Genomic DNA, 57,671 nt, shown 5'->3' with positions numbered 1-57,671 from the left:
GTCTAACACGAATAAAATCAAATTGTGATGAATCTAAAGCTATATGATGGTAATTTGATGGCGCATTAAGCAACCATTTGTCACCAAAAAGATATAAATAAGCACCACTAAGTCCTAATGATTTAGCCCATGTGTTTAATAAAACAATAAGTTGATTTAGATCCTGTGCTTTAATTAATTCAATTTGCAGATCCATTAGCTGATTAAACAACAATTCGTTGGCACTGGCATGTTCCAATAATAATGAAATTTCGCACTCTAATTGGTTAATTTTATTGCGCTGACGCGCCATGTTCCATTCTGGTAAAGAAATCATTCCCCTGACAGGATGAGGCACTTGCATACACTCAACATACCGGGCATTTCTCATAAAAAAATCTGGATTATCAATAATATATTGACAAACGATTTCATCATTTAATTTTAATGATGAAGACGATCGCCGAGCTTTTTTTACTCTTAAATTTTGTGTATTTTTACCAACCATAATTAGCGTCTATTGTATTACCGTGTTATCTCATGTTTCTACTGTTTTTTTCGGTTAAAGATAAAAACTTCAATAAAATCAATACCAAACCTGAATGTTTTTTGCCTTGTTATTTTCTGTCAACAAGTTTTAGAATCTATTGGGAGGATGATGTTAAAGTTAAGTAGCAATAAAACCATCATATACATGTGTAGCAGGTCCAGTCATATAAAGTGGTTGATTTCCACCTTTCCATTCAATTAATAATTTGCCACCAGGTAAATTGACATTAACTTGTTGGTTTAATAGTCCTTGATTGATGCCTACTGCTACTGCGGCACAGGCACCAGTACCACAAGCTTGTGTTTCGCCAACCCCACGTTCAAATACACGTAAATTAATGTTATTGCGATCAATAATATGCATAAATCCAATATTGGCACGTTCAGGAAAGCGTTCATGTTGTTCTAATAACGGACCTAGTGTTGCCACTTCTGCGGTTAGAATATTATCGACTTGAACAACACAATGAGGATTGCCCATAGATGCAACACCACATAATATAGTCTGTTCTTGTGCTCGGATTATATAAGTTTTTTCTTCTTTTATAGCTTTGAAAGGAATTTTGTTAGGTTCAAAAATAGGCTGTCCCATATTAACACGCACAGTATTATCATCATTTACGGTTAAAACAATATTGCCTTTCATGGTACTAACTTTTAACACTCGTTTTCGGCTAAGGCCTTTTAAACGAACAAAACGTGCAAAACAGCGAGCCCCATTACCACATTGCTCAACTTCAGAACCATCTGAATTAAAAATACGATAATGAAAATCACTATCTGGTACATAAGGTGGCTCAACAATAAGAAGTTGATCAAACCCGACACCAGTATATCGATCTGCCATACGTTTAATCATTTCTGTCGAAAGATGAACATTTTGCGTCACAGCATCAATAACCATAAAATCATTTCCGAGTCCATGCATTTTTGAAAAGTTCATCGCTAGTTTACCTTCTGTTGTCAAACATGTTTTTATTTTTAACTTTTAGTCTAAACTGGTTACCAACATCAACTAAAAGAGGAATGCTATTATAATTAAGCATTCAATAACCTGTTAAATATTATAAAACTACTTCACCTCGCCATAAATCATCGAAGGATTCACGCTGGCGAATTAATTTATGTTGTTTATCATCAATAAGCATCACTTCTGCTGGTCGTAAATGGCTATTATAATTTGATGCCATACTAAAGCCATAAGCACCAGCACTACAAATTACCAACAAATCATCTTGTTTAACCGAAAGCTCACGCTGATAAGCCAACACATCGCTAGATTCGCAAATAGGTCCCACAACATTATAGACCAAAAATTCATCACCAGTTTGTGGTTGCTTTTCAGGTAACACTCTCATCCAAGCATCGTAAAGAGCGGGACGAATTAAGTCATTCATACCTGCATCGACAATTGCAAAATGGTTATTATCTTGGTGTTTGGTATATTCCACCTTAGTAATTAGCAACCCTGAATTAGCAACAATCGAACGCCCTGGTTCGAACAAAATTTCAATATCAGGATAATCAACTAATTTGTTCTTAAGTTCGGTTACAAGTTGCGATGCTGTTGGTGGTTGTTCGTTATCATAACAGACCCCTAAACCTCCACCTAAATCAATATGTTCAATTACAATATTATTAGATTGCAATTTATCAACTAAAGCGAGTATACGATCGGCAGCATCAAGAAATGGTGACAATTGAGTTAATTGAGAGCCAATATGGCAATCAATACCAACGATTTTAATGTTAGCTAATGAGCTTGCTTTTCGATAAACATTTAAAGCTAACTCATAGCTAATACCAAATTTATTTTCGCGAAGACCTGTTGAAATATAAGGATGTGTTTTAGCATCCACATCAGGATTGATTCTCAATGAAATCGGTGCAATTTTACCTAATCTTTTAGCAACTTCATCAACTCGGTATAATTCAGCCTCAGATTCAACATTAAAGCACTTAATACCAACTTCAAGCGCACGTTCAATTTCAACTATTGATTTAGCAACACCTGAAAAGACAATTTTTTTAGGATCTGCTCCTGCTTTTAATACTCGTTCTAACTCACCTTGTGAAACAATATCAAAACCAGCACCCAGTTTTGCAAGTAAACTCAAAACAGCCAAATTACTATTAGCTTTAACCGCATAACAAACCAAATGTTTATTATTAACCAAAGCATGTTCATACTCTAAAAACTGTTTACTTATGTATTCGGCCGAATAAACATATAATGGTGTACCATACTGCTTAGCAAGATCCGCTATCGCTATCTGATTGGCAAATAAACGACTTTGTTGATAATTTAAAAAATCCATCATGTTATTCCATTATGCAATTTAAATAAATAAACCAGATTGAATTGAAGCAGTTGTTAGTTTTGTTTGTTGCATTGCTGTTTTTTCAACTGGATGATAAAGCGGACCTTTTAATCCACATCCTACTAATGCCAATGTAACAAAACAGATAGGGAGTAATTTTATAGTTGATTTCATACAATATCCGCAATTCTTTCCATTTTTTATAATACTATCTATATTACACGATAGGCACAATGCTGCAAAGCGCAAATCATCATGCGAACATAAACAGATATATAAAATAAGTAAATATATTAAATTAAAGGTACAAGACTACATTCTACACATCAAATTACTATGCAATAAACCGTTACACAATTTGTAGATATGATTCAGATTGATAATTTCAAAACTTATCAGAAAAAATCAGCTAAGTTTTATGCATTAATATACTTTTCACGATTTGGAAGCCAACAATCAACTAATTGTTCAGCACTGTGTGGATGGTTTTTTTGGATGTCATAAGATATATTTTGAATTTCACTAATCAAATGCTGGTCGCGAATCAAATCAACAACTTTAAAATTAGCTGTACCCATTTGCCGAGTCCCTAAAATTTCACCACCACCACGAAGTTCAAGATCTTTTTGGGCAATAACAAATCCATCAGTACTTTCACGCATTACCTTCATGCGTGCTTGAGCAACTTTACTTAGAGGAGCTTGATACATTAATACACAATGAGATACTGCCGTGCCACGTCCAACTCGCCCACGCAACTGATGTAACTGAGCTAAACCTAAACGTTCTGCATTTTCGATAATCATTAAACTAGCATTAGGAACATCAACACCAACTTCAATAACTGTTGTAGCAACCAGCAGTTGAATTTTTCCTGCTTTAAACTCTTGCATAACTGATTGTTTTAAATCAGACTTCATTTTACCATGCACTAACGCAATATTTAAATGCGGCAAACGCATTTGCAATTCTGCAACCAGCATTTCAGCCGCTTGTGCGTCAAGTATTTCGGACTCTTCGACCAAAGTACACACCCAATAAACTTGGCGGTTTGCTAAGCAAGCTTGATTTACACGTTCAATAATTTCATCTCGGCGATTATTAGGTATTACAACTGTGTTAATTGGTGTTCTTCCGGGTGGTAATTCATCAATAACAGAAACATCTAAATCAGCATAAATGGTCATGGCTAATGTTCTTGGAATAGGCGTTGCCGTCATAATTAATTGATGCGGATAAAGATGATCTTTAATTCCTTTTTCCCAAAGACTTAGGCGTTGATTAACACCAAATCGATGCTGTTCATCAATGATGACAAGACCTAAAGAGGTAAATTCTACTTTATCAACAAATACTGCATGAGTACCAATTAACATAGTAATTTCACCCTTTTGAAGGCGCTCATAACGCTGTCGCTTATTTTTGGCGGTTAATCTTCCTGACAACCAATCAACACTAATTCCCAACGGCCCAAACCAAGTACTAAAATTATTATAATGTTGCTCGGCTAATATTTCTGTTGGTGCCATCAAAACCACTTGGCAACCATTTTCAATTGCATTCAACGCTGCTAAAGCTGCTACTAATGTTTTACCAGAACCAACATCACCTTGAATTAATCGCATCATAGGTACTGGTTTTGCCATATCGAGATAAATCTCTTGCACAACTCGCTGTTGAGCATGGGTTGGCGTGAAAGGTAATGATGATAAAAACGGGTTGATCAAGCGTTGAGTTGGGGAAAACAAGTGTGCCTGCTGTCTTTGATTATGTTTTTTTATCATTAACATACTCAGATGATAAGCAATCAATTCCTCAAAAATAAACCGCTTAATAGCTGGGTGATCACCCGACTCCAACTGTTCAATCTCAGTATCAATGGGGGGATTGTGAATAATATTTAAAGAATCAAAAGCCGACAAAAACCGATAAGCCAACTGAGGAGGTAAAACTTCTTCTGAAGGATTATTTTTCAACAAAATTAGCGCAGCCATAATTGACCGTCGAATCACAGCCTGAGTTAATCCATAAGTAGTTGAATAAATAGGTGTGTATCTTTCTTGATCATCTTCTAACTTGATAGATTTTTCGTCTCGACTTGTTTTTAATTTAAATTGCGGATGAATTATTTCAAGATAATTTTTACCGCGTTTTATTTCACCATAAGCACTGATCCATTTACCTTTAATTAGCGAAGCCTTCATACTAGCAGTAAAATGCATAAATCGTAATATTGCAATACCAGAATCATCTTGAACGTAACAAACTAGCATTTGTTTGCGACCAAAAGCAATTTCACTTTTAATAATAACACCTTCAATTGTCGTAAATTCGCCAATATTGGCGTCAGCAATAGCACAAGATGAAGTACGATCTTCATAACGTAAAGGAAAATGCAATAACAGATCTTTAACGGTATAGATACCTAATGTATTGAATTTTTTTTCTAGACTTTCACCAATCCCCGTTAGTTTTATCAACGGCAAATGGTCGAAAAAACGATTTATCATAATGACTAATTTATATTTCGTTTAACACTTACTACATCAGGTTGTAGTAACATTTTACGAATTAATTCATTAAGTTGCTGGGTATTTTTTACTTCTATCTGTAGAATAACAGTATAAATCTGCCTATCTTTTTCTTCGGTATTTAGCCATTGCAAGCGAGTATTTTCGTCATTAATAATTGAAAGTATATGCGCCAAAGAACCCTGAGTATTTAAAATATCGAGCCAAATTTCAGCAACAAAACGTTGAGAAATATCGGGAGCCCATTTAAGTGAGATATATTTTTCTGGATTATTTTGATAACCAGTAACATTTCGACAAGATTCATGATGCACAATTAACCCCTTCTCTGGACTAACATGCCCAACAATAGGATCATTAGGAATTGGATGACAACACTTAGAAAATGTAACAGAAACTCCTTCACTGCCAGTAATAACAAGAGTTTTATTTGACTCTGATTTATTTTGCAGCAGCGCTTTATGTTCTAAACCTTTGGCAATAAAATGGCTCATAATATTACCTAATCCGATTTCGACTAAGACATCATCAAAATTGGACAATTTGGCTAACTCAACCACTCTAGCCTTTTGGCTTTCTGACAGTCCACTAATACCGCCTGATTTAACTAACGAAAGATTCAATAAACGTCGACCCAATTCAATTGCATCTTCACGCTTAAGAGTTTTAAGCGCCTGACGAATACGCGACTTCGCTCTAGCACTAACCACAAAATTTAACCAACTAGCATTAGGATGGCCCTCAGGGGAAGTAATAATTTCAACTGTTTGCCCACTGCTTAATGGTTGTGATAAAGGATAAGGTTTACGATCAACAATTGCGCCAATGCATTGATAACCAATATCAGAATGGACTGCATAAGCAAGATCAACTGCGGTAGCTCCTTCTGGTAATTGCACAATACGTCCTTTGGGAGTAAAAACGTAAATTTCTTTAGGAAACAAATCAGATTTAACATTTTCGATAAATTCGAAAGAATTCCCTACGCTTTGTTGCAATTCTAACAGGCTTTGCATCCAGCGCTGAGCTTTAATTTGCGCAGTAGTATTGTTTAATTCATCAACTGCATTATACGCCCAATGAGCAGCAACACCCATTTCAGCCATTTGATCCATATCTTCGGTACGAATTTGGACTTCAACTGGTGTACCGTGAGGGCCTATTAACGATGAATGCAATGATTGGTAGCCATTTGCTTTGGGAATAGCGATATAATCTTTAAAACGATTAAGACGTGGTTTATACAAATTATGTACCAGTCCAAGAGCACGATAACAACCATCAACATCTTTTACCACAATTCTAAAAGTGTAAATATCCATGATAGAATGAAAATGTTGTTCACGTAGTTTCATCTTTTGATAAATAACATAGATATTTTTCTCGATACCAGTAACTTCTGCATCAATATGAGCGTCATGTAATCGCCCACGGATTTCAGACAAAATTTGTTGAATTAGCTCTTTTCGCGTATTTCGCGCTGTTTTAACGACTTTTTCAATCACTTTAGCTCGATTTGGATGCATTGCTGTAAAGCCCAAAATCTCAAGTTCTGTTTTGATGTGATTGATACCTAAACGATGAGCCAAAGGTGCGTAAATTTCAAGGGTTTCTTTAGCAATGCGACGACGTTTATCAGGTCTTAAAGCACTAAGTGTACGCATGTTATGCGTACGATCAGCAAGTTTAATTAAAATTACACGCACATCCTCAGTCATAGCAAGCACCATTTTCCGAAAATTTTCAGCTTGTGCTTCTTGCCTGTTACGGAATTTTAATTTATCAAGTTTAGAGACACCTTCGACTAAAATGGCAACATGTTTACCAAATTTGTCGGTAATATCTTGAAAAGTGACAGGAGTGTCTTCAATAGTATCGTGTAAAAGTGCGGCAATAACTGTTTCATAATCAAGCCGCATCTCAGCTAGATATGTTGCAACTGCAACTGGGTGAGTAATATAAGGTTCACCACTACATCGGAATTGCCCTTCATGTGCATTTTTAGCAAAAAGATAAGCATCTTGTATCAATTCGACTTGTTTAGACGGAAGATAAGATGCTACAACCTCTTTTAAGCCATCAAAATATTGCATAAGCAATTCCTGTAAAGCTTATTCGTATGATGGTGTGTTTTCGAGAAGAATCGACTCATGAAGTGTTGCTCGTGTTTCTTCCTCTTTGTTTTGACGAGCTTGAAAATCAGCAATATCAAGAATCTGTTTATTAACAAGACCATTTTCAATTTCACGTAAAGCAATAACAGTTTCTTTGTCGTTCTCTTCAGGAACATGTGGTGATTTATTTTCCACTTGTAATTGACGAGCGCGTCTCGCTGCTACAAGAACGAGATCAAAGCGATTACCAATTTTTTCTACTGCATCTTGAACAGTTACACGTGCCATTTTTACCTCTAATTTTTTACTAAAATACTTTATTTGAAAGATCTAATATTGTACTTAAATTTGTAGGCGATTGTCTATATTAATATTACTTTATCTGTCAATAATTGAGAAATGTCAGATAATTAAAACAGATCCTACATATTTGATGAGTAGTCATGATAAATGTTCAGATTCATCATCAGTTTTATTATCCATATGGCCCTTACTTTGAGCTAACTTAACTGCAAAATAAAGATCATAAGCAAACTCGATATACTCATCATCAAGCTTAATATTCATCTGTTTAAACCAATTTTTAAGTGTTTTACGTCGACCAGATAAAATTAGGGTAACATTTCTTACTTTTAAAGACTTCACTAATTCATCAATTCCCGACAGCACACTCACATCTTTATAAGTAAAACAAGGGATTGCATCGACAATAACATAGCTTATTGGATCACTAGAATCATCAATATAACTGATAATTCTTCGTTTAAAATAAGCGATATTGAAATAAGTTAGCGGAGAATTAAATCGATAAATCATTGTATTACTGATCGGTTGCACATTTTGGCTTATGGAATGAATCCGACCACTTTCATCAACACCTAATAACTGATCTTTAGGTCTAAATACTCGACGTAAAAATAAAAATAACCCCAGTAGTACCGCTAACGCCATACCAGGAATAATCCCTATAACAAGTACTGAAATAAGTGTTATCAAACTCAAATAAAAAGCGTCTCGATCAAATTTAAAAAAGCGAACGATGGTTTGAAAATTAATGAGTGAAATTGAAGAATATATTAAAATAACCCCTAACACACAAGTTGGAATATATTGTAAAGGCGAAAGGAAAAACAATACCACAATACCAATTAATATTGCTGCAATAATCGAAACTAGTTGCGTTTTACCTCCATTTGCATCATTTACAGCCGTTCTTGATGATGTACCACTAACAACAAAGCCTTGTGATAACCCTGCTACAATATTAGCTATACCTAACGCTTTAAATTCAACATCGGCATTGGTTTCATAGTTATTTTTTGATGCAAAACTGCGTACAGTTATCATCATACTAACAAAACAGATGATAGCAATATTAAGTGAAGGAACAACTAAATCACGCATTAATCCTTTATCAAAATCAAGCCATGACTCGGTAGGAATAAAATCACTGCTAACATTACCAATAATACGAATATTAAAATATTCAAAATTAAACACCCACGAAAAAAACGTCATCACAATAACAGCTAATAAAGGTGCAGGATATAGAGGTTTTAATCGCTTTAAGGCAATTAAAATAGACAAAGTAAAAAACGAAACGAGTGCAGTGCCTATATGAATTTCTGACAATTTAAAAGGGAAATAGACTATTCGCTCAATCAAATAAGAATAATCGTAGCTAAAGCCTAAGGTCTTGGCTAACTGATCGACCATAATGGTAATTGATATGCCATTAAGCAAACCAATTAAAATAGGCTGACTAAGCAAGTCGGCTAAAGCACCAAGATGTAACTTTCCAGCAATGATACACCAAATGCCTATCATTATTGTTAATATAATAACTAATTGCCAGCGCAATATTGGATCATTAGCCGCTAAAGGTAACACAACAGCGGCAACTACAGCACAAGTTGCTGTATCAGGTCCTACAATCAATTGTTTAGAAGAACCAAAAAACGCATATACAATTAAAGGCAAAATGGTCGAATACAGTCCAGCTATAGCGCCAACACCAGTCAATTCAGCATAAGCAATTGACACAGGTAACGAAACAGCAGCAACTGATAAACCAGCCTTAATATCAAAATTAAGATATTCTCGTTTATACTGTAATAAACTGCCTAATCCAGGCATCCATGCAATTAGTTTTTGAAAAAAAGTACTTTTTAACAAATCAGCCATGCTAATCCTTATTTCCCCGCTATACTCATATTATCAATCAAAATTGAGCCACATTGAATACTTGTTCTGGTTTCGATATCATTTCCAATTTCCACAATATTTTTATACATATCTTTAAGATTACCAGCAATGGTGATTTCACTAACTGGATATTGAATTTTTCCATTCTCAACCCAAAATCCTGTAGCTCCACGCGAATAATCACCAGTCACACTATTAACACCTTGCCCCATTAACGAAGTCACCAAAACACCTTTATCCAATTTTTTTAGCATCTCATCAAAACTAGCATTTGCATGGCTTGGCGATACAAACCAATTATGAATCCCACCTGCATGCCCAGTCGATTTTAAGCCTAATTTACGAGCTGAATAATTGCCTAACAAATAAGTTTGCAACACACCTTGCTCAACAATATTGCGCTTAACTGTTTTTGTCCCTTCACTATCAAAAGGCGATGATCCAACGCCTTTTAAAATAAAAGGATCCTCATAAATAGTTAACCAATTAGGAAAAATCACCTTCCCTACACTATTTAAAAGAAAAGAAGATTTACGATAAATGGCACCGCCACTTATAGCACCTACTAAATGCCTAATGAGTCCAACGGCAACTTCTGCACTAAATAACACAGGAGTTTGCATTGTTGCGATCTGTTTAGCGCCTAAATGTGAGATCGCCCTATCAGCCGCCTGCACACCAATCCAATCAGCGGACTTGAGCTGACTATAATCACGTGATGAAGTATAAGCATAATTACTTTCCATCTGCCCTGCTTGTTGAGCAATAACTGAGCATGAAAGTGAATGTGAACTTGCGCAATAACCTTGCAACATCCCCAAACTATTACCATAAACATAAACGCCATAGCGACTACTAAAATAACCGCCATCAGAATTAATCAATTTGGAATGATTTAACGCAGTTAATTCGGCTTGTTTAGCCTGCTCAATGGCATTATCAACGTTCAAATCACTAGGATGAAATAAATCTAAATCAGGTGGATTAAATGCCATTTGACTCACATCACCCAAACCTGAACAAGGATCTGGCGAAGTATATTGCATAATATCAATCGCCATATTCACCGTTTTCAAAATAGCCTGAGAAGACAAATCATTGGTAGAAGCACTCCCTTTACGTTCATTTTGATAAACAGTAATAGATAACGCACCATCACTATTAAATTCAACATTCTCGGTTTCACCCATGCGAGTGCTAACATTAATACCTGTTGACTTATTAATCGATACCTCAACTTCATCAACACGTGACTTTGCTTGCTCAATAGCATTAGCAACAATTGCCGATAAAGTTTCTTTTTGATTTAAAGCTTCTTTTTTAATCTGTTCAATACTCATTTTATTATTTTCTACAATTCTGCTAGCGATACGCTATAATAAGCTAGAATTACACAATAGTTAACAAAAGAAATAACATGAATTACAATCAAGAGACAAATCTAGAACCCAACTTCGCTATTGACACTGAAGATGACGAAATCATCTACGTTAGTAAAAGTGAAATTAAACGTGATGCTGAAGCTTTAAAAAAATTAGGGATTGAACTTGTCAAGCTAAGCAAAAACGAACTTGAAAAAATTCCTCTCGATGAAGATCTCACTTATGCAATTGGACTTGCGCAGAAAATAAAAAAAGAAGGGTATCGCCGCCAAATTCAATACATTGGTAAACTGCTGCGTAACCGAGATATTGACCCAATTAGTCAAGCACTTGATAAACTTAAAAATCGCCATAATCAGCAAATCGCCCTATTTCACAAACTTGAAAAACTTCGTGATGAATTGATTGCAACTGGCGATGCCGAAACTATTATCGGTTTGTACCCAACTGCCGATCGTCAGCAATTACGAACCTTAGCCCGTTTAGCAAAAAAAGAGCAAGAAACAAACAAGCCAACCAAAACGGCAAGACAAATTTTTCAATATTTAAAAGAATTGAGCGACACTGAATAATCTTTATAAGGTGCGCTTATTATTATTCACAAACACTATATAAACTTAGATAGAGGATACAAAAATGGGACTTTTAAATGTACCAGCAGGTAAAGAATTACCAGATGATATTTACGTTGTGATTGAAATTCCAGCCAATGCAGATCCAATTAAATATGAAGTTGATAAAGACACTGGCGCTGTATTTGTTGACCGTTTTATGGCTACAGCAATGTTTTATCCATGTAACTATGGTTATATTAATCACACATTATCATTAGATGGCGATCCAGTTGATGTATTAGTCCCAACGCCATACCCATTACAACCAGGCTCAGTTATTCGTTGCCGCCCAGTTGGTGTATTAAAAATGACAGACGAAGCAGGTCAAGATGCAAAACTAGTTGCAGTACCTCACAGCAAACTATCAAAAGAATATGATCACATTAAAGATGTTGATGATTTACCTGAATTACTCAAATCACAAATCAAACACTTTTTTGAACAATACAAAGCATTAGAGAAAGGTAAATGGGTGAAAGTTGACGGATGGGATAACGCAGATGCCGCCCGTAAAGAAATTATTGAGTCATTTGAACGAGCAAAAAACAAATAAAGTTCAATAAAAAATATTTTTATCAAGGCCATAAATATTATTTTATGGCTTTTTTATTTTTCATAATTTTTAGTGACTTTAAAAATCAATTAAAATTTCAACGTCCAAAATTTGACTTTTATCAATTAAAAAATAATTTCCTGAAAATTCAATAAAACTTTTTTTTTTATAAAAAAAAATTATTATTCACATCTTGCTTTTGATTATAATTTATGCGGTAATATCACTGGGTAAACAACAAAGTACAAAATAGTGAATAACAATGAACCACAATAATGTATTTTTAAGCACATTATCTTGGCTTTTAGTTACATTATTAACACGATGTTAAAACCCATACGGCCGTAATGGCTAATTATTAATTATTGTTAGGATGTCTAGTAAATGAATAAAAAAACAGGCCAAGTAAAATGGTTTAATGAAAGTAAAGGTTTTGGTTTTATTACCCCTGCGGATGGAAGTAAAGATGTATTTGTTCACTTTTCAGCTATTTCAGGTGATGGTTTTAAAACATTAGCTGAAGGACAACAAGTTGAATTTGCTATCCAAGATAGCCCTCGTGGACCTGCAGCTGCTGAAGTCGTTGTAATCTAATTGAAACTTTAGAATTTCATATTAGAAAAACGCTCACTCACAAAGTGAGCGTTTTTTTGTCTCTAAAAAAACTAAAAATCTCTCTAAAATGAGAGCATAAAAAAAGCGACCCTAAGGTCGCCTTATAAACAAAGTTAAATATCAATTATTTTTTAGAAATAACTGCGATTAAATCTAATACTTTGTTTGAATAACCTACTTCATTGTCATACCAAGAAACAAGTTTAACAAAGTTATCACTTAATTGGATACCAGCTTTAGCATCAAATACTGAAGTACAAACTTCACCTAAGAAATCAGTAGAAACAACATCATCTTCGGTATAGCCAAGAACGCCTTTCATTGGGCCTTCAGCAGCGGCTTTGATTGCTTTACAGATATCTTCATATTTAGCTGGTTTTTCTAAACGAGCAGTTAAGTCAACAACAGAAACGTCTGGAGTAGGAACTCGGAAAGCCATACCAGTTAATTTACCGTTTAATTCAGGGATAACTTTACCAACCGCCTTAGCAGCACCAGTTGATGAAGGGATGATGTTTTGAGCAGCACCACGACCACCACGCCAATCTTTATGAGATGGACCATCTACAGTTTTTTGAGTTGCAGTTGTTGCATGAACAGTTGTCATTAATGCTTCAACAATACCAAAGTTATCGTTGATAACTTTAGCTAAAGGCGCTAAACAGTTAGTTGTACAAGAAGCATTAGAAACGATATCTTGACCAGCATAATCTTTATCATTAACACCGATAACAAACATTGGAGTGCTGTCTTTAGAAGGGCCAGTTAAAACAACTTTCTTAGCACCAGCTTGGATGTGTTTACGAGCAGTTTCATCAGTTAAGAATAAACCAGTTGCTTCAGCGACAACATCAACACCAACTTCATTCCATTTTAAGTTTGCAGGATCACGTTCAGCAGTAACACGAATTGCTTTACCATTAACGACTAATTTACCATCTTTAACTTCAACTGTACCGTCAAAACGACCATGTGTTGAATCATATTTAAGCATATAAGCCATATACTCAACATCTAATAAATCGTTGATAGCAACGATTTCAATGTCTGAACGTTTTTGAGCAGCACGGAAAACAATACGGCCAATACGGCCAAAGCCATTAATACCTACTTTGATTGTCATAACAATTACCTTCTTTTTAGTGTTTTTAATGTTAAAAATCTTTCCTGTAAACTATCAAATTTTAAAGATTTATTCAAGAAGATTCCTAATAATTAAACACGAATTGATTAAATAGATTAAACTGAATGTAATTTATATTAATTATTATAAATAAAATCATGATATTGTAAAAAATAACCTGACGTAGTAAGCCGTACTATAATCAAAAACCGTCCCAAAACTAAATAACAAACCAATAACTTAGTTTTCAGTTTTCGATATATTCTAACGTCGTGAAAAGACAGGCATATTAATTTTACAATATGTAGGATTTTCACCTTAAAACATTTCAGACAGAAATCTGATTTTATTGGAATTTTTTCAAATAAACGTATTTACTATCTAATAGTAAATACGCAAACTAGGGGGCTTTACCTTACATGGAAACTTTTTTAATGCTTGTTCCTTATTAGCACCATAAACTTAACCACATTCCAAAGATTAAAAGCTAAGGAGTAACGCAAAGACCCCGCGGGCTATTACTCGATTGGTTGAAGTACACATCACCAACATCTGAGTCCACATCAAACTGAGTATTTCCAGCCGTGTCGCTTGTCCAGTATTGGTAGTCATAGACGAAACCTGCTCCAGCATAAAGGTACGTACCGCCCCACTCAGTGAAAAATCCTGCTCCTATTCGACGCTGATAATGATTACCACTTGATGATGGCGTAGCGCCGACAGAGCCTTTACACCAATCACCTTCCCATGTACCCAAACAGATTGCGTTCGTTAGATCCTTTACTTGCGGCACTCGATAGCCTAAATATCTACACCACGCTTCTGTATTAGAATAGTTATCTTGTTTATCTTTACGGTTCACGAACCACTTCTGTAATACAAATCCATATTTTACCAGCTCATTACCAGTACTAATATCTCTACCCACTAACTCAAAAATCTGCGGTAACCTTGGCACAGCAATTCGATTAGGATAATGATTATTTATTTGAGCGCTTGCCTCAGGACCTTTTAGCGTAACGCGCGCTATAATTTCTCCTCCAGATGTAAGCCAATCATCTTCAGCCCATATCCATGTCACTGTGGCTGTTATTCCCCCATGTGTAACTGGCTCCCATACCAATTGGCGTGCATCAATTTCCTCTATAACTAAATCAAAATATAATCCATCAGCGCCTGTAGTCGGAAAATTAAGGCCGTATGATGCAGGATTGGTTGATTGAACTAAAAAGCCCTCATCAGGATTCCATATATCAGCGGGACCTGCGAAGTTGACTCCACTAATATCCACACCATTTTTACCAAATAGCAGATTCGGCCTTGCATAATTGATAACTACCGACTGTGGTAGCATTATTGCATCACTACGATGATTATTTACACGACCACTTTTACTAGTTAATGCCTGTAAACTCCATGAAGATGACAGTAATAACACCCCCAACACCAATAGGCTTTTTGGAAACAATTTCGATAATACGTTGAGAGATAATTTGGAAGATATAAATAAGTTTCGTGTAAAAATTCGTCGAATAAGATTATTTAATAAATTTAAGACATAGGTTTGCCAGTGCTGGTGTCTGGTGTCTGGTGTCTAAAATGATAATGCATTATGGTTTACCTGTCAAGTAATGATTTGTTTTATTTAGATTTTTTACAATTATTTGCTTATTTAATAAGCTTGCTTTCCTATAGCGATAAAAGTATAACCATTTAAGATATAGTTGGCTAGTTTTTTAGCGGATTTTTTGTAAGGAAATGTAAAGATAAAACAATTCGACTTTATAGATAGGTTAATTTTATAATTAAAATATGCTGTTAGCTTTATAGCTTTTGAGTTTTGTCGAAATAACTGATATTGGTGATAACGTTTAATTTAAGAATTTTGAGCGTAACATCTTACAACTCACATGAGATACAAAATATGAACTACGGTACCCAACGCTCTCGCTCTTAACCATCGGTATGATTTACTCGAATCATTATGATATTCGCCTTTTTTAAGCCTATTTGCTTTGCTCAGAAGTGCCAAATTGTTCCTGATAAATTGGCATCCCTAACAAAGCACAAACTCGCCAAGCAGTCCAATTTTTCGTGCTGCCTCACTCTGTTAGCAAAGCACTACAACACAGTTAAAAGATAGGTGGATTGACCTTGCCGTGTTGTGTGTTTTCTCTAAAATAGCTCAGGTAGACTATTGATTTTATTAAAGTTTTTATTTCACTTAATTTAAGTAATTATTAGCTAATTTCTGTTTTTATTACAATGTTTTTGCTGTGTTTTTTGTGCCTTGCACATGCTAATAATTAAAGCGAATTAATTAGTTAGTTCGTTATTTTTTGAAAAGTGTTACAGGTCAGTTTTGAAGTGATTTTTACTTTTTTTGCTACTAAAAGTAAAAATGATTTTCTTTTTTATTTTTTGGCGTACAATCAAAATCACCCATAAATATAGGTAACGTTATGTTATATAATAACAAATATATACATCATGAACTTCATCACCATGAGTGTTGTCATGGCAATTGTTTAAATATGGCACATAATCATGTTCATTTATCTCACGATATAACTTGTCATCAAGAATCAACACATAGCTGTGGGGGCGATACTCATACTACGTCTAAAAATGAGTTTGACGATCCCCCTGATGATCCCAACAGGCTAAACGAGCAAATTAAATTAACTTGGAAAATAAAAGGCATGGATTGTGCGCACTGTGCTCAACAAATTGAAAATAGCCTAAAAGCGTTACCCAATATTAACCAAATTAAGATTGTTTTTTCTACCGAAAAGTTGGTGGTATTTGTTCCCCAACATAATGAAAAAACCATTAAATTAATAGAAAATAAAGTTATCGAGCTAGGCTATAAACCTATTTTTGAATCATCTCCAGAACATTCTCATCATCATGATCATTCCCACAGTTTTGATAAAAAAGAACTAATTCCTTTAGTGGTATTAGGCACTTTAATTGTGATGAGTTATATCCTTTTGTTATGGAATCAAACCGTTGGCGAATATGCCTTTATAATGACAGCAATTGTTGGGTTAATACCTATTTTGAAAGAAGCGGTAGTTTTAACGCGTAGTGGTACACCATTTGCAATTGAGTCGTTAATGAGTGTGTCAGCTATTGGAGCTTTGTTTATTGGTGCCTCCGAAGAAGCAACCATGGTCTTATTTTTATTTATGATAGGCGAAATGCTAGAAAGTATTGCTACAAGTAAAGCTAAAAAAGGTATTTCGTCGCTCGCTGAGCTGATGCCCCAAGAAACAGTGATAATCATTAATGGGGATCGAAAAACGGTTGCCAGTCATAGCTTAAAACCCAATGATATTATTGAAATTTCGTCTGGTGGTCGTTTGCCTGCTGATGTGATTTTGATAAGTGAGCAAGCCAATATTGATGAAAGTGCACTAACTGGTGAGTCGATCCCTGTTAATTATCTTTCTGGCGATAAGATTTTGGCTGGTTCACTCGTGGTTGATAATACAATCCAATTAAAAGTGGTATCAGAAGTTGGGCAAAATGCGGTAGATCGTATTTTACAGTTGATTGAAGATGCCGAGGAGCGTAAAGCACCTATTGAACGATTTATTGATAAATTTAGTCGTTATTATACGCCAGCAATTGCTTTATTTGCTCTGTTAGTGATTATTGCGCCACCTTTGTTGTTCAATGCTGATTGGTATACTTGGTTTTATCGAGGTTTAACTCTATTGTTAATTGGTTGCCCTTGTGCATTGGTTATTTCAACGCCTGCGGTAATAACGTCGGCCTTGTCTAATGCGGCAAAACAAGGCGTGCTAATTAAAGGCGGTGCGGCGCTAGAGCATATTGGTTCAGTTAAAGTGGTTGCATTTGATAAGACTGGTACGTTAACCGAAGGTAAACCGCAAGTCACCGATGTGATTAGTCAAGATATTTCAAAAGAGCAATTATTGACATTAGTTGCCGCTATTGAAAGCGGTTCGCATCACCCCATTGCTAAGGCTATTGTTGATTATGCATTGCAGAATCAATTAAATATTAATGAGGCCGATAATCGTAAAGCGATTGCGGGGGTTGGCGTTCAAGGCGAGGTAGATAATCAGACTTTTTATATTGTGTCACCAAGTAAGGTTGTGACAGTTTCATCACCATTGAAAGATGAACATACCAAAATTATTGAGGAGCTTGAAAACGCTGGTAAAACTGTAGTAGTTGCAGTAACAAGTCAACAATTGATGGGCATTATTGCATTGCAAGATGTGTTGCGGGCTGATGCAATTACTACAATGAATGAGCTTAATAAGCTTGGCGTTAAGACTTTGATGCTGACAGGCGATAATGCGCGAGCGGCCAAAGCCATTGCCTCGCAATTAGGTATGGATTACCGTGCGGAGTTGTTACCTGCCGATAAATTAGCAGAAATTGAAAAGATGCGTATCTCAACGACGATTGCTATGGTGGGCGATGGAATTAACGATTCTCCAGCCATGAAAGCGGCAACCGTAAGTATTGCTATGGGTAGTGGTACTGATGTTGCGCTAGAAGCCGCTGATGCCGCATTAACTAAAAATAGCTTGTTAAGTTTACCTAAGCTAATTGGTTTAACTCGTTTTGCCTCTCGTAATATTAAACAAAATGTTACAATTGCGTTGGGAATTAAGTTAGTATTTTTAATTACCAGCTTATTTGGCTTTACTGGACTGTGGCTGGCTGTGCTAGCTGATTCAGGTACGACTGCGATTGTGACAGCTAATGCGCTTCGAGTTTTGAAATTTAAGAATAAAAGTTAAAATTGGTTTAATTAACCTATTTCACTTGTAGCAAGTGGAATAGGTTCTTTAAATGATTGTTAGGTTATTATTCATCACTTCTTAATGAGATTTCGCCACCAATATGAGCTTCAATTTTACCATTTTGTTCTAACAATAAGGCTCCTTGGTCATTTATACCTTTTGCTATTCCTTGAATAATATTATCGCCAATTAATAGTTTTACAGGACGGTTAACAAAGTTATCTAGTCTATTCCAATCATTAATAAATGGCACTAAACCATGTTTTTCAAATTCTATTAATTGACTTTTTAAGGTTTTGGCAACCTGCGCAACTAATAAGTTACGATCAACATTGCCTAAATTAGCCCATTTTTGGTTAACTATGTTGGTATCCGGGTTTGTCATGGTTAAATTGACGCCAACACCAATCACAACATGGGCACAGTCGCCAGTTTTACCTGCAAGCTCAACTAAAATACCAGCTAGTTTTTGATCGTTAAGATATAGATCGTTTGGCCATTTAACTTTGATGTCTTGGCCAGATAATGTACGTAAGGTGTCAGCAATAACAATACCAACAACTAAACTCAATCCCATTGCCGCCGCTACGCCTTGTTCTAGTCGCCAATACATTGAAAAGTATAGATTAGTGCCAAAAGGTGAAAACCATTTTCGCCCTCGCCTTCCCCGTGCTTTGGATTGAAATTCGGCCACACAGCAATCGCCCGATGTTAGTTGATCAATTCGATCCAGTAGATATTGGTTAGTTGAATCAATAATAGGTAATATTTCACATCGACTATTCGATTGATAATGCTGGTTAATTTTGGTTTTATTAAGCAAATTAAGAGGCGCTGCCAAGCAATAGCCTTTACCCTGTATTGAGGTTAGCTCAATCCCCCACTCACGCAGTTGTTTGATGTATTTATTAATGCCTGCACGGGTTATGCCAAAAATTGTTGCCAATTCTTCCCCTGAATGGAATTGACCATCGGCTAGTATTTCAATTAATTTAAGCGGATTTTTGTAGCTGCGCATCCGTTCCTCTTTTTTGGGCTAATAATATAATAAAGTATAACGAAATTATAGCAAAACTAACAAATAAATAGGTGTTACTTGTTTTATCCATAATAAATGCTATCACAGCAGGAGCAACTAAACTCCCTAATGTATTGGTTAATAGCATTGCTTGATTCATCGCCACAATATCTTGCTTTCTAACACACGAGCAAGCCCAAGCCATGGATATGGGATAAATGGTGTAAATAGTGGCGCCTAATAAAATAATCGCCAACGCATTAAACCAATTGAATATCAGCATAATACATGCAATTAACATTAGTAACGATTCAATTAATAATATAAGTTGCCGTCCAAATTTGTCTGCACACCAGTTAGCAGGCATTTGTGCAATCACTCCTGATAAAATCAGTAAAATCATCCAATTAGCCACCTGAATATCACTATATCCTAAATGTGAGTAATAGGCTGGTAAAAGTGAATATAACGATCCAATTAACATACCTGCAATAACACAACCAGTTAACCCAAGTCGAGAGGGTTTATTTAATATCATTGGCATGATGTTAAAGCTGCTTTTTTTCCTTTTTGGTAATTTATAATGGGTCAGCAAAATAAATAAAATTGCTAATCCCATCAGTAACATAATAACTAATCCAAAATATAATATGTTTTGCGGAAAATACTGCAACAAAGCTTGCCCTAAAACCGTACCTAGGTAATAAGTGGTTAAATAAACTGCCAGCATTTTTCCTCGCGTACGTACAGGGCCAGTGAGTAATATACAACTTTCTATAACCACCCAAGTGACCGCACAAGCAATGCCTATAAAAAATCGCCACATTATCCAGCTATAAAAATTCATTGAAAAACTTAATCCAATGGTTGCAATGGCAAAAATAATGCAACTATAGGTGTATGTGTGCCGAGCATTGAATTTATTAATAAACCAATTGGCGAAAATGGTACCTAGCAAGTTACCAGTAAAATAACTTGATCCGACAAGACCAATTTGCCCAAGCGAAAACTCATTACGCACTAACCACAATGGTACCTGTGTGTTTAATGCTGACAACGAGATTGTTACAAAGAGCAAACTCGTTAATAAAATAGGGAATGAATACGAATGTTTCATAATGTTATCGCGTATAATTATGGGTTAAAATTTGCGGGCAATTATAATTTGGTGCTAATTATAAATAATTGTCTGCATCAATTTCGCCCGAGTTGCCGATAAATCGGATTTCGGGTGATAAATTCACCGAGAATTTTTGTAATACACATTTTTTTATATGTCGAGCTAATTCAACCACATCTTGTGCTGTTGCTTGGTCTTTATTAACTAAAACCAATGCTTGTTGTTGATGCACAGCCGCTCCGCCTATTTGGTAGCCTTTAAGACCACACTGATCAATAAGCCAACCTGCGGCTAATTTTGTTTGATGATTAGCTTGTGGATATATTGGCATGTTTGGATAAATTTCAAGTAGCTTGTCCGCCACAATTTTATCGATCACAGGGTTTTTAAAAAAACTTCCACCATTGCCTAAAACCTTTGGATCTGGCAATTTACTACAACGAATTTCGCACACTTTATCAAATATCATTTTTGCAGTAACAATTTTGGGATCAAAGTTTCGCAATTCCCCATAAGTTAAAACTGGCTGCCATTGTTTTGGTAATTTTATACCAACATTGATAACAGCATAACCTTGCAAATACGCTTTTTTGAAGATACTTTCACGATATCCATATTGGCCATCAGTTACAGTGATGATTTTGCCTGTAGCTAGTTCAAGTAGCTCCACATAATCAGCAACTTTTTGAAACTCAACACCATAAGCACCAATGTTTTGAATCGGTGCCGAACCTACACATCCAGGAATTAATGCTAGATTTTCAAGTCCTGGTATGTTCTGCTTGATTGTTGTTGATACTAGATCATGCCAAGTTTCACCAGCACCAACTTTTAAATGCCATGCTTGTTCTGTTTCGCTAATGGTAATACCTTTGATACGATTAACAATAATAATACCATCAAAATCACAGGTAAAAAGTGTGTTACTGCCTTCGCCAATAATCATAATTGGTAAATTTTGGGAGTTATCTTGCCAAACCTGTTGTAATTGTTCGGGACTGGTTACAGTAACAACGTTTTGCGCAAAAACAGTTAAACCAAATGTATTAGGAATTTTTTGTTTCATTGATAACTACCTTTAATTTTTTGTGAAAATAGATGCCCGAAAATCAATCAATTTCTTAGGTTATTTTTATAGTTTGGGATCTATCGTATTTAATGTTTATATTACCACATTGGTTAGGAGCTGTTGATCTTTTGTATTAATCATAAGCATCCTTTACATTCTTAGTCACATCATGCAATGTACTAATGCAATCATACTGATATAATTTCTTGCCAACTTATTGTAACGTGTTACTACATTCAATAATGTTTCATTTTTCAGTGATTATCTGTTAACAATCTCCAGAGCATAACAAATTGTTATTATTAGCATTTTGCAAAATTATATTATAACACCATCTTTAATAGCGTCTTTCTATTTCCTTTTATTGAAAGAGCAACTGCTTTTAGCTGTATTTGATATTTTAATTAATTGTTAGGCGTGACGAAGTCCTTAAAATGCAAGTGTTCAGTATACCTAATATGTAGAAAGATGCCTTATCCGTTTTTAAATGTTTGCTGAATCGGTGACAATTATTTTTTCTTGATGATATAGGAGCCATATCGGATATTTGTGATACAAGGTTAGTGCTTTTTTATGTATATTCATTATAGTAGCTTCTCTAACAACTGTGAACAACACGATTCCTACATATAAGTAAAAATTAAATCATTCCTAATAAAGAATAATTTACAGAACATAAAAACTTATCGGTATATTAGTAATGAATTTTAAGTAAATGTTTGCTAAAATATAGCGATTTTTTAATTATTATCTGGAGAATTTTATGGCAGGTCATAGTAAATGGGCCAATACGAAACACCGTAAAGCTGCACAAGATGCAAAACGGGGTAAAATCTTTACCAAAATTATTCGTGAATTAGTAACTGCGGCAAAATTAGGTGGTGGCGATCCAGCGTCAAACCCTCGATTACGAGCTGCAATGGATAAAGCGTTATCTAATAATATGACCCGTGATACCATGAACCGAGCTGTTGCGCGGGGTGTTGGTGGGGAAGATGATAGCAACATGGAAACGATCATCTATGAAGGTTATGGTCCTGCTGGCACAGCTGTAATGGTTGAATGCCTGAGTGATAATCGTAATCGAACTGTGTCCGAAGTACGCCATGCATTTACTAAAACAGGTGGTAACTTAGGTACTGATGGTTCAGTTTCATATTTGTTCACTAAAAAAGGCGTTATTTCATACCCAACTGGTACTGATGAAGACCAAGTTATGGATGCTGCGCTTGAAGCAGGGGCAGACGACGTTGTGACTTATGATGACGGCGCAATTGATGTATTTACTACACCAGAATCATTTGGTGAAGTAAAAGATGCGCTTGATGCTGCTGGGCTAGTTGCCGAAGCCGCTGAAGTATCAATGATTCCAGCAACAAAAGTCGATCTTGATATTGAATCTGCACCAAAATTATTACGTTTAATTGATATGCTTGAAGATTGTGATGATGTTCAAGAAGTTTATCATAATGGTGAAGTTTCTGACGAGGTTGCTGCAACACTCTAATGGCCATTATTCTTGGCATCGATCCTGGATCTCGTTTGACGGGTTACGGTGTAATCCATCAAACGGGACGACAACTTACCTACCTTGGTAGCGGATGTATTCGTACTGCTGTTGATGATTTACCTACTCGTCTAAAACGAGTATACGCCGGTGTTAGTGAAATTATTTTACAATTCCAACCTGATATGTTTGCTATTGAACAAGTTTTTATGGCTCATAATGCCGATTCCGCATTAAAGTTAGGTCAAGCAAGGGGAGCTGCAATTGTTGCTGCTGTAAATAATAATTTACCTGTTTTTGAATACGCAGCTCGTTTAGTTAAGCAGAGTGTAGTAGGAACAGGCGCAGCCGATAAAAAGCAAGTGCAACATATGGTCAAATTATTATTAAAGTTACCAGCTAGCCCTCAAGCTGATGCCGCTGATGCCTTAGCTATAGCAATCACCCACGCCCATACAAGTCAGCAGTTACTAAAGCATCGCAAGTAAATATAACAAAATTCAATTTACGTATACGCAACTATATAAATAAAAAATGCGCCAAAAAAACGGCGCATTTCGTTATTTTAATAGCTCGCTTAAGTTATATATGACCTATAGAACTATACATCAAGGCCATATATGTACCAAAACTAGCTATTTAGTTATTGCTTTTAAGAACGGTTAACAGGTAACACTGCTTTATTTTTATGTTTTGTAAATAGTTTTGTTACAAATAAAAAGAACAAGGGAACATAAAATATTGCTAAAAATGTTGCTGTCAACATACCACCAATTACACCAGTACCTACCGCATTTTGGCTAGCGGAACCAGCACCACTATTTAATGCTAGTGGTAATACCCCTAAAATAAAGGCAAACGAAGTCATTAAAATCGGGCGTAGGCGCAGACGACAAGCTTCAAGTGTAGCATCAATCAATGATTTACCCTCTTTTTCCAAGGCATCTTTGGCAAATTCTACAATCAATATAGCATTTTTAGCAGATAACCCCATTGTCGTTAATAGTCCTACAATAAAGTAAATATCGTTATCAAGCCCTCTAAACATAGTTGCAAATACTGTACCTAAAATTCCAAGAGGAATAACGAATAAAATCGAAATCGGTACCGTCCAACTTTCATACAATGCAGCTAATGATAAAAATACAACAATAATCGAAATAATGTAAAGAGTTGTTGTTTGTGAACCTGTTTGACGTTCTTGATAAGAAATATCAGTCCAGTCAAAAGTAAATCCTTTAGGCAAATTTTTCGATAATTCTTCCATTACAGCCATTGCTTGCCCAGAACTCAGGCCTGGAGCAGCTGAACCACTTATCTCCATTGCTGCCACACCATCATAACGAACTAGTGAAGGAGATCCATAAGTTTTTGTCGTAGTAGCAAACGCATCATATGGAACCATTTCACCATTTTTATTTTTAACATGCCAGTAACTAAAATCATCTGGCAACATGCGATAAGGTGCATCTGATTGTAGGTATACTTTTTTAACTCGGTTATTATAAACAAAATCGTCAATATAAGCAGAACCTAAAGCTGTGGACAATACAGTATTTACTGAATTTACCGAAACGCCTAATGCTTGTGCTGCTTCAAAATCAACATTAATTTTGTACTGCGGAACATCTAGCATACTTCCCGGTCTAACTTGTTGCAGTTTAGGATGATGAGAAGCTTGACCCAACATTTGGAAAAATGCACCTACCAAAGCATCATGCCCATAACTAGCCGTATCTTTCAGTACATAAGAAAAACCATTAGCCATACCTAATGCTGGAACAGCTGGTAAGTTGGTAACAATTACCCTTCCCTCGGTTATAGTAGAAGCAAATCCCCAACCGCTAGCGACTAAAGCATTAACTTTTTGATCTGCGCGTTTACGTTGTTCCCAATTTTTTAATCGAACAAAGCCTAACCCCATATTTTGCCCACGACCAACCATACTAAATCCAGCTACAGTAAATATTTCCTCAACTGAATCAGCTTTTTGCTCAGTATAAAATTTTGCCGTTTTATTTAAAACTGACATAGTTTGCTCTAAAGTTGATCCTGGCGGTAGCTCAACCATAACTAAAAGCACACCCTGATCTTCATTAGGTAAAAAACCAGTAGGTAACCGATTAAAGCCAAAGATTAATCCAACTAGAATTAAAGCATAACAAACAAAAGCTATTAATGGATAACGAACAACTTTTATTACACCTTTTTCATAATGGCGTAAACTTTTTTCATAGAACTCGTTAAACCATTTAAAGAATTTTTTTGTGCCAACAGAACACCAACTAAATGGTGGTATAGATTCTAACTTGTCACCTAACGAGTTTCTTTTTAATTTACTTTTAGATGGTGCTTTTAAAATTTGAACACAGAGCGCTGGAGTTAATACAATTGCCATCAACACTGATAATGCCATCGCTGTTACAATGGTAATTGAAAATTGGCGGTAAATTCCACCCGCTGCACCTCCATAAAATGCCATAGGAACGAATACTGCAGATAACACAACTGCAATACCAACCAACGCTGAAGTAATTTGTTCCATCGATTTAACGGTTGCATCATAAGGCGATAAACCTTCATCATGCATAATACGTTCAACGTTCTCAATAACAACTATTGCATCATCTACCAACAAGCCTATGGCAAGCACCATTGCAAACATAGATAATGTATTAATCGTAAACCCACAGATATACAAAACAGCAAAAGTTCCTAGCAATACCACAGGTACGGTAATCGTCGGTATAAGTGTCGAACGGAGATTTTGTAAAAAGACATACATTACAATAACAACTAAAATAATAGCTTCAATCAATGTATGTACTACGTTATTAATTGATAATTTTACAAATGGTGTTGTGTCATACGGATAAGCATAGTGAATATCTTCAGGAAAGATTTTTGATAATTCGGCTAATTTTTTATCTACCTGATCAGAAGTTTCTAATTGGTTAGCTCCTGTTGCCAAATAAATACCAAGACCTGCAGATGCTTTACCATCATAATAAGAAATAAAGTTATAATCAGACGCACCAATTTCAACCGTTGCTATATCTTTTAATAAAAGATTAGAACCATCTGTATTTACACGCACTAAAATATTTTGGAATTGTTCGGGTGTTTTTAAACGTGATTGAGCTGTAATTGTCGCATTGAGTTCTTGTCCATCTGTTGATGGTAAGGCACCTAATTGCCCTGCTGTTACTTGCGCATTTTGTGCTTGAATAGCCGCAATGATTTCTTCAATTGATAAATTAAAATAGGTCAATTTATTTGGATCAAGCCAAATACGCATTGCATATTCAGAGCCAAACAATTGAGTATCACCTACACCCTGTACACGTCTAATCTGATCTTGCACAGTTGAATAAACAAAATCAGCAATATCTGCTTGTGTTTTTTTAGGATTTGTTGAATAAAAACCCACAACCTTTAAAAAATTGGTGTTATTTTTTGCAACAGAAACACCATTTTTTTGCACACTTTCTGGTAGCCTTGATTTAATACTCTCTACTTTATTTAACACTTGTACTTGAGCAAAATCGGGATTAGTTCCAGGAGCAAAGGTTAACGTCGTTTGAACAACACCTTGTGCACTACTGGTTGATTTCATATAAATTAGATTATCCAATCCAGTTAAATTCTGTTCAATCAACTGAGTAACAGTATTTTCGATGGTCTGTGCATCGGCACCTGGGTAAACAGCACTAACAGTTACAGCAGGAGGGGCAATGTCAGGATACTGCTCAACAGCTAGTAGCTTGATACATAAAGCACCTCCTAGCATCATCATGATAGCAATTACCCATGCAAAAACAGGTCTATCAATAAAAAACTTAGCCATAATTCACCTACTCCTGTTTTATTTCACACTGTTTTTTATGATACTGTCTAATTGTTCTTGTGAAAGTGTATTAGGATCTCCGACTTTTTCTACTTTCATAGGTGGAGCATCTTTTTGAGGTTTTTCAACAGAAGTTAAATTAAGTAATCCAGTAATAATAACCTCTTCACCAATGTTAATTCCCTTTGTTACAACCCAATAACCACCAACTCCTGTGTATACTTGAATATCTTGTCGATACTCTACTGTATTATCAGGTTTCAAAATTTTTGCAGTATATTGCCCTAACTTATTGCTGGTAATTCCTTGCTGTGGAACAAGCACTGCATTTTTGATATAGCCTAATGTCAACTGAGGCTTAACAAACATGCCGGGTAAAATTTTCCCTTCACTATTTGTAAATTGTGACCGCAAAGTTACTGTACCCGTTGTTTCATTTACAGTCATATCAGAAAATTTTACACTACCTGGATAAGCGTATTTAGAACCATCATTAAAGTATAATTCGACATTATTACCTTTTACTGGTTCATAAATTACGTTTTCATCCTGAATATATTTATTATAACGGGTAGCCGCTTCTGTCATATCGACATAAATTGGGTCTAGTTGTTGAACTAGTGCAAGTGGTGTCGATTGACCTGCCGACACTAATGCCCCTTCAGTCACACTTGATTTACCTATATACCCATCAATTGGTGAATACACTTTTGTATATTCTAAATTGACTTTAGCTGTATGCTCAGCTGCTTGTGCAACTAATACTGCAGCTTCAGCCTGTTTAGCATCTGCAGCTGCTTTATCGTAATCTTGTTGGCTGATTGATTTAGTATTTAATAATCCAGCGTAACGCTTAAGAGTAAGTTGAGCAATATTTGCATTCGCTTTAGCGCTAGCAACACTTGCTACCGCACTATCATAATTAGCTTGATAAATAGCTGGATCTATTTGATAAAGAGATTGTCCGGCCTTAACATTCGAACTTTCATCAAACTCGCGTTTTAAGACGATACCACCTACTTGAGGCCTAATTTCAGCAATTTGAGATGCAACAACCCTACCTGGTAAACCAATTTTTAATGTGTAATTCAATGGTTCCACTTTAAATACAGTTACCTTCGGTAATTTATTATTACCATTTTTTGAATTGCCATTATCACAACTTGTTAATAAAAGTAGGCTAGCACACGCCACAGGCAAGGCTAATAATAGCTTGTTAAATCTCATATAAATATGACCTCAGTAAACTTAATAATTATTTTAATTTTTAATAATTGATCTTAGTTAAAAGTAATCGGCGATTTTACAAAAAATATGCATAGATTGTAAGTATCTTTACAAGTTAATAGCACAGAGTTCTAAAAAATAGCTAGTTAGATTATGATACTAAAAAAAGTATTGCTAATTAGGATTATTGCTAGAAATAAAGTAATATAGAGTAATTGATTTTTTGTGCTATAAAGTATCTTAAATAAAATGTTATACTACAAATATCAAATATGGTTGCTTTAATGAATATTAATTCATATTGCTAATAAAGAATAAAAAATTTACATTACTGTACTCCGCAATCACTTTTTCAAAAGATGATTGAATAATTTGAGTCTATATTTAATTTAATACAGAGATGGTTATTATGGATAATTTACGTATTGTTCTAGTTGTTGTTGCATCCTTGGTCATTATTGCATTGCTCATCCATGGGTTTTGGATCAATAAAAAAGAACGTTCTTCGCTTTTTAGTTCAAATAAAAAAGGAAAATTTGAAAAAAATACTCAACAATATCAAAACTATTCTATGAATGACATAGAAGAAGATGATGATGTTATCTTACTCAAACCTAAAACAACAAAAAGCAGTGAAACCGTTGAAAACGATGTAATTATTAATGAACTCACAAAAGAGCAAGAAAAAATACCTCAACAAGAAGATTTATTTGTTGATAATGACGACAAACAAGAGATTAATGCTGAAACAACAAAAGAACCAGCTATCAATGTTGAACTTGATCTTTTTGAAGATGAACAACACCCTGATTTAATTCTTACAACGAAAGAAAAACCATCAGATACTAATAATGAAATTAACCATAACGAAGAACCCAAAAAAATAAATATTGACACTGAACAATCCACAACCGAAATTATTGTATTAAATATCACAGGCATTAACGGGAAATTATTACAAGGTGATGTGTTACTCGCTAGCATTATGCAATCTGGTTTTCAGTTCGGTGATATGAGAATTTTTCACCGCCATGTAGATCCTGCGGGTAATGGAGCAATATTATTTAGTTTAGCCAATATGGTGACACCTGGATATTTGGATCCCGATACAATGTATGAATTTACTACACCTGGTGTGTCTATTTTTATGGTTGCGCCTACAGAGGGTAACAATCAACAAAACTTCAAATTAATGTTGCAAACAGCACAACGCATAGCTGACGATGTCAACGGTGTAGTATTAGATGATGAACATCATATGCTAACCCCTCAAAAAATAGACAGTTATAAAGAACGTATTAAAAAGGTCAGTAACGAAATTTAACCGTAGTCTTTTCAGCAAATCTTTTAAAAAATTCCACCAACTTGAATTGGTGGATAAAAATGAATATAACCTATTTATAATATTTTCCCAAACCTTCGTTTTAATAAGAGCATATAATCATGTCGCTACATAATGAAACAAAAAATTCAGTAAATACACCTGAATTGAATAAAGACATAGCGAAGCAATTGACTTCACTACGCAACCTAATTAGACATCATGAATACTGTTATTATGTCCTTGATACACCAGAAATTCCCGATGTTGAATATGATAAATTAATAAAGCAACTACAAACATTAGAACAGCAAAACCCAGATCTTATTACTTCCGACTCACCAACCCAACGAGTTGGTGGTTCCCCATTAGCCCAATTTGCATCCATTAAACATGAAATACCTATGCTATCACTAGATAATGTCTTTGATGATGCTAGCTTTATTGCATTTAACAAACGAGTTAAAGATCGTCTTCATTTAAACGATGCTGAACAGGTTGAATATTGTTGTGAGCTCAAACTTGACGGACTTGCTGTCAGTCTTCTTTATGAAAATGGTCGTTTTTTACAAGCAGCAACACGAGGAGATGGTACAACAGGAGAAGACATAACAGCCAATGTAAAGACTATCAAAACAATTCCACTAGTTCTAAGAGGCGATAACATCCCTTCTAGATTAGAAGTTCGAGGAGAAGTCTTTATGACACATAAAGGCTTCGAAAAACTCAACGCAGATGCAGAAAAGCATAACGAAAGAGTATTTGCCAATCCACGTAATGCAGCCGCTGGTTCATTAAGACAATTAGATCCTAAAATTACAGCAAAAAGACCATTAGCATTTTTTTGTTATGGTGTTGGTATTGTCGAAGGTACCACATTACCTGACACTCATTACGATCGTTTAATGCAATTTAAAGCTTGGGGGTTACCAGTTAGTAATAAAGTACAAAAACGCCAAGGGGTGCAAGCCGCTCTAGATTATTTTAAACTAATTGGTGAACAGCGTATGTCATTAGATTTTGATATCGATGGTGTAGTAATTAAAGTTAATAGTATTGAACTACAAAATCAGCTTGGATTTGTTGCTCGAGCACCAAGATGGGCCACAGCATTTAAATATCCGGCTCAAGAAGAAATTACAAAATTAAATAAAGTAGACTTTCAAGTTGGGCGAACAGGTGCAATTACTCCTGTAGCAAGGCTTGAACCTGTATCAGTTGCTGGCGTTATTGTGAGCAATGCGACATTACATAATAGCGATGAAATAATCCGATTAGGTATCCGTGAGGGTGACTATGTAACAATACGCCGAGCTGGTGACGTTATTCCTAAAATAGTAGCCGTCATAGTAGATAGAAGACCCGCCGACACAAAAGAAATCATCTTCCCGACACACTGCCCTATTTGTGGCTCGCAAATAGTTCGAGACGAAGGTGCAGCGATATCACGCTGTGCTGGAGGTTTGATTTGCCCTGCACAACGAAAAGAAGCCTTAAAGCATTTTGTTTCACGGCGAGCAATGAATGTTGATGGTATGGGCGAAAAAATTATTGAACAACTGGTTGATAAAGAATATGTCAAAACACCTGCAGATTTATATAAACTAAATCTACCAACACTATGTAGTTTAGATAAAATTGGGGAAAAATCTGCCAATAACTTATTAAATGCACTAGAATTATCTAAAAATACTACATTAAGCCGCTTTATATTTGCGCTTGGAATCCCGAATGTTGGTGAAGTTACTGCCGAAAATCTTGTTAACCAACTTGGTAGTTTATCAGCAATTGAGAATGCCTCACTAGAAAAACTACAATCAGTAAACGAAATTGGTGCCGTCATTGCAGAAAGCATTATTGACTTTTTTCAAGAACCACATAATCGCAATGTAATTGAACAACTAACCAGTAATGAAGTAGGCATTCACTGGCAAGATGTCATTCCACAGGTACAAGAGATCGCCATTAACTCACCTTTTTCAGGAAAAACTGTAGTATTAACTGGTACATTGTCGGTTTTAACACGAGATGAAGCCAAAGATAAATTAAAGCAACTAGGAGCCAAAGTAACAGGCAGTGTTTCGAAAAATACTGATCTAGTCATTGCAGGAGAAGCAGCAGGCTCTAAACTTAATAAGGCTCAAGAACTAGGAATAAAAGTTATTGATGAGCAAGAATTAATAAATTTACTTGATCAGTAAATATCAAATCTACTGGTACTTATTAGTAAATTGATTAGAATAACAATTATCAAATAACAAGGAGGACATTATGCCTTTACTAGACAGTTTTAAAGTTGATCACACAAAAATGAAAGCACCCTTTGTGCGAATTGCAAAAACAATGGTGACCCCAAAAGGTGACAGCATTACTGTGTTTGATCTACGCTTTACCATTCCAAATAAAAACAACCTTCCAGAAAAAGGAATTCATACATTAGAACATTTATTTGCTGGTTTTATGCGCGATCATCTTAACAGTGATAAAGTTGAAATAATCGATATTTCACCAATGGGATGTCGTACAGGCTTTTATATGAGCTTAATTGGTAATCCTAATGAGGCATTAGTTGTCGATGCATGGCTAAAATCAATGCATAACGTATTAAATGTTAAATCACAAAATCAGATTCCTGAATTGAATGAGTATCAATGTGGTACCTATAAAATGCACTCATTAGATGAAGCTAAGGGCATTGCTGAACAAATTATAAAATCTGGCATTAGCATATGCCATAATGATGAAATCGCATTAACTGATGAGCAACTTGCCCAAATTAATAATCACTAGGAGGTATCTATGCCTAATGTCGTTATAGACTTTTTAGAAGGTCGCACTGTAGAGCAAAAAAGAGAAATGGCAAAACGGGTAACTAATGCCATCGTTGAAACCCTTAACTGTAAACCAGAAGCAGTACAAATCATAATGCACGAATTATCTAAAGATCAGATTGCTAATGGTGGTGTGCTACGCAGCGATAAAAATTGATTTTAAAGGTGCCAAATAATTGGCAATTATCACATAAACCTAAATTAAAATTTTTCTCTTATTATCAAGTAACAAAAAACTCAAAATAATATTTTCTATTTTGAGTTTTTATTTCAACATTTTTACTATTTTGGATAAATTCAATTACAAAACAATAAGTTCTCTTAGTTAACTTAAATTTTTAGTGATTGCAATTATAGTGATGCAAATGAAGTAAGTGTCCCATTTTATTTGCTTTTGTTTCTAGATAATGCTCATTGTTTGGATTTCCACCAACTTCCAATGGCACCCGTTGTATAATTTTAATTCCTGATTGTTCAAGCACTCGTATTTTCTCGGGATTGTTGGTTAATAAGCGAATTTGTGATACGCCTAATAAAGTCAGCATATCTGCGCATAGAGTAAAATCTCGTTCATCTGCTGCAAACCCCAATTGCTCATTAGCTTCAACCGTGTCCAAACCTTGATCTTGTAGCGCATAAGCTCTGATTTTATTCAATAAACCAATATTACGTCCTTCTTGCCGGTGATAAATTAAAATCCCTTTACCCTCCTTTGCAATTTGTTTTAAGGCTGCTTCTAACTGAAAACCACAATCACAGCGTAAGCTAAAAAGCGCATCGCCTGTTAAGCATTCAGAATGAATTCTTGTGAGAACTGGTGTATCGCCAGATATATCACCAAATACTAATGCGGCATGATCCTTTTTTGTTGCAATTTCTTCAAATCCAACAATAATGAAACACCCCCAAGGCGTCGGCAATTTCGCTTGTGCAACACGTTTTAATTGCATTATTATCTCCATTTTCAATAAGGATAAATAAGATTTTATAAAAATAAATTTATCTTCTATGCTAAAATATTAAGCAAAAGCAATTTATACTTAATTGAGTTTATAAATGAGGTTAGTAATAAAAAAAACAATAGCCCTACTGGCTATTTTCTTAGCTGTTCCTTTTACTATTATAGCCATAAATTGGCATTGGCAACCAGCATCCTTAAATAATACATCTAAATGTTTATTTTTAATAACTGAAACAGCAAGTTTTCCTTGGGGAATTATCACCTCAACAATTTTATTCATTGTATTTTGTCTGCTATTACCCCAAAAAACAAAAAAAAGAATCATATTATTATGGTTGCTTCTTGTGAGTGCAATATTAAGTGGGCAAATAATTAAAAGCTTTTTAAAATCACAAACCGCTGAATCACGGCCTTATGTACTTTGGATGGCTCAGGAATATAATATTAATGATCAACAATTTTATTCGAAATCACGTTCAGAAAGAAAAGAAATTATTCATCAATTATTTAACAATTCATCAACAATCCCCAGTTGGTTATCAAGCCACTGGCAAAATGAAACGGGATATGCTTTTCCTTCTGGGCATACCTTGTTAGCTGTAACTTGGGCACTATTAGCCTTAATATTACTAAAATTTAGAAAACATTATGTGATAGTATCTTCTATCATTATTTGGTCAATATTAATTGAATTAAGCCGGTTATTATTAGGCATGCATAGTCCTATTGATCTAATAACAAGTATATTAATCGCATGGATAATCTCATTAATTTGCTATTTTTATGCTAGAAAATGGCATATAGTAGACAAATGATTATTAAATATTTTGAGAAAGTAACATTTACAACAAACAATATTATTTTTAGGCAATATAGTTAATAATCTAATTAACCAAATGCAAAAAGAAATTATAAGAATAGAAGAGTATAATAAACGAAAGAGTTTAACTAAAACAAAAAAAAGAAAGGTCAACATTATGAAATTTGTTATATCAATTTTATTGATAATTATCATCTTTGCCATCTCAATAGCAATAGGATCGGCTAATGATCAAATAGTAACCTTCAATTATTTGGTAGCTAAAACTGAAACCCGCTTATCAGTCTTATTAGCTATTTTATTTGGTTCGGGGTTTATTGTTGGTTGGATATTAACCGGCATTTTCTTTCTAAAATCTAAATTACAGCACTCATCAACAAAACGTAAACTAAATAAATTACAAAAAAAATATGATGAAGGCATGGCTAATAACCAGCAAATAAACACAACTAAAACTAATTAAGAATAGGTTACTATGTTTGAACTGTTATTTTTGTTACTTCCTATTGCCGCCGCATACGGTTGGTATATGGGTGACAGAAATGCAAAACAGAAACATCTAAATCAATCTAATCGACTATCTCGTGAATATGTTGATGGTTTGAATTTTCTTTTATCAAATCAAAAAGACAAAGCTGTCGATCTTTTCTTAGACATGTTAAAAGAAGACGATGGCACACTTGAGGCGCATTTAACATTAGGTAACTTATTCCGCTCTCGGGGTGAAGTTGATCGTGCTATCCGCATTCATCAAGCGCTATTAGAAAGCTCATCTTTAACATTTGAACAAAGACTATTAGCTATTCAACAACTAGGTAGAGATTACATGGTTGCAGGCTTTTACGATCGTGCTGAAGAGACATTTTTGCAATTAATTGATGAAGAAGAATTTCAACAACATGCATTACAACAACTTATTATCATATATCAATCAACCAGTGAATGGATAAATGCCATCAACATGGCAACTAAATTGGTTAAACTTGGTAATATAAAATACAAAACCGATATTGCACAATTTTATTGTGAATTAGCGTCAATAGCGATTGATAATGATGATCTTGATAAAGCCAATAGCCTATTACAAAAATCAGCAATTGCAGACACTAAATGTGCTCGTACTTCACTCATGTTGGGGCAAGTTCTTATGGTACAAAACAAAACTGAGCAAGCTATCAAATCTTTTCAGCAAATATTACAGCAGGACAAAGCTTTTATTGGCGAAGCATTACCTGCATTAAAAGAGTGCTACCTAAAGCTAAATAATCAATATGAATTTCAAGAATTTTTACAAATATGTGTCGATCAAGATACAGGTAATGTTGCTGAATTAATGCTTGCTGATGTTATCGAAAAAGAAAAAGGTCTAGACGCCGCACAATATTATATGTATCGAGAATTACTGAAACACCCTAATTTAAAAGGGTTCTATCGATTAATGAATTATCATGTTGCTGATGCAGAACAAGGTAAAGCTAAAGAAAGCCTTTTACTTTTACGCAACATGGTTGGCGAACAAATAAAAGCAGTACCCAATTATCGATGCCAGAAATGTGGATTCACAGTTAACTCACTCTACTGGTTATGCCCTGCTTGCCGTTCGTGGTCAACAATAAAACCTGTTCGTGATTTTGAACAACATTAAAATAAACAAAGAAGAGATTTTTATGTTTTTAATTGATTCTCACTGTCATTTAGATAGTTTAGACTTTAGTACTAAATCCATCAAAGATGTTTTACAAGAAGCTATCAACAATAGCGTTAAACATTGCCTAAGCGTGGCAACAACACTATCTGGCTATGAATCGATGAAACATAAGCTTATACCTTATCAAAATCAATGCTCTTTCTCATGTGGGATTCATCCACTTAATCTTGATGACGAAACCTACGATGCCGAACGCTTTCAAACTTTAGCACAAGAAGACAACGTCATTGCACTTGGTGAAACGGGGCTTGATTATTACTACCAACAAGACAACTTAGAACTACAACAAACTATATTTAAAGAACATATCCGATTAGGGCGAAAGCTAAGCAAACCCGTTATTGTCCATACACGTAATGCTAAAGAAGACACTTTAAGAATTTTAAAAGATGAGCATGTCCACTCTGGTGTTTTGCACTGTTTTACAGAAGATATCGAAACAGCAAAACAACTATTGGATCTTGGTTTTTATATTTCCTTTTCAGGAATTATCACCTTTAAAAATGCCGAGGCTCTACGGGAAGTTGCGAAATATGTTCCACTTGATCGTATTTTGATCGAAACTGACTCACCTTATCTTGCTCCCGTACCATATCGAGGTAAAGAAAACCAACCTGCGTATGTTCGTGTAGTTGCGCAATATTTATCTGCTTTAAAAGGTGTTTCTTTAGAGGATATAGCCCAAAAAACCACCCATAATTTTTGCCAGTTATTCAATCTTCAAGGAAAATTAAATGAATTATAAATTAACTATTGATTGGGATGATTTTTTAAGAAAATTTTGGCAAAAAAAACCGGTAATCTTACGCAAGGCATTTGTTAATTTTATTGATCCCATAACACCAGACGAACTAGCTGGTTTAGCGATGGAAGAAGAAATTGATAGCCGAATTGTTTCTAATAAAGATGGTGTTTGGGATGCTAAATTCGGACCATTTACTCAATACGATAACTTAGGTGAAGATCATTGGAGTTTGCTAGTACAAGCCGTTGACCATTGGCATGAACAAGCAGCGACCTTACTTAAACCTTTTAAATGCCTTCCACAATGGCAATTTGATGATCTAATGATTTCTTACGCAACCCAAGGCGCTGGAGTTGGACCTCATATTGATAATTATGATGTATTTATTATTCAAGGCATGGGTAGCAGGCGTTGGCAAGTAGGCAATGGCGATCCAAATTATAAACAATTTAATGCACACAAAGCATTATTACATGTCGAAGAATATCAACCAATCATTGACGAAGAGCTCACCACAGGCGACATTCTATACATTCCAACAGGTTGTCCGCATAATGGTATATCAATTGGTGAATCATTAAGTTATTCCGTTGGCTTTATGACACAAACATCACAACAACTATTAAGTAGCTTTGCTGATTATGTCATTGATAACCTACCAATTAGTATTTATTATCAAGATCCAGATTTAAAGCTACCTAATGATCCTCATCGCGTTCAACCTTATGAACTAACAAAGGTACAAGATCAAATTATTGATCTAATCAAAACACCTTCATTATTTAACGATTGGTTTGGTAGACACATTACTTTACCAATGCACGATCTAAATATTGTTCCAGTTGAACCACCATACAATTATGAAGAATTTGAATCATTACTAAAAGCTGGTGCAAAGCTACACCGTGTACTAAGCATTCGAATCTTTAAAGTAGGTGATTTTGGCTATATTCATGGTGAAAAAATTGAGTTACCAATGCCTATTATAGATCTACTTTGTGAAAATGAAACACTTAATTACGAACAGTTGCAGGATAAAAACACACTTAAAGTCATGCTTGATCTTGTCAACAAAGGTTATTGGCACTTTGCTGAAGATTAAATAAATCAACTGCCGATAACAAAATCGGCAGATAAAACGACTGTTTAGGGCATTAAGCTTGGCTTTTTACTAGTTTTAAGTATATACTTGCCCCGCTTTAATTTACCCTCCGTTTAATCACAAATTAAACATCATAAAACGCAAATTTTAAGTAACATCTATTTTTAAAAACTAGAGGTATACATGAACACTGAAGCAAACACAGCCTTGCAAGCAGAAAGTGAAAACGAACACACAACCCCGTATCAAAAAAGAACCCTTTTTGCATCCACTGTCGGTTACGCACTTGATGGCATGGATATGATGATTTTAGGTGTATGTTTTAGTCTAATCTCGACCAGCTTTAATCTAACTAAAGCTGATTTAGGAACCTTAACATCAGTAACCTTACTTGGTGCCGTATTAGGCGGTATTTTATTTGGTATCCTTGCCGATAAATATGGTCGAGTAAGAGTCTTTTCATGGACTATTTTAATATTTTCTCTTTTCACAGGGTTATGTGCAATTTCACCTAACTATGAATGCTTTTTAATTTTTCGCTTTTTAAGTGGACTTGGTCTTGGTGGTGAATTTGGAATTGGTATGACTCTAGTTTCAGAAAGCTGGCCTAAAAATAAACGTTCAAGAGCAACATCCATTGTAGCATTAGGCTTTCAAGCTGGTATCATTTTAGCCGCATTAACCGTTAATTTTATTGGTGAAATTTATGGTTGGCGCTGGGCTTTTGCCATGGGGGTACTACCAGCTCTATTTGTTGCTTGGACACGTAAAGGTCTAAAAGAACCAGAAATCTGGCAAAATTTGAAAGCTCAAAACAAAAATAAAATTGCCATTGGCAAATTATTTAAAAATTCTCGAACCGTAGCAACTACAATAGGGTTAACTATTGCCTGTGCAGTACAAAATTTTGGTTTTTATGGGCTCATGGTTTGGATGCCAAATATGATTGCAACTGAACTCAAATTGCCATTCAAAAATACAATGTTCTGGACCATCTCAACAACAATTGGTATGTCACTAGGGATCTTAATTTTTGGTTGGTTATGTGATAAATTTGGCCGCCGTCCTTCTTATATCCTATTTTTATTCGTTTCGGCAGTTTCAATTTGGTTTTATTTTCATCAAACTGATATGTTTATATTAATCATATTTGGTTCAGCAATTGGCTTTTTTGTAAATGGTATGATGGGCGGATATGGTGCATTGCTTGCTGAACATTACCCAACAGATGCCCGTTCAAGTGCTGAAAATATTATTTTTAATGTAGGTCGAGGAATTGCAGGAATATCGCAAGTTTTAATTGCATATTTAGCTACTGTTTATTCAATTAGCTACGCATTAGCTTTACTGTCTGCTGCTTATTTATTATCAGCGGCTGCATTTGTATTTTTAATACCCGAAACAAAAGGTAAAGAACTAGAATAACTCAAAAAAAACAGGGGAAATTACCCTGTTTTATATCACATTAATAAATTATATCAAAAATTAAAACAAACTACTTTAGTTAGCAGTACAAGAAGCTGGTGTCAATTTAACACTAAATAATTGCTCATCATTTATATAATAATTATGACTAACACCATTTGGGAATGCATCCCTAAGTTGTTTAACTTGTGAGCTATTACTACAATAAAGTGTTTTTAGACTTTCTGTCGTCATTTTTTGAGTATCAGGAATTGATAACTCATCTTTTGAACTATCAATTACATATTTATAATTAATTAAATCATTATCTTTAGTTATATCAATCAAATTAGTTTTTGCATCAACTTTAACTGGAAGCATTTTTTTTGCTTCGTTAATAATAGTTTCTTGCAAACGACTTAATTCAGTATTTTTTGAAGAATCACCAACTGCTTTATTAGCATCAGATTTTGAATTATCACAACTACAAAGAACCAAGCTTATCAAAATTGCTGACACTGTTTTTAAACTTTTCATTATTATTCCTTTGAGTAAATTTTATAAATTACATATCGACCACTTATTTAAAAAGTGGTCAATAAATTGTAAAATATCAGTGAAAAAAGTACATAAAAAAATTTACAATTTAAAACAAAAAGTAAGCTTTAATAAGCCCCCACTTATTTAGTGCTGATGGTTTCTAGTATTTTTTAAGTTGATTAATGGTTATTTAGAATCACAATCACTCGGTTCCAAATCAAACGACATAATTTTCTCATTTTCAAGATAATAATTATGACTTACTCCATTTGGGAATATGAGTTTCAACGCTTCAACATTTGGGTCATTACCACAATATAAAGTAACTATCGTTTTTAATACAGATTGCTGATTTTGCTTTAGCAATATCACATCTTTAGGCAAACCTTTTATAATATATTTATAAATAAGTTTATTGTTATCTTTTGATATGTCATTGAACATCGTAAATTTATCAATCACAATGGGTAACTTTTCTTTTATACCTGCAACAACCGAATCTTGAGCAAAACTATAATCACCATCTTTTTGCTCATTAAATTCTTTGATTTTTTCAGGTGTTGATTGAGCAATAATATTTTGTCCTCTTTCAACAATATCCATATTTTCTTGAATACCAGTTCGCTGAGTACCCATAACTTTTGCTTCTGAATTATTAAAACCAAATGATATTATTCCCATTAACATCACAAATGTTACTTTCATGCCTTTCATGTTTATTCCTACCCAAGCTAATTCATCACTACCTGATATCTTTTAAAAGATAAAACTATAAAAATACAAAAACAGTAATAATAATACTAATTAATCTTTAAAAGAGCTGTAAAAGAACACTATTAAGAAAGAGCGTCCAAAATAAAAAGGGCTTCAATCAGCCCTTTTATATTAATAAAATTTAACTATTTATCCAAATTAATAAAAATATATTTAATCATCATCATCACAATCACTTGGTTTTACATCTACTGAAAATACCTTATCATCATTGATATAATAATTATGGTTAGCTCCTCTAGGGAATACTAATCTTAAAGTCTTCATGCTAGAATCATCACCACAATAAAACTCAACCAATTTATCTTGTAAACTCTTTTGACTAGTTTTAGCCTGTAATGCATCTTTAGTGATATTATTCACAATATATTTATAATTAATTGCATTGCCATCTGACGATACATCAACTAAAGTTACACTTGAATCAATTGTTGCAGGTAATTTTGTTTTAATTGCCTTGATCATCAAACCTTGAGCAACATTATAATTACCTTCTTCAATCTTATTAAGCATCTCATCTTTTTCTGATTTTGTTTGTTGATACAAATCTTTAGCTTTATCACTAATGGCTGAGCTTACTTGCTTAACTTGGTCCTCAATTTTTGCATTTAATTGGCTAGCCTTATCACCAATTTCTGAGCTTAATTGATTAGCTTTATCGCTAATTTCTGCACCTGCTTGATTGGCCTTGTCACTTACTTCTGAACTTGTTTGTTTGGCTTGTTGTTTAATATCATCAGTTTTTGATTTTGAATTATCACAATTGACTAAAAAAAGCCCTAACACTACTAAAGTGATCACTTTAAAAAGTTTCATTTTTATTCCTTTTTTATTTAATTTTTTGACTACCATGAATTAACTCATAACAACTATTTTATTTTAAAAGTTAATTTTATCTAATGTTAATAGTAAAAGAGTTTAAATAAACTCTTTTACTATAACAAATATCAATTAGTTAATATGCATACCGCCTGTAACACCATAAGTTTCGCCAGTTGTATAACTTGATTCTTCAGATGCTAAGTGTACATAAACACCAGCAAGTTCAACAGGTTGACCAGCTCGTTGTAAAGGAGTTTGTTTACCAAATTCAGGAATAGCGTCACTTGGTTGACCACCACAAATTTGTAATGGAGTCCAAACTGGACCTGGGGCAACAGAATTTACACGAATACCTTTATGACCTAATTGTTTAGCTAATCCACGTGTAAATGCAATAATAGCTGTTTTAGTTGAAGCATAATCTAATAAATTACTGCTAGGTTGATAAGCCTGAACAGATGAAGTTGTAATAATGGTTGATCCTGGTTTTAAGTAACCTAAAGCCGCTTTAGTTAACCAAAAAAGCGAAAACACATTAACTTCAAAGGTTTTCTTAATTTGCTCGGTAGTAAGTTCCATAATATCTTCAACAGCAACCTGCTTACCAGCAACCAATGTCAAATTATCCAATCCACCTAATTGATGGTGCGCCTCTTCAACTAATTTTTTACAAAAAGTCTCGTCACTCAAATCACCAGGGATCAATACAGCTTTGCGCCCAGCCGCTTGAATAACCTTAGCAACATCTTCCGCGTCTTTTTGCTCGAAAGGAAGGTAATTTATTGCTACATCAGCACCTTCTTTAGCATAAGCAATCGCTGCCGCCCGACCAATACCAGAATCGCCACCAGTAACAAGCATTTTACGTCCTTCTAAGCGGCCATGGCCTTGATAGCTTTTTTCACCACAATCAGGAGTTGGGGTCATTTCACACTGTAAAGCTGGTGCAACTTGTGTTTGTTTTGGGAACTTATCATGATGATATTTGGTAAGTGGATTATAGATTTGTTTGCTCATAATTTTCTCCTAAGTTAAACATGTATTTGAAAACAAATTCGATATAACTTAAATGAAATCAATTAATAATCACAAAATCCTATTGATAAACCTATTTTAATCTTTAAAATAACTAATTAATTCAATAAATTATATTTACTGACAACAAAAATTAGAATATTCTTTTTTAAACTTAATAGCATTGCTCAATATCATCCCCAAAGATTTTTAAACAAACAAAAAGTGAGGCTAATAATAAACAAAGGCGGCTTTCTATGATTGGCTTGGTGAGGTCATTGAAATTAGTAAAGCCGAAACCTTAAATATTGCATAATCTTGCACTGAACTAAGTGTATCAAATTAACATATACGAAGCTAGTAAAAGAAAATTTTAAAAACAGGTTGCTTTTATTTACAACATATTGATTTTAGATAAATTATTATGATTTTTTTATTATTTATATCGTAGTGATAGTTAACACCATTTAGAAAATTTTTTAAGCTCATTCATCTCATTACTATTTTCACAATATGCGTTAAGTAATTTTTGAAGGATTGGATCATTGACTGAACTTTGAGAATCATTAAGATCACCATTTTCCCAATCCGCGGTAGATGTATCTTGTGAAGTTTTTTAGCGTTATCAAAGTTTATTAAAACCAATTTAAAAATAACAAAAATAATTAGTTGCAATATTTTCATACTGATATCATTTTTTAAATATTCGATATTTCTTTATATTACTTATATTTGTTTTTTATACACTGACATTGCAAAAACATCAGACCAAACTATTAAAACCGATATTTTTATACTAAAACACAGTGTTTCCTGAAACTTTTTCACAAACTATTTGTGCTAAATAGCAAAAGCAATAAAAAACTGTTGCACTTTTTTTAAAAACGAGTATTTTGTTAAAAATATTTTAAAAAATGATAAAAAGTTAATCATCCAACATTATGAAATTTTCACTCAAAATCGTCCTCATCAATATTATTGTCAGCGTGGTCATTATTCCTGCGCGGGGGCGTTTTTGAATAAAAAATATGTTTATACATAAATCAGAAAACCCCCGCTCCCAAAAAGCGGGGGTTTTTTTATGGTTAATGGATAGGTAAAGTACAAGCGAGGAATAAATGTTAGGAACACAGTGGATAGTAAAAACCTTAAAAGAAAAAGGCGTAACCATCGTTTTTGGATATCCTGGTGGACAAATTATGCCTCTATACGATGCACTTTATGACGGGGGTATTGAACATGTACTATGTCGTCATGAACAAGGTGCTGCCATGGCGGCTATTGGTTACGCTCGTGCAACAGGAAAAACTGGTGTTTGCATTGCCACCTCGGGTCCTGGTGCAACTAACATCATTACAGGTCTTGCTGATGCTTTGATTGATTCTGTTCCGATTGTTGCTATAACTGGTCAAGTACCAACCAAACTTATTGGTACAGATGCCTTTCAAGAAGTTGATGTTTTGGGATTATCTCTTGCTTGCACCAAACACAGTTATTTAATCGATGATGCGCACGATTTACCCAATATATTAGAAGAGGCGTTTAACTTAGCCAATTCGGGAAGACCGGGACCAATATTAATTGATGTTCCCAAAGATATACAGCTTGAAAACCTAGATTATCATAACTATTTAACACCATCCTCATTAAAAATTGCACAGAATAAAACTCAACTATACCCAATCTTGCCTGATGATATAAAACAAGCCAAACAAATGATCACCCAAGCCCAAAAACCAATGCTTTACATTGGTGGAGGTGTTGGACTTTCAGGCGCAATATCCGAACTTAGAAACTTTATGGAATTAACACAAATTCCAAGTGTATCAACATTAAAAGGGCTTGGTGTTGCCGATATTAATAATCCCTATTATTTAGGATTAGTCGGCATGCATGGAACAAAAGCAGCCAATTTAGCAGTGCAAGAGTGTGACCTACTAATTGCCCTAGGAGTACGATTTGATGACAGGGTTACCGGCAATCTTAATGAATTTGCACGACATGCTAAAGTACTTCATATTGATATTGATCAAGCTGAAATCAACAAATTACGCCAAAGCCATTTAGGATTACAAGGCGATATAAAGCAAGTTTTACCACTACTAAATCAAACAGTTTCAATTGATAAATGGCATAAAAAAATTAATCAATTAAAAGCACAACATCCAACTCGCTATGATCACCCCGGTGAAGCTATTTATGCGCCAACTTTATTAAAAACTATCTCTGAGCGAAAATCAGCTAATACTATTGTCACTACCGATGTGGGACAACACCAAATGTGGACAGCACAACATATGTGCTTTAATCACCCTCAAAACTTCATTACATCAAGTGGGCTTGGCACAATGGGATTTGGTTTACCATCGGCCGTTGGCGCACAAATGGCAAGACCCAATGACTGTGTAATTTGTGTATCAGGTGATGGATCTTTCATGATGAATGTCCAAGAATTAGCCACTATAAAACGTAAAAAATTGCCAATAAAAATCGTATTAATTGATAACCAACGCCTAGGTATGGTTCGCCAATGGCAAGAATTATTTTTTAACGAAAGATACAGCGAAACAAATTTATCAGATAATCCCGACTTTTTAATGCTAGCTAAAGCATTTGATATACCTGGGCAAACTATCAACAAAAAGTCACAAATCGATACTGCGCTCAATAACCTATTTAATTCAAAAGGTGCTTATCTTTTACATGTATGCATAGATGAATTAGAAAACGTATGGCCACTGGTACCACCTGGAGCAGCAAACGAAAACATGCTAGATAGAAGTTGTGAGGAGTAAGCAATGAACAAACAAACACAATACCAATTAGTCATAAAAGCTTATGACAAATTGGGGGCACTTGAACGTATATTACGGGTTATCCGTCATCGGGGTGGTTATATTAAATCAATGCAAATGCAAACAGTTGAAAACAACATACTAATTATGACATTAATATTAACCACCGAAAGAGCGTTTTCGACACTACAAAATCAAGTAGCAAAATTAGAAGATGTAATAGTAATTGAGTAATAATAATCTCAAACAACTTATTATTAAATAATAATTTAAATCAAAGATGGTAAACAATTTAACAGTTAAATAAACAAATAAGTGTAGTATAATGCTTGACCGTTAAAACAAAAATACCTAAAGCAAAATACATGCTTAACAAATTGAAAAATAAAGAGGGAAACAAAATGAGTTCTACAGCAAAATCTGATTATATTTGGTTGAATGGTGACATGATTCCATGGGCAGATGCAAAAGTTCATGTAATGTCACATGCTTTACATTATGGAACTTCAGTATTTGAAGGTGTACGTTGTTATGACACCCATAAAGGTCCTGCCATTTTTCGCCACAAAGAACATGCTCAACGGCTGTTAAATTCAGCAAAAATTTATCGTTTCCCTGTACCTTATTCTCTTGATGAAATCATGGAAGCTACACGTCAAACCATTAAAAAAAATAATTTAAAAAGCGCTTATATTCGCCCATTAGTCTTTATTGGTGATGTGGGTATGGGCGTTAACCCACGTGAGGATTATAAAACCGATGTTATGATAGCTGCATTTCCATGGGGGGCTTATCTAGGCGAAGAAGCATTAGACAAAGGTATTGATGCAATGGTCTCATCTTGGCATCGCGTTGCATCAAATACAATTCCTGCCGCAGCTAAAGCAGGTGGTAACTATTTATCATCATTATTAATTGGTTCTGAAGCGAGAGCAAATGGCTTCCAAGAAGGTATTGCGTTAGATGTTCATGGTCACTTATCTGAAGGTGCTGGTGAAAATCTCTTTATTATTAAAGATGGCATTTTATACACTCCGGTTTTATCGTCATCGGCGCTACCTGGTATTACACGTGATGCAGTATTAACGCTAGCACGTGACATTGGTATTGAAGTGCGAGAACAAACACTATCACGCGAATCACTTTATCTGGCAGATGAAGTCTTTATGACAGGTACTGCAGCTGAAATCACACCTGTGCGCAGTGTTGACCGCATCCAAGTTGGCATTGGCCGTTGTGGTCCAATCACCAAACAAATCCAACAAACATTCTTTGGTTTATTTAATGGTAAAACTGAAGATAAATATGGTTGGTTAGATCTTGTTAAATAATAAATAAAATCAAAAATCCGCCAACTATGTTGGCGGATGACTTTTTAACCTGTTGATTAATATTAAAAACTACAAACCGTTAAACACGGTTACTTGCATAAAATTGGGAGCAGGAAATGCCTAAATATCGTTCAGCAACCTCGATCGAGGGTAGAAACATGGCTGGTGCCCGTGCATTATGGCGTGCAACTGGCGTTAAAAATGAAGACTTTGGTAAACCCATCATTGCGGTGGTTAACTCATTCACACAATTTGTACCAGGACATGTCCACTTAAAAGACATTGGACAGCTAGTTGCCAAACAAATTGAAGCATCGGGTGGCATTGCCAAAGAGTTCAATACAATCGCAGTTGATGATGGTATTGCCATGGGACATGGTGGAATGCTTTACTCACTTCCTTCAAGAGAACTCATTGCTGATTCTGTCGAGTATATGGTTAATGCACACTGTGCCGACGCCATGATCTGTATTTCTAACTGCGACAAAATCACACCGGGAATGTTAATGGCTTCGCTTCGTTTAAATATCCCAACCATTTTTGTTTCAGGTGGACCGATGGAAGCAGGCAAAACCAAACTATCTGACCAAATCATTAAATTAGACTTAGTTGACGCAATGATTCAAAGTGCTAACCCAAATGTTAGCGATGAAGATAGCAAAACCATCGAAGAATCTGCCTGCCCTACTTGTGGTTCTTGCTCAGGCATGTTTACCGCTAACTCGATGAATTGTTTAACCGAAGCTTTAGGGCTTTCGCTGCCGGGCAATGGTTCACTTATTGCCACTCACAAACAACGTGAACAACTCTTTTTAAATGCAGCTAAACGCATTGTTGAAATCACCAAACGCTATTATGAACATGATGATGCATCTTACCTGCCTCGTTCAATTGCAACAAAAGCGGCATACGAAAATGCTATGTCATTAGACATTGCTATGGGGGGATCGACTAACACCGTATTACATTTGTTAGCCACCGCACAAGAAGGCGAAATCGACTTTACCATGTCAGATATAGATAGATTATCGCGAAAAGTCCCACATTTATGTAAAGTAGCGCCAAGTACAGCGCAATACCATATGGAAGATGTTCACCGAGCTGGTGGCGTTGTGTCAATTATGTCTGAACTAGATAAAGCAGGATTACTAAATCGCAATGTTCACAACGTTCTAGGACTAACATTACAAGAAACTTTCACCAAATACGACATAACTCAAACTACCGACGAAGCAGTAAAAAAAATGTATCGTAGTGGACCTGCAGGCATTCGCACCACTAAAGCTTTTTCACAAGATTGCTATTGGGATTCACTTGACGATGACCGTGTAAATGGTTGTATTCGTGATAAAGCTCACGCCTATAGTCAAGACGGTGGACTTGCAACACTCTATGGTAATGTTGCACAAGATGGCGCAATTGTTAAGACCGCAGGCGTTGCTGCTGAAAATTTAATTTTCCGAGGTCCTGCAAAAGTATTTGAAAGCCAAGAAGATGCTGTTGATGGCATATTAGGAGGCAAAGTGGTTGAAGGTGATGTCGTTGTCATCATTTATGAAGGACCAAAAGGCGGACCGGGTATGCAAGAGATGCTCTACCCAACCAGTTATTTAAAATCCATGGGTCTAGGCAAAAAATGTGCATTGATAACAGATGGACGTTTTTCTGGTGGTTCCTCTGGCTTATCGATTGGTCATATTTCTCCTGAAGCAGCAAATGGCGGCGTTATAGGTCTTGTTCGTGATGGTGATATTATTGATATTGATATCCCAAATCGTAAATTAGTACTAGATGTCCCAACTTCTGAACTTGAACGTCGACGAGTTGCAGAACTAGAACGAGGTGAAAAAGCATTTACGCCTCATAATCGAGATCGTTACGTCTCATTTGCGCTTAAAGCTTACGCCAGTTTAGCAACAAGCGCAGACAAAGGTGCCGTACGAGATAAAAGTAAATTAGGTGGCTAATTGTGAAACAAGAAAATACTCAACTTACTGGTGCAGATTATTTAAAAGCAACGCTTTGTAGCGCCGTATATGATGTAGCAGAAGTAACTCCACTTGAAAAAATGGAAAAAATATCGGCAAGAATACACAATCAAGTTTTTGTCAAACGCGAAGACCGCCAACTCGTCCACAGCTTCAAAATCCGTGGAGCACAAGCCATGATAGCCAGCTTAAGTGAAGAAGAACGCAAATGCGGCGTTATTGCTGCGTCGGCTGGCAACCATGCGCAAGGAGTGGCTTTTTCGGCTACAAAATTAGGCATCAGTTCTTTAATTGTTATGCCACTAACAACTGCCGATATCAAAGTTGAAGCTGTAAAAAGTTTTGGTGGTGAAGTATTACTTTATGGTGCCAACTTTGACGAAGCCAAAGCCAAAGCAATGGAACTGGCTAAAGAACAAAATCGCATCTTTATTCCACCATTTGATCATCCATTAGTAATTGCTGGGCAAGGCAGTATTGCTATGGAACTATTACAACAAAATGCTAAACTCGACCGAATCTTTGTACCTGTTGGTGGTGGTGGGCTTGCCGCAGGCATTGCAGTATTAATCAAACAAATCATGCCATCAATCAAAGTTATTGCTGTTGAGCCTAAAGACTCAGCTTGCTTAAAAGCTGCATTAGATGCAGGTCACCCTGTTGATTTAGAGCGTGTTGGACTCTTTGCTGAAGGCGTTGCTGTCAAACGAATTGGCGATGAAACATTCAGACTTTGCCAACAATATATTGATGATATTATTACCGTGAATAGCGACGAAATTTGCGCGGCAGTGAAAGACTTATTTGACGATGTACGTGCAATAGCTGAACCATCTGGCGCAGTAGCATTAGCTGGACTAAAAAAATATGTCGATCAGCATAACATCTGTGGTGAAAAACTTGCTCATATACTGTCAGGCGCTAATTTAAACTTCCACAGCTTGCGCTATGTATCAGAACGCTGTGAATTAGGCGAAAAACGTGAAGCGCTATTAGCAGTCACCATTCCAGAAAAGAAAGGCAGTTTTTTAAGTTTCTGTCAGCTATTAGGTGGACGCACAGTAACCGAATTTAATTACCGCTATCATGATGAAAAATCTGCTTGTATTTTTGTGGGAATAAAAATCTCGAAAAGTGAAGAAAAAGATGAAATTATGCAAGAACTTGCTGCTGCAAAATACCCTGTAGTGGATCTAACCGAAGACGAAATGGCAAAACTACATGTACGCTACATGATTGGTGGCAAACCTTGCAAACCGCTTCAAGAACAAGTATACAGTTTTGAGTTCCCTGAATCGCAAGGAGCGTTGCTTAAATTCTTACAAACGTTAGGGACTAATTGGAATATATCAATGTTCCACTATCGTAGCCACGGTACCGATTATGGGCGTGTACTTGCTGCGTTTGAAATCGACGAATCAACCCTTAACCAGTTTAATCAACACCTAACTGAACTCGATTATGGTTTCCACAACGAAACACATAATCCTTCGCTTAAACTGTTTTTAACTAATTAAGGTTAAAATTAGTAATTACTATTCACCTATAAGGTGGATTAGCGAAGAGTACTTTTTTGTTGTAGTAAGTTTTATTTTTTTGAAAAGCGCTTTTGCTACTCAGTTGCAAAAGCGCAAGAATCGCAGACTTTGTCTTCTATATGCTCTTATGTATTGGTTGATGGCGTTGTAATACTACACCGGATAACTTTATAGCCAATAACGCAGAGTTTATTGCCTTTGTTTTCCTTCATCAAATATTAAATACAGAGTATTACCATATAAATAGTATGGTTTTATTTACCATTAATACCTGTACACGGAAATAACAATAGAGCATCGACGGTAAAAATTACTGTAAAAACGTCAAGGTTATAGCCTATTGAATAATAAAGTTAATTAATTTTAAAAATTTGTTAGCGTACGGTAACTTTTAAGAGGGAATTTCATTGTTTTAGTATATTTTTAGATTTATTTTAAGGTATCTAAAAATAGTATGAATGCTCGTTTCTGTTCTATAGATAATACTCGCCAGTGTTGCAATAAACGAGCGTCAAGGTCATTATGTTGTTTGTCGGTAAATTTCATTTCATAACTTTGTTGCTGTTCCCTTATTTTATTATTTAATACCGAACCGTTAGGATAGGTATCAAAATCAATAAAAAACCAACTTATTGGTGTTTTTAGGTACTCTGCAATTTTAACAAAATGATCGAAGTTAATTTTATTTTCACCTCGTTCATAACGTGCTAATTGTTGCGGAGATAAATTGATTTTTTCGGAAAGTTGAGCAACGGTCAAATCCATTTCTTTACGACGCTGTTGTATTCGTTTACCTACTATTTTATCTGTATTTGACGCTGCTAGTTTTACCATGCTGGGAATATCTAATATAAAAAAATCATGGCTATCATTGTCTGAGATTAAAATAATAATTAAATACCTTTTTAGGATTAAAAAAACGAATAAATTCCACTAATAGATTTTTTTGGTGTTTTAATCGCCAGATAATCAGCTAAATATCAATTAAACAGATTCATCGAGTTATATTTTGTATTTTCCTTTATTGAAATAACGTTATCTCTAGCAACAATCAAATGATCTAATACAACAACATCGATCAACGCTAATGCATTTTTAATTTTAGAGGTTAATAAAATATCCAATAAACTAGGCTCTTTATCGCCACTTGGATGATTGTGAACCAAAATAATGGCTGTTGCTTGATAATATAATACTTGCTTTACAATTTCTCGAGGATAAACACTTGACTCATTAATTGTGCCACGAAATAGCTCCTCTAGTGCAATAATTCTATTTTGACTATTTAAATACAAAACACAAAACGCTTCATAATCATATAATCCTAAATGAAATATAAAATAATCCTTAACATGATCTATTGTGGATATCTTTTTCCCTACTTGTATATATTTTTTCATGATTTTTTTTGCTTGATCAATTATAGCTAACTCTTTTTGATTGATTATCATCATAAATATCTACTTTGTTATTATTATTGTTTATCTTAATGTAAAATAATGACAGATTTTGTCATATTTAATATCTGAGTAGGAAAATAAAAATGTACGAAAAATCATGGGATTTGTTTGATCTTGCTTTTGAATTACAAAATAGTGCTGAGGGTTTATCATTAGATGAGATCCAACGACGTTATAACGTATCACTACGAACAGCACAACGAATGTGTGCAGGGTTGCGTGATTATTTTCCAAATATGGAAGAGTATTCAACAGACGGACGCTGCAAGCGATGGCGGATTTCATCTCAACAGATGAATGCACTTTTTACTTTTTCCCCACAAGAGCTTTCTGCCTTGCAGGCTAGTGTGAATTTTTTACAGCAACATAATTTACACGAGCAAGCCAAATCACTAGTTAGTTTAGAAACAAAGATTAAAAATTTATTACAATCTAAAAAACGTAAAAGAAGCCTTGAAGATGAAACAGAAGCATTATTGAAAATTGAAGGGTTAGCTTTTCGCCCTGGACCTAGGTTTCATTTAGATGTAGAAATACTCAATACATTACGAACAGCTTTGCTTAATAAAAAACAAATAAAAATAAAATACTACAACAAAAATAGCGGAAAATATAGTCACAACACTTTAGAGCCTTACGGAATTTTATATAGTGAAAGAAATCATTACCTTTTAGCAAGGCACAGCGATAATTATTATGGCCAACAGATCCATCATTTTATTTTGCATAATATAGAAAAAATTAATATTTTAGAACTTAGTTATACAATCCCCAATTCATTTAATTTAACTGATTACTGTCAAGATATGTTTGGTACCTTTAAAGAGGAACCTTTCGATGTGGAGTGGTGTTTTAGTCCTGAAGTAGCAAAAGAAGTTAGACATTATATCTTCCACCCAACTCAAACTATGATAGAAAATAAAGACAAATCAATAACCGTTAAATTTAAAGCAGGCGGTGCCCTTGAAATGTCTTGGTATCTCTATATGTGGGGCAATATGGTGGAAGTTATTAAACCCGTTGATTTTTGGGATTGGTTTGATGAAGAATAACAAAAACACCTCAAATAAATATACTACTCAATAGTAAAAATTATTCTTTTCTATGTCAAATTTTGACATATATCATTATTAATATAATCAAACTAATCATCAACAAAAAATCCATTAATGGATTTTTTGTTAATTTAATTCCAATTATAGACTTATTAAAATAACTAGTCTACAATTGAATTTTTAACATTCATAAAAAAGGAAAAACGATGAAGAAATTACTATCTATATCAATATTAGGGCTTTTTTTAACAGGTTGTGGGGATGGTATGCCGCCTAGCTGTGATAGCAAAGATACAAAAAAGCTATTGAACCAAATAATGGCAAAACAAGGTGGCGGTCAACTTTCTTTTATTAACATTAGCGATCAATTAACACTTAACGAAGATAAAGAACAAAAGAGATACTTATGCCAAGCAAACGTTTCTTTTGGTGGTAATGGAGCATTCCCTGTTAAATATTCTGTATTTTTAGACAAAAAAAATAAAAACCAATTTTTTGTTCAAATTGTTAACTAATAAAAAAGGAGTATAGCATGTCATTACTAGATAAAATAAAAGAACAACAAAATAAAAGCATGTCTTCACACATTAAATATATTAAAGGAGAATATGGACTTGCAAAAACATTTTGGTTGTTTTGGTTTCTTCCTGTCGTTGTTATTACAATTGTTGATATGTTTACACGTTCAAGTTCAGGGTTATTTAATGGCAATATTTTGATTATCATTTGGTCAATAGCCACGTTATTCGCTGTCTATAACACAACCAATGATAATAATAAAAATGTATGGAAAATCATATCATTAATATTTGTAAGTTTAACAGTTATCACTCGAATATTTGCAATTTTTGTTGAATAATTATGAATAAGATCCTACTTAGGATCTTATCGGTTTATTAAATATTATGCTGAAAGGAATAATATGAAAAATAACTTACGCCACTTATTAGTTTTTTGTTGGCTAATTTTTACTACTCTTACCGTTGGTGCTGATACCTCCTATTCTTCAACCAAAACACCTTTATACAAAAATTTGTATTACAATATGCCTAAAAATGAAGTAATGCAGCAATATAGCACTGAACAAGATCCTGACGATCAAAATCAGCTGATAAGTTACAACCAAAGCTTTCTCGGTTTTCAATGGACAATGGTACTGATTTTTAACCAAAATAATCTTTTAGAATCTGTTTATCTTGAAACAGATTCAGACGATAACGGTAATAAATTAGGAACATTACTGACTGCGATAAGCAAGAACTTTTCTATTATTTATGCTACAGATGATTCTAACAATGTTGACTTTGTATCTATCATAAAAGAAAAAGGTCAAAATGCTACTCAAAAAGCTTTTGAAGAATTTTGGCTAGATGCTATTTCTCATTCTACATCGTTAAATATTATAGCTATCAGCAATGATTCTCTACAAGGTGTTTTTGGCAAAGCCAATAATTATATGTCATTACTTCACCGAATACCTGATACAGCAAGACAAGCAGAGCTCATTGTTATATCTGATGAAGATGATAATATCCGTTTAGGTGTAAATTTTACATTGCCTAAAAAACAACTTATAAACTTTCAAAATCAATCAAATGAAGATTTTTAATATTCTTTTCTGACCCAAACCTATTTATGGGTACCCAAATATTTTACATATTGGTACCCTTAATTATTTTTTACAATAACTAATAGAAATATTAAAAATAACTTTTATAAACTAAAAAATAAAAATATATTTAATGACATAAGGTATATTTAAAATGAGAAAAATCTTCGCAACAATAATCTTTACATTGTCAATATTAATCTTGCCAACTTCAAGTTTTGCAATCACACAACAAAACACCTCTGAACCTAACTACCTATTATGGTTTATTTCGACCGTTGTACTACTTATAATTGCAGCCTATGGGATTTATAAAAGTAACAAGCGCGAAATTACAGTTTTTGCTAACTATACTGATGTCGGATTTGTGATAGCGTCAGTGCTATTACCTGTTGTATTTTTTGTCATTATGCATTGGTTAAATGTATCACCAAACATAACGCTATACGTCTGTATTGCAGCATTTGCTATATTCTTAGTTGCTATCGCCAAAGCAACGTTTTTATATAATAACAATATTCAAGATTTTATATTGGCTTTCTATACAAAGATGTTTATTCCTTTTATCGCAATAACTTGTATTATTATCGCTTTAATAATTTCTATGGCTTTAAAAAGAGAAAAATATGAAAGAAGAACCAAACATTCGCAAAGAGTAACTGGCACGGCATTAGCGGGATTTACATCAGCTTTTTTAATCATAACCTTAGTATTACATAATGATAAATTTGTATCTATTTCAGATTATTTATCGGGAAAAAATGAAGTGTAGGAATTCATCAAGTTGTTTACAGTAACTTGAAAAACTACTACTGTAAACAACTCGAATTATTGTTAAAAATTATTATATAAATGACTACATTATACAACTTACATTTATCATACTTTTGATGAAACTAAAAATTAAGAACCAGTTTAAATTTATGCATTTAATGATACTTTGCAAAGCTAATGAATTTCCTTATTACGTTGAAAGATAAAAAACAGAAATTTCACCATGATTAATGAAGACGATTTAGCCGACCATCCCCAATGATAACTGAGGTTGATTGACCTTCTTTTTTTGTTAAGAATAGGAAGTACAGGTGCTGATAATATTAGTAATGTTATTGATATATATGAAATCATGACCTATAAAGGTGAAATAATTACTTATTTATATATATTATCTTATCATCTAAAAACGTCTAACAAAGCTCCAAAAAGTTTTAAAATCTTAAAATAAAAACTTATTTTTTATTACATTGTATCAATCAAAATGATAACTGCCCGTTTTTGTTCAACTGATAACATATCCCAACGTTGTAATAAACGGGCTTTTAGATCATTTTGTGTAGAATAATATCCCGTTTTGTTTTCACTTACTTTATTGGAACTATTAAAGATATAACTTTGTTCTTCATCAATAAGAAACCAACTTATTGGTGTATTTAATTTATGTGCAATTTTAGTTAAATGATCCAGATTAATTTTATTAATCCCTCTTTCGTAGCGAGATAATTGCTGAGTTGATAACTCTACTCGTTCAGATAACTCAGCTATAGTTAAATTGTTTTCTTTTCTACAGTGTTGTATGCGCTTTCCTACTTTTTTATCTATATCAGATACAGGTACTTTTGCCATTAAATGTCTTTGCTCATAACTAAAATTTAAATTGGTATTTATTGTCGAGATGTTAGTCTTTTTATTGAATATCCTTTATTGATACAAAAATAAATAAATAAATCCATTATTGATAGTTTTATATTTTTAATTTATACTTTTAAAAGTCAATTTAGGCAAAATAAGGAATAAAAATGAAGAAATCGTTTATTACAATAGCTTTTTTAACAAGTATAAGTAGCTTTTCTTATGCAGAAACATCAGGCCTTTACATTAATGGCCAAATAGGTGCAAGTTGGCTAAAAGCAAAAAGTATAGAGCATCACTTTAATGAGGACGATATAAATTCTAGTCATTTGAGATTTGGATCTCAAAATAAGACTGTCCTTAGTGGTGGTGTAGGAATTGGATATAACTTTAAACCTCAATTTAGTATCCCTATTCGCACTGAATTGATGTTTACTAAACGTGGCAATTTAAATAAAAATACCAATTCGCGAAATGTGTCATATATCGATGACGATGGAGATGCACAAACTGCTGATTACTATTTAAGCATAAAAACACGTATGAATACATTAATGTTAAATACCTATTATGATATTGATACAGGAACTGATTTCACACCTTATGCATCACTAGGTGTTGGTACTGCGTTTTTGAAATATGAACGAACAGGACTTGTAAAAGGCGGAGACAATGAGGATGCCGATACAGATTCCAAAAGCAAAACTCGCTTTGCCTACTCTGCAGGTATTGGGGCTTCTTATAAAATAACTGACAATTGGTCGACAGATTTACAAGCTCGATATACTTACGGAGGAAAAGTAAATGTATCAACAAATGATAATAGCTCAAATTCATCATTAAAACTTAGCACAACTGATTTAACTATTGGTGTTCGTTATTCGTTTTAGCAAAGAAAAGGGCAATATAGCCCTTTTATAGAAAAACATTATATATTTCTTATTTTTTAATGAATTTTGTAGGAGTATTGATATATACAATTCAACCCTTGATAAAAGATACATTATCGTGGCATTAATTTTAAGCTGGGATTCACTTTTGGGGATGCTGTATATAGTAAAAAAGAACAAGAAAATGACAAAAAAACTGATTAATTATATTAAAAATGTTATTTGATTAAGGAAAACTGATGAAAAAAATATTTATATTTACATTATTAGGCTGTTTTTTATTAACTGGTTGTGGAGATGAAATGCCGCCAAAATGTGATAGTAAAGATGCAGAAAATATATTAAAAGAAATTTACACAAGAGAAGGTTTTAAAAGACCGACTATTGTTAATCAAAAAACACTCCGTACTGATAATGATAATAAACAGTATCTATGTCAGGCATATTTACAAGAAGCAACTTTAATGAAGTCAGGTACTTTCAAATATTCAATCACTTGGCAAAATAAACAGCAAAAAATATTTTATATCCAATTAATCGATTAATAAAGTTTTATAAAGAATTATCAAATGTCTATTTGACAAAAAATCAAATTGTAAATATCCCAAACTTAGTACACAACTCACGTAGAAAATCATGCTGCTTGTAATACCTCATGCGGTCTTTCGGTATTATAAATCGTTAACCATTCTTCGGTTATTCTCCTTGCTTGTGCTAAGTTGTTAAAAAGATATAAATCGAGTACTTCAGTACGATAGGTACGATTAAATCGT

General features: G+C 34.4%; 54 protein-coding genes (1 of these 54 running past the window's edge). 28 read left to right on the top strand and 26 right to left on the bottom strand.

Annotated elements, in window-relative coordinates; all coding sequences use genetic code 11:
- From GYW75_RS11630 to pmbA, 9 genes are all read right to left on the bottom strand, one after another.
- Nucleotides 1–487 carry the 5' portion of a DUF484 family protein gene (locus GYW75_RS11630; protein WP_174799451.1) on the bottom strand. It extends 251 nt beyond the left edge of the window, so the window shows 487 of its 738 coding nt (coding positions 1–487); its start codon is at nucleotides 485–487; its stop codon lies off the left edge, out of view.
- Nucleotides 488–646: 159 nt separating this feature from the next.
- On the bottom strand, nucleotides 647–1,471 hold the full coding sequence (dapF, locus tag GYW75_RS11625; RefSeq protein WP_174799450.1) for a diaminopimelate epimerase: 825 nt from the start codon (nucleotides 1,469–1,471) through the stop codon (nucleotides 647–649).
- A gap of 121 nt (nucleotides 1,472–1,592) precedes the next feature.
- Nucleotides 1,593–2,846, bottom strand: coding sequence for a diaminopimelate decarboxylase (gene lysA / locus GYW75_RS11620; RefSeq protein ID WP_174799468.1), 1,254 nt, complete (start codon nucleotides 2,844–2,846; stop codon nucleotides 1,593–1,595).
- A gap of 21 nt (nucleotides 2,847–2,867) precedes the next feature.
- The gene (lptM, locus tag GYW75_RS11615; protein WP_141672655.1) at nucleotides 2,868–3,023 is read right to left on the bottom strand and encodes an LPS translocon maturation chaperone LptM; all 156 of its coding nucleotides are present in this window, start codon (nucleotides 3,021–3,023) and stop codon (nucleotides 2,868–2,870) included.
- Nucleotides 3,024–3,265: 242 nt separating this feature from the next.
- Nucleotides 3,266–5,359, bottom strand: a complete 2,094-nt coding sequence (gene recG / locus GYW75_RS11610) for an ATP-dependent DNA helicase RecG (RefSeq protein ID WP_174799449.1) — start codon at nucleotides 5,357–5,359, stop codon at nucleotides 3,266–3,268.
- Nucleotides 5,360–5,364: 5 nt separating this feature from the next.
- Entirely contained in the window at nucleotides 5,365–7,473 is a 2,109-nt protein-coding gene (gene spoT, locus GYW75_RS11605; protein ID WP_174799448.1) for a bifunctional GTP diphosphokinase/guanosine-3',5'-bis pyrophosphate 3'-pyrophosphohydrolase, read from the bottom strand.
- Nucleotides 7,474–7,491: 18 nt separating this feature from the next.
- Nucleotides 7,492–7,782 (bottom strand): DNA-directed RNA polymerase subunit omega, encoded by a 291-nt coding sequence (gene rpoZ, locus GYW75_RS11600; RefSeq protein ID WP_174799447.1) that lies wholly within the window; start codon nucleotides 7,780–7,782, stop codon nucleotides 7,492–7,494.
- A 153-nt stretch (nucleotides 7,783–7,935) separates the two neighbouring features.
- Nucleotides 7,936–9,678, bottom strand: coding sequence for a SulP family inorganic anion transporter (locus GYW75_RS11595; protein WP_202983980.1), 1,743 nt, complete (start codon nucleotides 9,676–9,678; stop codon nucleotides 7,936–7,938).
- Between the two features lie 8 nt (nucleotides 9,679–9,686).
- Entirely contained in the window at nucleotides 9,687–11,039 is a 1,353-nt protein-coding gene (gene pmbA / locus GYW75_RS11590; protein ID WP_174799446.1) for a metalloprotease PmbA, read from the bottom strand.
- A gap of 77 nt (nucleotides 11,040–11,116) precedes the next feature.
- Between pmbA and yjgA the strand changes: the two genes are divergently transcribed.
- The 3 genes from yjgA (at nucleotide 11,117) to cspE (ending at nucleotide 12,842) form a co-directional block, all read left to right on the top strand.
- Nucleotides 11,117–11,653, top strand: coding sequence for a ribosome biogenesis factor YjgA (gene yjgA, locus GYW75_RS11585; RefSeq protein WP_065589289.1), 537 nt, complete (start codon nucleotides 11,117–11,119; stop codon nucleotides 11,651–11,653).
- A 64-nt stretch (nucleotides 11,654–11,717) separates the two neighbouring features.
- On the top strand, nucleotides 11,718–12,248 hold the full coding sequence (gene ppa, locus GYW75_RS11580) for an inorganic diphosphatase (protein WP_065589290.1): 531 nt from the start codon (nucleotides 11,718–11,720) through the stop codon (nucleotides 12,246–12,248).
- Between the two features lie 384 nt (nucleotides 12,249–12,632).
- Nucleotides 12,633–12,842, top strand: a complete 210-nt coding sequence (cspE, locus tag GYW75_RS11575; RefSeq protein WP_025315032.1) for a transcription antiterminator/RNA stability regulator CspE — start codon at nucleotides 12,633–12,635, stop codon at nucleotides 12,840–12,842.
- A gap of 145 nt (nucleotides 12,843–12,987) precedes the next feature.
- Here cspE and gapA read toward each other — a convergent pair whose 3' ends face one another.
- Together gapA and GYW75_RS11565 are read right to left on the bottom strand one after the other, a co-directional pair.
- Nucleotides 12,988–13,986: a glyceraldehyde-3-phosphate dehydrogenase gene (gene gapA, locus GYW75_RS11570; RefSeq protein WP_034912538.1), complete on the bottom strand. Its 999-nt coding sequence runs from the start codon at nucleotides 13,984–13,986 to the stop codon at nucleotides 12,988–12,990.
- Nucleotides 13,987–14,473: 487 nt separating this feature from the next.
- Nucleotides 14,474–15,424 (bottom strand): hypothetical protein, encoded by a 951-nt coding sequence (locus tag GYW75_RS11565; RefSeq protein ID WP_065589292.1) that lies wholly within the window; start codon nucleotides 15,422–15,424, stop codon nucleotides 14,474–14,476.
- 1,024 nt (nucleotides 15,425–16,448) lie between these two features.
- Between GYW75_RS11565 and GYW75_RS11560 the strand changes: the two genes are divergently transcribed.
- Entirely contained in the window at nucleotides 16,449–18,770 is a 2,322-nt protein-coding gene (locus GYW75_RS11560; protein ID WP_174799445.1) for a zinc/cadmium/mercury/lead-transporting ATPase, read from the top strand.
- 67 nt (nucleotides 18,771–18,837) lie between these two features.
- Here GYW75_RS11560 and birA read toward each other — a convergent pair whose 3' ends face one another.
- From birA to murB, 3 genes are read right to left on the bottom strand one after another with little or no spacing between them, the layout of a single operon-like run.
- On the bottom strand, nucleotides 18,838–19,791 hold the full coding sequence (gene birA, locus GYW75_RS11555) for a bifunctional biotin--[acetyl-CoA-carboxylase] ligase/biotin operon repressor BirA (protein WP_174799444.1): 954 nt from the start codon (nucleotides 19,789–19,791) through the stop codon (nucleotides 18,838–18,840).
- Nucleotides 19,766–20,908 carry an MFS transporter gene (locus GYW75_RS11550; protein ID WP_065560337.1) on the bottom strand — a complete coding sequence of 381 codons (1,143 nt, stop codon included), beginning with the start codon at nucleotides 20,906–20,908 and terminating at the stop codon, nucleotides 19,766–19,768. The genes birA and GYW75_RS11550 overlap by 26 nt, the downstream gene beginning before the upstream one ends.
- Nucleotides 20,909–20,966: 58 nt before the next feature.
- Nucleotides 20,967–21,977 (bottom strand): UDP-N-acetylmuramate dehydrogenase, encoded by a 1,011-nt coding sequence (gene murB / locus GYW75_RS11545; protein ID WP_174799443.1) that lies wholly within the window; start codon nucleotides 21,975–21,977, stop codon nucleotides 20,967–20,969.
- Between the two features lie 766 nt (nucleotides 21,978–22,743).
- Between murB and GYW75_RS11540 the strand changes: the two genes are divergently transcribed.
- Both GYW75_RS11540 and ruvC read left to right on the top strand, forming a co-directional pair.
- Nucleotides 22,744–23,487 (top strand): YebC/PmpR family DNA-binding transcriptional regulator, encoded by a 744-nt coding sequence (locus GYW75_RS11540; RefSeq protein WP_065560314.1) that lies wholly within the window; start codon nucleotides 22,744–22,746, stop codon nucleotides 23,485–23,487.
- Nucleotides 23,487–23,975 carry a crossover junction endodeoxyribonuclease RuvC gene (gene ruvC / locus GYW75_RS11535; protein ID WP_034914152.1) on the top strand — a complete coding sequence of 163 codons (489 nt, stop codon included), beginning with the start codon at nucleotides 23,487–23,489 and terminating at the stop codon, nucleotides 23,973–23,975. The genes GYW75_RS11540 and ruvC overlap by 1 nt, the downstream gene beginning before the upstream one ends.
- A gap of 164 nt (nucleotides 23,976–24,139) precedes the next feature.
- Here ruvC and GYW75_RS11530 read toward each other — a convergent pair whose 3' ends face one another.
- Together GYW75_RS11530 and GYW75_RS11525 are read right to left on the bottom strand one after the other, a co-directional pair.
- Nucleotides 24,140–27,334, bottom strand: coding sequence for an efflux RND transporter permease subunit (locus GYW75_RS11530; RefSeq protein WP_174799442.1), 3,195 nt, complete (start codon nucleotides 27,332–27,334; stop codon nucleotides 24,140–24,142).
- Between the two features lie 18 nt (nucleotides 27,335–27,352).
- A complete protein-coding gene (locus GYW75_RS11525) occupies nucleotides 27,353–28,561 on the bottom strand; it encodes an efflux RND transporter periplasmic adaptor subunit (RefSeq protein ID WP_065589297.1) in 1,209 nt (402 codons plus the stop codon).
- A 409-nt stretch (nucleotides 28,562–28,970) separates the two neighbouring features.
- Between GYW75_RS11525 and zipA the strand changes: the two genes are divergently transcribed.
- The 4 genes from zipA (at nucleotide 28,971) to GYW75_RS11505 (ending at nucleotide 32,870) form a co-directional block, all read left to right on the top strand.
- Nucleotides 28,971–29,885 (top strand): cell division protein ZipA, encoded by a 915-nt coding sequence (gene zipA, locus GYW75_RS11520; RefSeq protein WP_174799441.1) that lies wholly within the window; start codon nucleotides 28,971–28,973, stop codon nucleotides 29,883–29,885.
- A gap of 119 nt (nucleotides 29,886–30,004) precedes the next feature.
- Nucleotides 30,005–32,083 carry an NAD-dependent DNA ligase LigA gene (gene ligA, locus GYW75_RS11515; protein ID WP_174799440.1) on the top strand — a complete coding sequence of 693 codons (2,079 nt, stop codon included), beginning with the start codon at nucleotides 30,005–30,007 and terminating at the stop codon, nucleotides 32,081–32,083.
- 70 nt (nucleotides 32,084–32,153) lie between these two features.
- Nucleotides 32,154–32,672 (top strand): S-ribosylhomocysteine lyase, encoded by a 519-nt coding sequence (gene luxS, locus GYW75_RS11510; protein WP_174799439.1) that lies wholly within the window; start codon nucleotides 32,154–32,156, stop codon nucleotides 32,670–32,672.
- 9 nt (nucleotides 32,673–32,681) lie between these two features.
- Nucleotides 32,682–32,870, top strand: coding sequence for a 2-hydroxymuconate tautomerase (locus tag GYW75_RS11505; RefSeq protein ID WP_085165713.1), 189 nt, complete (start codon nucleotides 32,682–32,684; stop codon nucleotides 32,868–32,870).
- Between the two features lie 181 nt (nucleotides 32,871–33,051).
- Here GYW75_RS11505 and ribA read toward each other — a convergent pair whose 3' ends face one another.
- Together ribA and GYW75_RS12500 are read right to left on the bottom strand one after the other, a co-directional pair.
- Nucleotides 33,052–33,663 carry a GTP cyclohydrolase II gene (gene ribA / locus GYW75_RS11500; RefSeq protein ID WP_034914165.1) on the bottom strand — a complete coding sequence of 204 codons (612 nt, stop codon included), beginning with the start codon at nucleotides 33,661–33,663 and terminating at the stop codon, nucleotides 33,052–33,054.
- A gap of 90 nt (nucleotides 33,664–33,753) precedes the next feature.
- A complete protein-coding gene (locus GYW75_RS12500; protein WP_238552651.1) occupies nucleotides 33,754–33,954 on the bottom strand; it encodes a hypothetical protein in 201 nt (66 codons plus the stop codon).
- A gap of 64 nt (nucleotides 33,955–34,018) precedes the next feature.
- Between GYW75_RS12500 and GYW75_RS11495 the strand changes: the two genes are divergently transcribed.
- From GYW75_RS11495 to GYW75_RS11470, 6 genes are all read left to right on the top strand, one after another.
- Entirely contained in the window at nucleotides 34,019–34,489 is a 471-nt protein-coding gene (locus tag GYW75_RS11495) for a phosphatase PAP2 family protein (RefSeq protein ID WP_342366995.1), read from the top strand.
- Nucleotides 34,490–34,651: 162 nt separating this feature from the next.
- A complete protein-coding gene (locus GYW75_RS11490; protein WP_034914045.1) occupies nucleotides 34,652–34,957 on the top strand; it encodes a LapA family protein in 306 nt (101 codons plus the stop codon).
- 12 nt (nucleotides 34,958–34,969) lie between these two features.
- Nucleotides 34,970–36,139: a lipopolysaccharide assembly protein LapB gene (gene lapB / locus GYW75_RS11485; protein WP_034914041.1), complete on the top strand. Its 1,170-nt coding sequence runs from the start codon at nucleotides 34,970–34,972 to the stop codon at nucleotides 36,137–36,139.
- A 22-nt stretch (nucleotides 36,140–36,161) separates the two neighbouring features.
- A complete protein-coding gene (locus tag GYW75_RS11480) occupies nucleotides 36,162–36,947 on the top strand; it encodes a YchF/TatD family DNA exonuclease (RefSeq protein WP_174799437.1) in 786 nt (261 codons plus the stop codon).
- Nucleotides 36,937–38,049 carry a ribosomal protein uL16 3-hydroxylase gene (locus tag GYW75_RS11475; RefSeq protein WP_174799436.1) on the top strand — a complete coding sequence of 371 codons (1,113 nt, stop codon included), beginning with the start codon at nucleotides 36,937–36,939 and terminating at the stop codon, nucleotides 38,047–38,049. Before GYW75_RS11480 ends, GYW75_RS11475 begins: the two co-directional genes overlap by 11 nt.
- 183 nt (nucleotides 38,050–38,232) lie before the next feature.
- Nucleotides 38,233–39,474, top strand: coding sequence for an MFS transporter (locus GYW75_RS11470; RefSeq protein ID WP_174799435.1), 1,242 nt, complete (start codon nucleotides 38,233–38,235; stop codon nucleotides 39,472–39,474).
- A 75-nt stretch (nucleotides 39,475–39,549) separates the two neighbouring features.
- On the opposite strand, the gene GYW75_RS11465 is transcribed toward GYW75_RS11470, so the two are convergent.
- From GYW75_RS11465 to GYW75_RS11450, 4 genes are all read right to left on the bottom strand, one after another.
- Entirely contained in the window at nucleotides 39,550–39,990 is a 441-nt protein-coding gene (locus GYW75_RS11465) for a hypothetical protein (RefSeq protein WP_034914029.1), read from the bottom strand.
- Between the two features lie 189 nt (nucleotides 39,991–40,179).
- Entirely contained in the window at nucleotides 40,180–40,707 is a 528-nt protein-coding gene (locus tag GYW75_RS11460; RefSeq protein ID WP_174799434.1) for a protein K, read from the bottom strand.
- A 213-nt stretch (nucleotides 40,708–40,920) separates the two neighbouring features.
- Nucleotides 40,921–41,583 (bottom strand): hypothetical protein, encoded by a 663-nt coding sequence (locus tag GYW75_RS11455; RefSeq protein ID WP_174799433.1) that lies wholly within the window; start codon nucleotides 41,581–41,583, stop codon nucleotides 40,921–40,923.
- 135 nt (nucleotides 41,584–41,718) lie between these two features.
- On the bottom strand, nucleotides 41,719–42,606 hold the full coding sequence (locus GYW75_RS11450) for an SDR family oxidoreductase (RefSeq protein ID WP_065589309.1): 888 nt from the start codon (nucleotides 42,604–42,606) through the stop codon (nucleotides 41,719–41,721).
- A gap of 1,115 nt (nucleotides 42,607–43,721) precedes the next feature.
- Here GYW75_RS11450 and ilvG point away from each other — a divergent pair.
- From ilvG to ilvA, 5 genes are all read left to right on the top strand, one after another.
- Nucleotides 43,722–45,398, top strand: coding sequence for an acetolactate synthase 2 catalytic subunit (ilvG, locus tag GYW75_RS11445; protein ID WP_174799432.1), 1,677 nt, complete (start codon nucleotides 43,722–43,724; stop codon nucleotides 45,396–45,398).
- A gap of 3 nt (nucleotides 45,399–45,401) precedes the next feature.
- Nucleotides 45,402–45,632, top strand: a complete 231-nt coding sequence (ilvM, locus tag GYW75_RS11440; RefSeq protein ID WP_174799431.1) for an acetolactate synthase 2 small subunit — start codon at nucleotides 45,402–45,404, stop codon at nucleotides 45,630–45,632.
- 167 nt (nucleotides 45,633–45,799) lie between these two features.
- Nucleotides 45,800–46,729, top strand: coding sequence for a branched-chain amino acid transaminase (locus GYW75_RS11435; protein WP_174799430.1), 930 nt, complete (start codon nucleotides 45,800–45,802; stop codon nucleotides 46,727–46,729).
- Between the two features lie 116 nt (nucleotides 46,730–46,845).
- Nucleotides 46,846–48,696, top strand: coding sequence for a dihydroxy-acid dehydratase (gene ilvD / locus GYW75_RS11430; protein WP_174799429.1), 1,851 nt, complete (start codon nucleotides 46,846–46,848; stop codon nucleotides 48,694–48,696).
- Between the two features lie 2 nt (nucleotides 48,697–48,698).
- Nucleotides 48,699–50,234: a threonine ammonia-lyase, biosynthetic gene (gene ilvA / locus GYW75_RS11425; RefSeq protein ID WP_342366994.1), complete on the top strand. Its 1,536-nt coding sequence runs from the start codon at nucleotides 48,699–48,701 to the stop codon at nucleotides 50,232–50,234.
- Between the two features lie 450 nt (nucleotides 50,235–50,684).
- Here the strand turns inward: ilvA and GYW75_RS11420 are convergent, their stop codons facing one another.
- Nucleotides 50,685–51,089, bottom strand: coding sequence for a helix-turn-helix domain-containing protein (locus tag GYW75_RS11420; protein ID WP_174799428.1), 405 nt, complete (start codon nucleotides 51,087–51,089; stop codon nucleotides 50,685–50,687).
- A gap of 146 nt (nucleotides 51,090–51,235) precedes the next feature.
- Nucleotides 51,236–51,709: a RadC family protein gene (gene radC, locus GYW75_RS11415; RefSeq protein ID WP_081296755.1), complete on the bottom strand. Its 474-nt coding sequence runs from the start codon at nucleotides 51,707–51,709 to the stop codon at nucleotides 51,236–51,238.
- A gap of 89 nt (nucleotides 51,710–51,798) precedes the next feature.
- Between radC and GYW75_RS11410 the strand changes: the two genes are divergently transcribed.
- The 5 genes from GYW75_RS11410 to GYW75_RS11390 all read left to right on the top strand — a co-directional run bounded on the left by GYW75_RS11410 (nucleotide 51,799) and on the right by GYW75_RS11390 (nucleotide 55,151).
- Entirely contained in the window at nucleotides 51,799–52,767 is a 969-nt protein-coding gene (locus GYW75_RS11410; RefSeq protein ID WP_174799427.1) for a helix-turn-helix transcriptional regulator, read from the top strand.
- A 209-nt stretch (nucleotides 52,768–52,976) separates the two neighbouring features.
- Nucleotides 52,977–53,285: a hypothetical protein gene (locus GYW75_RS11405; protein ID WP_174799426.1), complete on the top strand. Its 309-nt coding sequence runs from the start codon at nucleotides 52,977–52,979 to the stop codon at nucleotides 53,283–53,285.
- Between the two features lie 17 nt (nucleotides 53,286–53,302).
- Nucleotides 53,303–53,629, top strand: coding sequence for a hypothetical protein (locus GYW75_RS11400; RefSeq protein WP_065589318.1), 327 nt, complete (start codon nucleotides 53,303–53,305; stop codon nucleotides 53,627–53,629).
- A gap of 63 nt (nucleotides 53,630–53,692) precedes the next feature.
- Nucleotides 53,693–54,379, top strand: a complete 687-nt coding sequence (locus tag GYW75_RS11395) for a hypothetical protein (protein ID WP_065589319.1) — start codon at nucleotides 53,693–53,695, stop codon at nucleotides 54,377–54,379.
- 154 nt (nucleotides 54,380–54,533) lie between these two features.
- The gene (locus GYW75_RS11390) at nucleotides 54,534–55,151 is read left to right on the top strand and encodes a hypothetical protein (protein WP_065589320.1); all 618 of its coding nucleotides are present in this window, start codon (nucleotides 54,534–54,536) and stop codon (nucleotides 55,149–55,151) included.
- A 467-nt stretch (nucleotides 55,152–55,618) separates the two neighbouring features.
- Here the strand turns inward: GYW75_RS11390 and GYW75_RS11385 are convergent, their stop codons facing one another.
- Nucleotides 55,619–56,002 (bottom strand): helix-turn-helix domain-containing protein, encoded by a 384-nt coding sequence (locus tag GYW75_RS11385; protein WP_174799425.1) that lies wholly within the window; start codon nucleotides 56,000–56,002, stop codon nucleotides 55,619–55,621.
- A 173-nt stretch (nucleotides 56,003–56,175) separates the two neighbouring features.
- Here GYW75_RS11385 and GYW75_RS11380 point away from each other — a divergent pair, with 173 nt between their 5' ends.
- Both GYW75_RS11380 and GYW75_RS11375 read left to right on the top strand, forming a co-directional pair.
- On the top strand, nucleotides 56,176–56,898 hold the full coding sequence (locus GYW75_RS11380; RefSeq protein ID WP_065608984.1) for an outer membrane protein: 723 nt from the start codon (nucleotides 56,176–56,178) through the stop codon (nucleotides 56,896–56,898).
- Nucleotides 56,899–57,137: 239 nt separating this feature from the next.
- On the top strand, nucleotides 57,138–57,443 hold the full coding sequence (locus GYW75_RS11375; protein ID WP_065608985.1) for a hypothetical protein: 306 nt from the start codon (nucleotides 57,138–57,140) through the stop codon (nucleotides 57,441–57,443).
- Nucleotides 57,444–57,532: 89 nt separating this feature from the next.
- Here GYW75_RS11375 and GYW75_RS11370 read toward each other — a convergent pair.
- On the bottom strand, nucleotides 57,533–57,671 hold a 139-nt coding region (locus GYW75_RS11370; RefSeq protein ID WP_174799424.1), incomplete at its 5' end, for an integrase core domain-containing protein.

It is taken from the genome of Gilliamella sp. ESL0232, from assembly GCF_013346885.1.
GTDB lineage: Bacteria > Pseudomonadota > Gammaproteobacteria > Enterobacterales > Orbaceae > Gilliamella > Gilliamella bombi.
Note: the sequence above shows the minus strand (reverse complement) of the source record. Positions and strands in the feature narration are given on the sequence as shown.

What these genes read in the sequence shown, in the direction of transcription:
- GYW75_RS11385 (WP_174799425.1), bottom strand. Translation starts at nt 56,002, where the DNA reads ATGGCAAAAGTACCTGTATCTGATATAGATAAAAAAGTAGGAAAGCGC.
- pmbA (WP_174799446.1), bottom strand. Translation starts at nt 11,039, where the DNA reads ATGAGTATTGAACAGATTAAAAAAGAAGCTTTAAATCAAAAAGAAACT.
- murB (WP_174799443.1), bottom strand. Translation starts at nt 21,977, where the DNA reads ATGAAACAAAAAATTCCTAATACATTTGGTTTAACTGTTTTTGCGCAA.
- GYW75_RS11455 (WP_174799433.1), bottom strand. Translation starts at nt 41,583, where the DNA reads ATGAAACTTTTTAAAGTGATCACTTTAGTAGTGTTAGGGCTTTTTTTA.
- ilvM (WP_174799431.1), top strand. Translation starts at nt 45,402, where the DNA reads ATGAACAAACAAACACAATACCAATTAGTCATAAAAGCTTATGACAAA.
- recG (WP_174799449.1), bottom strand. Translation starts at nt 5,359, where the DNA reads ATGATAAATCGTTTTTTCGACCATTTGCCGTTGATAAAACTAACGGGG.
- GYW75_RS11420 (WP_174799428.1), bottom strand. Translation starts at nt 51,089, where the DNA reads ATGGTAAAACTAGCAGCGTCAAATACAGATAAAATAGTAGGTAAACGA.
- lapB (WP_034914041.1), top strand. Translation starts at nt 34,970, where the DNA reads ATGTTTGAACTGTTATTTTTGTTACTTCCTATTGCCGCCGCATACGGT.
- radC (WP_081296755.1), bottom strand. Translation starts at nt 51,709, where the DNA reads ATGATGATAATCAATCAAAAAGAGTTAGCTATAATTGATCAAGCAAAA.
- GYW75_RS11405 (WP_174799426.1), top strand. Translation starts at nt 52,977, where the DNA reads ATGAAGAAATTACTATCTATATCAATATTAGGGCTTTTTTTAACAGGT.
- cspE (WP_025315032.1), top strand. Translation starts at nt 12,633, where the DNA reads ATGAATAAAAAAACAGGCCAAGTAAAATGGTTTAATGAAAGTAAAGGT.
- GYW75_RS11470 (WP_174799435.1), top strand. Translation starts at nt 38,233, where the DNA reads ATGAACACTGAAGCAAACACAGCCTTGCAAGCAGAAAGTGAAAACGAA.
- dapF (WP_174799450.1), bottom strand. Translation starts at nt 1,471, where the DNA reads ATGAACTTTTCAAAAATGCATGGACTCGGAAATGATTTTATGGTTATT.
- lptM (WP_141672655.1), bottom strand. Translation starts at nt 3,023, where the DNA reads ATGAAATCAACTATAAAATTACTCCCTATCTGTTTTGTTACATTGGCA.
- GYW75_RS11475 (WP_174799436.1), top strand. Translation starts at nt 36,937, where the DNA reads ATGAATTATAAATTAACTATTGATTGGGATGATTTTTTAAGAAAATTT.
- ilvG (WP_174799432.1), top strand. Translation starts at nt 43,722, where the DNA reads ATGTTAGGAACACAGTGGATAGTAAAAACCTTAAAAGAAAAAGGCGTA.
- ppa (WP_065589290.1), top strand. Translation starts at nt 11,718, where the DNA reads ATGGGACTTTTAAATGTACCAGCAGGTAAAGAATTACCAGATGATATT.
- birA (WP_174799444.1), bottom strand. Translation starts at nt 19,791, where the DNA reads ATGCGCAGCTACAAAAATCCGCTTAAATTAATTGAAATACTAGCCGAT.
- GYW75_RS11480 (WP_174799437.1), top strand. Translation starts at nt 36,162, where the DNA reads ATGTTTTTAATTGATTCTCACTGTCATTTAGATAGTTTAGACTTTAGT.
- GYW75_RS11460 (WP_174799434.1), bottom strand. Translation starts at nt 40,707, where the DNA reads ATGAAAGGCATGAAAGTAACATTTGTGATGTTAATGGGAATAATATCA.
- gapA (WP_034912538.1), bottom strand. Translation starts at nt 13,986, where the DNA reads ATGACAATCAAAGTAGGTATTAATGGCTTTGGCCGTATTGGCCGTATT.
- GYW75_RS11505 (WP_085165713.1), top strand. Translation starts at nt 32,682, where the DNA reads ATGCCTAATGTCGTTATAGACTTTTTAGAAGGTCGCACTGTAGAGCAA.
- GYW75_RS11540 (WP_065560314.1), top strand. Translation starts at nt 22,744, where the DNA reads ATGGCAGGTCATAGTAAATGGGCCAATACGAAACACCGTAAAGCTGCA.
- lysA (WP_174799468.1), bottom strand. Translation starts at nt 2,846, where the DNA reads ATGGATTTTTTAAATTATCAACAAAGTCGTTTATTTGCCAATCAGATA.
- GYW75_RS11380 (WP_065608984.1), top strand. Translation starts at nt 56,176, where the DNA reads ATGAAGAAATCGTTTATTACAATAGCTTTTTTAACAAGTATAAGTAGC.
- GYW75_RS11395 (WP_065589319.1), top strand. Translation starts at nt 53,693, where the DNA reads ATGAAAAATAACTTACGCCACTTATTAGTTTTTTGTTGGCTAATTTTT.
- GYW75_RS11435 (WP_174799430.1), top strand. Translation starts at nt 45,800, where the DNA reads ATGAGTTCTACAGCAAAATCTGATTATATTTGGTTGAATGGTGACATG.
- GYW75_RS11410 (WP_174799427.1), top strand. Translation starts at nt 51,799, where the DNA reads ATGTACGAAAAATCATGGGATTTGTTTGATCTTGCTTTTGAATTACAA.
- spoT (WP_174799448.1), bottom strand. Translation starts at nt 7,473, where the DNA reads ATGCAATATTTTGATGGCTTAAAAGAGGTTGTAGCATCTTATCTTCCG.
- GYW75_RS11390 (WP_065589320.1), top strand. Translation starts at nt 54,534, where the DNA reads ATGAGAAAAATCTTCGCAACAATAATCTTTACATTGTCAATATTAATC.
- GYW75_RS11375 (WP_065608985.1), top strand. Translation starts at nt 57,138, where the DNA reads ATGAAAAAAATATTTATATTTACATTATTAGGCTGTTTTTTATTAACT.
- GYW75_RS11400 (WP_065589318.1), top strand. Translation starts at nt 53,303, where the DNA reads ATGTCATTACTAGATAAAATAAAAGAACAACAAAATAAAAGCATGTCT.
- zipA (WP_174799441.1), top strand. Translation starts at nt 28,971, where the DNA reads ATGGATAATTTACGTATTGTTCTAGTTGTTGTTGCATCCTTGGTCATT.
- ribA (WP_034914165.1), bottom strand. Translation starts at nt 33,663, where the DNA reads ATGCAATTAAAACGTGTTGCACAAGCGAAATTGCCGACGCCTTGGGGG.
- GYW75_RS11450 (WP_065589309.1), bottom strand. Translation starts at nt 42,606, where the DNA reads ATGAGCAAACAAATCTATAATCCACTTACCAAATATCATCATGATAAG.
- ligA (WP_174799440.1), top strand. Translation starts at nt 30,005, where the DNA reads ATGTCGCTACATAATGAAACAAAAAATTCAGTAAATACACCTGAATTG.
- GYW75_RS11550 (WP_065560337.1), bottom strand. Translation starts at nt 20,908, where the DNA reads ATGAAACATTCGTATTCATTCCCTATTTTATTAACGAGTTTGCTCTTT.
- GYW75_RS11465 (WP_034914029.1), bottom strand. Translation starts at nt 39,990, where the DNA reads ATGAAAAGTTTAAAAACAGTGTCAGCAATTTTGATAAGCTTGGTTCTT.
- GYW75_RS11595 (WP_202983980.1), bottom strand. Translation starts at nt 9,678, where the DNA reads ATGGCTGATTTGTTAAAAAGTACTTTTTTTCAAAAACTAATTGCATGG.
- GYW75_RS11525 (WP_065589297.1), bottom strand. Translation starts at nt 28,561, where the DNA reads ATGAGATTTAACAAGCTATTATTAGCCTTGCCTGTGGCGTGTGCTAGC.
- GYW75_RS11530 (WP_174799442.1), bottom strand. Translation starts at nt 27,334, where the DNA reads ATGGCTAAGTTTTTTATTGATAGACCTGTTTTTGCATGGGTAATTGCT.
- ruvC (WP_034914152.1), top strand. Translation starts at nt 23,487, where the DNA reads ATGGCCATTATTCTTGGCATCGATCCTGGATCTCGTTTGACGGGTTAC.
- ilvD (WP_174799429.1), top strand. Translation starts at nt 46,846, where the DNA reads ATGCCTAAATATCGTTCAGCAACCTCGATCGAGGGTAGAAACATGGCT.
- GYW75_RS11560 (WP_174799445.1), top strand. Translation starts at nt 16,449, where the DNA reads ATGTTATATAATAACAAATATATACATCATGAACTTCATCACCATGAG.
- GYW75_RS11490 (WP_034914045.1), top strand. Translation starts at nt 34,652, where the DNA reads ATGAAATTTGTTATATCAATTTTATTGATAATTATCATCTTTGCCATC.
- yjgA (WP_065589289.1), top strand. Translation starts at nt 11,117, where the DNA reads ATGAATTACAATCAAGAGACAAATCTAGAACCCAACTTCGCTATTGAC.
- GYW75_RS12500 (WP_238552651.1), bottom strand. Translation starts at nt 33,954, where the DNA reads ATGAATAAAATTGTTGAGGTGATAATTCCCCAAGGAAAACTTGCTGTT.
- rpoZ (WP_174799447.1), bottom strand. Translation starts at nt 7,782, where the DNA reads ATGGCACGTGTAACTGTTCAAGATGCAGTAGAAAAAATTGGTAATCGC.
- luxS (WP_174799439.1), top strand. Translation starts at nt 32,154, where the DNA reads ATGCCTTTACTAGACAGTTTTAAAGTTGATCACACAAAAATGAAAGCA.